This is a genomic window from Stenotrophomonas sp. Steno-Z10-HUANG (assembly GCF_056393075.1).
In genome coordinates this window covers 112,551-169,158 of record NZ_JBWJPA010000001.1, presented here as the reverse complement: position 1 = coordinate 169,158, position 56,608 = coordinate 112,551, and the positions used below count along the sequence as shown (strand labels likewise).

51 protein-coding genes (2 of these 51 only partly in view) are annotated in these 56,608 nt (G+C 71.6%); 19 read left to right on the top strand and 32 right to left on the bottom strand.

The features are described from left to right. The 19 genes from bcsA (AC06E6_RS00790) to xerD all read right to left on the bottom strand — a co-directional run. Positions 1-718 carry the 5' portion of a UDP-forming cellulose synthase catalytic subunit gene (gene bcsA, locus AC06E6_RS00790; RefSeq protein WP_478059933.1) on the bottom strand. Its footprint begins 1,916 nt before the window's first position, so only the first 718 of its 2,634 coding nucleotides appear in the window; its start codon is at positions 716-718; the stop codon falls past the left edge of the window. Continuing rightward, positions 715-1,470: a cellulose biosynthesis protein BcsQ gene (bcsQ, locus tag AC06E6_RS00785; RefSeq protein WP_240213267.1), complete on the bottom strand. Its 756-nt coding sequence runs from the start codon at positions 1,468-1,470 to the stop codon at positions 715-717. Before bcsQ ends, bcsA (AC06E6_RS00790) begins: the two co-directional genes overlap by 4 nt. Continuing rightward, positions 1,467-1,646 carry a cellulose biosynthesis protein BcsR gene (gene bcsR / locus AC06E6_RS00780; RefSeq protein ID WP_161613778.1) on the bottom strand — a complete coding sequence of 60 codons (180 nt, stop codon included), beginning with the start codon at positions 1,644-1,646 and terminating at the stop codon, positions 1,467-1,469. Before bcsR ends, bcsQ begins: the two co-directional genes overlap by 4 nt. Further along, on the bottom strand, positions 1,643-3,289 hold the full coding sequence (gene bcsG, locus AC06E6_RS00775; RefSeq protein ID WP_240213268.1) for a cellulose biosynthesis protein BcsG: 1,647 nt from the start codon (positions 3,287-3,289) through the stop codon (positions 1,643-1,645). Before bcsG ends, bcsR begins: the two co-directional genes overlap by 4 nt. After that, complete coding sequence (bcsF, locus tag AC06E6_RS00770; protein WP_240213269.1) at positions 3,286-3,468, bottom strand: cellulose biosynthesis protein BcsF; 183 nt, start codon at positions 3,466-3,468, stop codon at positions 3,286-3,288. Before bcsF ends, bcsG begins: the two co-directional genes overlap by 4 nt. Then, a complete protein-coding gene (locus AC06E6_RS00765; protein ID WP_478059929.1) occupies positions 3,465-4,982 on the bottom strand; it encodes a BcsE family c-di-GMP-binding protein in 1,518 nt (505 codons plus the stop codon). The genes bcsF and AC06E6_RS00765 overlap by 4 nt, the downstream gene beginning before the upstream one ends. 197 nt (positions 4,983-5,179) lie before the next feature. Then, positions 5,180-6,358 (bottom strand): nicotinate phosphoribosyltransferase, encoded by a 1,179-nt coding sequence (gene pncB, locus AC06E6_RS00760; RefSeq protein WP_293765276.1) that lies wholly within the window; start codon positions 6,356-6,358, stop codon positions 5,180-5,182. Between the two features lie 114 nt (positions 6,359-6,472). After that, positions 6,473-10,888 carry a cellulose biosynthesis protein BcsC gene (locus AC06E6_RS00755; RefSeq protein WP_478059926.1) on the bottom strand — a complete coding sequence of 1,472 codons (4,416 nt, stop codon included), beginning with the start codon at positions 10,886-10,888 and terminating at the stop codon, positions 6,473-6,475. Continuing rightward, a complete protein-coding gene (bcsZ, locus tag AC06E6_RS00750; RefSeq protein ID WP_478059924.1) occupies positions 10,870-12,036 on the bottom strand; it encodes a cellulose synthase complex periplasmic endoglucanase BcsZ in 1,167 nt (388 codons plus the stop codon). Before bcsZ ends, AC06E6_RS00755 begins: the two co-directional genes overlap by 19 nt. A gap of 2 nt (positions 12,037-12,038) precedes the next feature. Beyond that, positions 12,039-14,357 carry a cellulose biosynthesis cyclic di-GMP-binding regulatory protein BcsB gene (bcsB, locus tag AC06E6_RS00745; protein ID WP_478059922.1) on the bottom strand — a complete coding sequence of 773 codons (2,319 nt, stop codon included), beginning with the start codon at positions 14,355-14,357 and terminating at the stop codon, positions 12,039-12,041. Next, complete coding sequence (gene bcsA, locus AC06E6_RS00740; protein ID WP_478059920.1) at positions 14,354-16,504, bottom strand: UDP-forming cellulose synthase catalytic subunit; 2,151 nt, start codon at positions 16,502-16,504, stop codon at positions 14,354-14,356. The genes bcsB and bcsA (AC06E6_RS00740) overlap by 4 nt, the downstream gene beginning before the upstream one ends. 88 nt (positions 16,505-16,592) lie before the next feature. Beyond that, entirely contained in the window at positions 16,593-16,901 is a 309-nt protein-coding gene (locus AC06E6_RS00735) for a hypothetical protein (RefSeq protein WP_161615609.1), read from the bottom strand. A 22-nt stretch (positions 16,902-16,923) separates the two neighbouring features. Continuing rightward, entirely contained in the window at positions 16,924-17,379 is a 456-nt protein-coding gene (gene bcsD, locus AC06E6_RS00730) for a cellulose biosynthesis protein BcsD (RefSeq protein ID WP_478059919.1), read from the bottom strand. 272 nt (positions 17,380-17,651) lie between these two features. Then, entirely contained in the window at positions 17,652-18,488 is an 837-nt protein-coding gene (locus tag AC06E6_RS00725) for a glycosyltransferase family 2 protein (protein WP_240213277.1), read from the bottom strand. Then, positions 18,485-19,366, bottom strand: a complete 882-nt coding sequence (locus AC06E6_RS00720; RefSeq protein WP_240213278.1) for a glycosyltransferase family 2 protein — start codon at positions 19,364-19,366, stop codon at positions 18,485-18,487. Before AC06E6_RS00720 ends, AC06E6_RS00725 begins: the two co-directional genes overlap by 4 nt. A gap of 260 nt (positions 19,367-19,626) precedes the next feature. Then, the gene (purL, locus tag AC06E6_RS00715) at positions 19,627-23,580 is read right to left on the bottom strand and encodes a phosphoribosylformylglycinamidine synthase (RefSeq protein ID WP_478059917.1); all 3,954 of its coding nucleotides are present in this window, start codon (positions 23,578-23,580) and stop codon (positions 19,627-19,629) included. Between the two features lie 105 nt (positions 23,581-23,685). Beyond that, entirely contained in the window at positions 23,686-24,093 is a 408-nt protein-coding gene (locus AC06E6_RS00710) for a hypothetical protein (protein WP_478059916.1), read from the bottom strand. A 119-nt stretch (positions 24,094-24,212) separates the two neighbouring features. Beyond that, entirely contained in the window at positions 24,213-24,992 is a 780-nt protein-coding gene (locus AC06E6_RS00705) for a DsbC family protein (RefSeq protein ID WP_104939638.1), read from the bottom strand. A gap of 771 nt (positions 24,993-25,763) precedes the next feature. Continuing rightward, positions 25,764-26,768, bottom strand: coding sequence for a site-specific tyrosine recombinase XerD (xerD, locus tag AC06E6_RS00700; RefSeq protein ID WP_478059915.1), 1,005 nt, complete (start codon positions 26,766-26,768; stop codon positions 25,764-25,766). Between the two features lie 71 nt (positions 26,769-26,839). Here xerD and AC06E6_RS00695 point away from each other — a divergent pair, with 71 nt between their 5' ends. Beyond that, positions 26,840-27,307 (top strand): RDD family protein, encoded by a 468-nt coding sequence (locus tag AC06E6_RS00695; RefSeq protein WP_478059914.1) that lies wholly within the window; start codon positions 26,840-26,842, stop codon positions 27,305-27,307. Between the two features lie 552 nt (positions 27,308-27,859). Here the strand turns inward: AC06E6_RS00695 and lptG are convergent. Continuing rightward, positions 27,860-28,966, bottom strand: coding sequence for an LPS export ABC transporter permease LptG (gene lptG, locus AC06E6_RS00690; protein WP_313230464.1), 1,107 nt, complete (start codon positions 28,964-28,966; stop codon positions 27,860-27,862). Further along, positions 28,963-30,045, bottom strand: a complete 1,083-nt coding sequence (gene lptF, locus AC06E6_RS00685) for an LPS export ABC transporter permease LptF (RefSeq protein WP_478059912.1) — start codon at positions 30,043-30,045, stop codon at positions 28,963-28,965. Before lptF ends, lptG begins: the two co-directional genes overlap by 4 nt. Positions 30,046-30,150: 105 nt before the next feature. Between lptF and AC06E6_RS00680 the strand changes: the two genes are divergently transcribed. From AC06E6_RS00680 to AC06E6_RS00660, 5 genes are all read left to right on the top strand, one after another. Then, complete coding sequence (locus AC06E6_RS00680; RefSeq protein ID WP_478059910.1) at positions 30,151-31,623, top strand: leucyl aminopeptidase; 1,473 nt, start codon at positions 30,151-30,153, stop codon at positions 31,621-31,623. A gap of 98 nt (positions 31,624-31,721) precedes the next feature. Further along, on the top strand, positions 31,722-32,147 hold the full coding sequence (locus tag AC06E6_RS00675) for a DNA polymerase III subunit chi (protein ID WP_104939643.1): 426 nt from the start codon (positions 31,722-31,724) through the stop codon (positions 32,145-32,147). 9 nt (positions 32,148-32,156) lie between these two features. Next, positions 32,157-32,357 carry a YqaE/Pmp3 family membrane protein gene (locus AC06E6_RS00670; protein ID WP_104939644.1) on the top strand — a complete coding sequence of 67 codons (201 nt, stop codon included), beginning with the start codon at positions 32,157-32,159 and terminating at the stop codon, positions 32,355-32,357. A gap of 32 nt (positions 32,358-32,389) precedes the next feature. Further along, positions 32,390-35,215 (top strand): valine--tRNA ligase, encoded by a 2,826-nt coding sequence (locus AC06E6_RS00665; RefSeq protein ID WP_478059907.1) that lies wholly within the window; start codon positions 32,390-32,392, stop codon positions 35,213-35,215. 90 nt (positions 35,216-35,305) lie between these two features. After that, positions 35,306-36,130, top strand: coding sequence for an EamA family transporter (locus AC06E6_RS00660; protein WP_478059905.1), 825 nt, complete (start codon positions 35,306-35,308; stop codon positions 36,128-36,130). Between the two features lie 9 nt (positions 36,131-36,139). Here the strand turns inward: AC06E6_RS00660 and rimI are convergent, their stop codons facing one another. From rimI to pssA, 3 genes are read right to left on the bottom strand one after another with little or no spacing between them, the layout of a single operon-like run. Next, positions 36,140-36,637, bottom strand: coding sequence for a ribosomal protein S18-alanine N-acetyltransferase (rimI, locus tag AC06E6_RS00655; protein ID WP_104939647.1), 498 nt, complete (start codon positions 36,635-36,637; stop codon positions 36,140-36,142). Beyond that, on the bottom strand, positions 36,634-37,098 hold the full coding sequence (locus AC06E6_RS00650; RefSeq protein WP_478059903.1) for a hypothetical protein: 465 nt from the start codon (positions 37,096-37,098) through the stop codon (positions 36,634-36,636). Before AC06E6_RS00650 ends, rimI begins: the two co-directional genes overlap by 4 nt. Then, complete coding sequence (pssA, locus tag AC06E6_RS00645) at positions 37,095-37,874, bottom strand: CDP-diacylglycerol--serine O-phosphatidyltransferase (RefSeq protein WP_313230434.1); 780 nt, start codon at positions 37,872-37,874, stop codon at positions 37,095-37,097. Before pssA ends, AC06E6_RS00650 begins: the two co-directional genes overlap by 4 nt. Before the next feature lie 80 nt (positions 37,875-37,954). Here pssA and AC06E6_RS00640 point away from each other — a divergent pair, with 80 nt between their 5' ends. From AC06E6_RS00640 to AC06E6_RS00630, 3 genes are all read left to right on the top strand, one after another. Then, the gene (locus AC06E6_RS00640) at positions 37,955-38,338 is read left to right on the top strand and encodes a DUF4124 domain-containing protein (RefSeq protein WP_104939649.1); all 384 of its coding nucleotides are present in this window, start codon (positions 37,955-37,957) and stop codon (positions 38,336-38,338) included. Positions 38,339-38,410: 72 nt separating this feature from the next. Then, positions 38,411-40,105, top strand: coding sequence for a proline--tRNA ligase (locus AC06E6_RS00635; RefSeq protein WP_478059900.1), 1,695 nt, complete (start codon positions 38,411-38,413; stop codon positions 40,103-40,105). Positions 40,106-40,327: 222 nt separating this feature from the next. Then, the gene (locus tag AC06E6_RS00630) at positions 40,328-40,699 is read left to right on the top strand and encodes an H-NS histone family protein (protein ID WP_104939651.1); all 372 of its coding nucleotides are present in this window, start codon (positions 40,328-40,330) and stop codon (positions 40,697-40,699) included. A 180-nt stretch (positions 40,700-40,879) separates the two neighbouring features. Here AC06E6_RS00630 and AC06E6_RS00625 read toward each other — a convergent pair whose 3' ends face one another. Then, positions 40,880-42,148: a threonine/serine exporter family protein gene (locus tag AC06E6_RS00625; RefSeq protein WP_104940275.1), complete on the bottom strand. Its 1,269-nt coding sequence runs from the start codon at positions 42,146-42,148 to the stop codon at positions 40,880-40,882. Positions 42,149-42,238: 90 nt separating this feature from the next. Between AC06E6_RS00625 and AC06E6_RS00620 the strand changes: the two genes are divergently transcribed. The 4 genes from AC06E6_RS00620 (at position 42,239) to AC06E6_RS00605 (ending at position 45,867) form a co-directional block, all read left to right on the top strand. Then, a complete protein-coding gene (locus AC06E6_RS00620) occupies positions 42,239-43,351 on the top strand; it encodes an MlaE family ABC transporter permease (protein ID WP_104939652.1) in 1,113 nt (370 codons plus the stop codon). 12 nt (positions 43,352-43,363) lie between these two features. Next, positions 43,364-44,185, top strand: coding sequence for an ABC transporter ATP-binding protein (locus AC06E6_RS00615; RefSeq protein WP_161615468.1), 822 nt, complete (start codon positions 43,364-43,366; stop codon positions 44,183-44,185). A 117-nt stretch (positions 44,186-44,302) separates the two neighbouring features. Further along, positions 44,303-45,229 carry an MlaD family protein gene (locus tag AC06E6_RS00610; RefSeq protein ID WP_104939653.1) on the top strand — a complete coding sequence of 309 codons (927 nt, stop codon included), beginning with the start codon at positions 44,303-44,305 and terminating at the stop codon, positions 45,227-45,229. Then, a complete protein-coding gene (locus tag AC06E6_RS00605; RefSeq protein WP_240212316.1) occupies positions 45,226-45,867 on the top strand; it encodes an ABC-type transport auxiliary lipoprotein family protein in 642 nt (213 codons plus the stop codon). The genes AC06E6_RS00610 and AC06E6_RS00605 overlap by 4 nt, the downstream gene beginning before the upstream one ends. Before the next feature lie 714 nt (positions 45,868-46,581). On the opposite strand, the gene AC06E6_RS00600 is transcribed toward AC06E6_RS00605, so the two are convergent. The 3 genes from AC06E6_RS00600 to AC06E6_RS00590 all read right to left on the bottom strand — a co-directional run bounded on the left by AC06E6_RS00600 (position 46,582) and on the right by AC06E6_RS00590 (position 48,286). Further along, entirely contained in the window at positions 46,582-46,941 is a 360-nt protein-coding gene (locus tag AC06E6_RS00600) for a hypothetical protein (RefSeq protein ID WP_478059896.1), read from the bottom strand. A 51-nt stretch (positions 46,942-46,992) separates the two neighbouring features. Beyond that, positions 46,993-47,739 (bottom strand): type I methionyl aminopeptidase, encoded by a 747-nt coding sequence (map, locus tag AC06E6_RS00595; protein WP_277434337.1) that lies wholly within the window; start codon positions 47,737-47,739, stop codon positions 46,993-46,995. A 67-nt stretch (positions 47,740-47,806) separates the two neighbouring features. Continuing rightward, positions 47,807-48,286, bottom strand: a complete 480-nt coding sequence (locus tag AC06E6_RS00590; RefSeq protein ID WP_478059894.1) for a DUF2938 family protein — start codon at positions 48,284-48,286, stop codon at positions 47,807-47,809. 56 nt (positions 48,287-48,342) lie between these two features. Here AC06E6_RS00590 and AC06E6_RS00585 point away from each other — a divergent pair, with 56 nt between their 5' ends. Together AC06E6_RS00585 and AC06E6_RS00580 are read left to right on the top strand one after the other, a co-directional pair. Next, positions 48,343-48,786 carry a helix-turn-helix domain-containing protein gene (locus AC06E6_RS00585; protein WP_478059892.1) on the top strand — a complete coding sequence of 148 codons (444 nt, stop codon included), beginning with the start codon at positions 48,343-48,345 and terminating at the stop codon, positions 48,784-48,786. A gap of 76 nt (positions 48,787-48,862) precedes the next feature. Continuing rightward, positions 48,863-49,180 carry a hypothetical protein gene (locus AC06E6_RS00580; RefSeq protein ID WP_478059890.1) on the top strand — a complete coding sequence of 106 codons (318 nt, stop codon included), beginning with the start codon at positions 48,863-48,865 and terminating at the stop codon, positions 49,178-49,180. Positions 49,181-49,205: 25 nt separating this feature from the next. On the opposite strand, the gene AC06E6_RS00575 is transcribed toward AC06E6_RS00580, so the two are convergent. The 3 genes from AC06E6_RS00575 to AC06E6_RS00565 form a co-directional block, all read right to left on the bottom strand. Continuing rightward, on the bottom strand, positions 49,206-50,402 hold the full coding sequence (locus AC06E6_RS00575; RefSeq protein ID WP_478059888.1) for a serine hydrolase domain-containing protein: 1,197 nt from the start codon (positions 50,400-50,402) through the stop codon (positions 49,206-49,208). A gap of 99 nt (positions 50,403-50,501) precedes the next feature. After that, the gene (locus AC06E6_RS00570; RefSeq protein ID WP_312345675.1) at positions 50,502-50,999 is read right to left on the bottom strand and encodes a hypothetical protein; all 498 of its coding nucleotides are present in this window, start codon (positions 50,997-50,999) and stop codon (positions 50,502-50,504) included. 290 nt (positions 51,000-51,289) lie between these two features. After that, the gene (locus AC06E6_RS00565; RefSeq protein ID WP_478059887.1) at positions 51,290-52,381 is read right to left on the bottom strand and encodes a DNA glycosylase AlkZ-like family protein; all 1,092 of its coding nucleotides are present in this window, start codon (positions 52,379-52,381) and stop codon (positions 51,290-51,292) included. Positions 52,382-52,529: 148 nt separating this feature from the next. Between AC06E6_RS00565 and AC06E6_RS00560 the strand changes: the two genes are divergently transcribed. From AC06E6_RS00560 to AC06E6_RS00545, 4 genes are all read left to right on the top strand, one after another. Further along, a complete protein-coding gene (locus AC06E6_RS00560; RefSeq protein WP_161615459.1) occupies positions 52,530-53,165 on the top strand; it encodes a GntR family transcriptional regulator in 636 nt (211 codons plus the stop codon). Positions 53,166-53,418: 253 nt separating this feature from the next. Then, a complete protein-coding gene (locus AC06E6_RS00555; protein ID WP_240212324.1) occupies positions 53,419-53,556 on the top strand; it encodes a benenodin family lasso peptide in 138 nt (45 codons plus the stop codon). A 52-nt stretch (positions 53,557-53,608) separates the two neighbouring features. Then, on the top strand, positions 53,609-54,289 hold the full coding sequence (locus AC06E6_RS00550) for a lasso peptide biosynthesis B2 protein (RefSeq protein WP_478059885.1): 681 nt from the start codon (positions 53,609-53,611) through the stop codon (positions 54,287-54,289). After that, entirely contained in the window at positions 54,289-56,031 is a 1,743-nt protein-coding gene (locus AC06E6_RS00545; protein WP_478060257.1) for a lasso peptide isopeptide bond-forming cyclase, read from the top strand. The genes AC06E6_RS00550 and AC06E6_RS00545 overlap by 1 nt, the downstream gene beginning before the upstream one ends. On the opposite strand, the gene AC06E6_RS00540 is transcribed toward AC06E6_RS00545, so the two are convergent. Further along, positions 56,028-56,608: the 3' portion of an Atxe2 family lasso peptide isopeptidase gene (locus AC06E6_RS00540; RefSeq protein WP_478059883.1), read on the bottom strand. It continues 1,504 nt past the right edge of the window; only the last 581 of its 2,085 coding nucleotides appear in the window; its start codon lies beyond the right edge, outside the window; its stop codon occupies positions 56,028-56,030. The genes AC06E6_RS00545 and AC06E6_RS00540 overlap by 4 nt on opposite strands.

The following is a 56,608-nucleotide window of genomic DNA, read 5'->3' as shown; positions in this document are numbered from 1 at the left end:
GCAGGACCACGCCGCAGGCCAGGTCGAAATCGTTGTTCCAGTTGAGCGTGGCGGTGTAGCGCCACCACAGGTAGCGGCACGACACGGTGATCGACAGCACCACCAGGATCAGCGTGGCGTAGCGCCCCGGCATGCGCCGCACCAGCAGCGCGATGCCCCACAGCAGCAGCACGAACACGAACTGCGCGAAGTAGCTGAACGGCTGGGTGACGCACAGCAGCGCCAGGCCCAGCGTGGCCACGCCGACGCCGTACGTCAGCCACCGCCGCGTGCGCCTGGACAGCGCGCCCAGGGTCATGCGCGCGCGCTGCCACGCGGCGCTGTTCCAGACCCGTCGCGGCAGCCCGCGCATCGTGTCCAGGTACCGCCGCCAGCCGCGGTCGGCGGCGCCGCGCAGGCCGGCGACATGGCGGCGCCGGGCCGCCGCCAGCCGGTGGCGGCGATGCGAGGTCTGCGGGGTGATGCGCACCAGCAGCAGCCAGCCGGCCTGGATCAGCATCCGCAGCGGGTCGCCGAAGCGCCAGCGGCGGTAGACCCGCAGCTGCGGGAAGGCATCGGGCAGGCGCGGCGCCAGTGCCTGCCACGCCGGCCCTTCCAGCCGCAGCAGCGCCCAGCCCATGGCCTGCAGCAGCCACAGCAGCCACAGCGTCGGCAGCGGCGCCCGCGCGGCCTCGCGCAGTTGCGGCCAGCGCAGGTAGCGCATGCGGCGCGGCCTCATGGCGTCCGTCCCGCGCGCGCGCGCAGGCGTCCGCGCTCGGCCAGGCACCACACCGCCAGGCTGGCGACATCGGCCACCGCCTGCGCGCCATCGGGGTCGGCGCCCAGGGGCCGCTTGCGTGCCAGCGCGGCCGCCACGTTGGCGTCCTCGTGCAGCGGTTGCGGCACCAGCGGCGGACCGCCGTCGATCCACAGCTGCATCAGGTCGCGCTGCACCGCCAGCGCCGGGTCGTAGCGGTTGCACAGCAGCCGGCGCGCATCGTGTGCGCGCCGCTGCAGCAGCACGTGGCAGCCCGGGTCCACCGTCGCCAGCCGCAGCGGCAGTGCGCAGGCGGCGTGCTGATTGACCGTGTCGACGTGCGCTTGCAGCCGCTGCGGCAGGTCGAACAGGATCCAGTCGAACTGCGCGGCCAGCAGCGGCAGGCGCTCGGCCCAGAACCGCGGCGTGCGCCGCAGCCGCTCCTCGATGGTGGCCACCTCGGCGTCGCTGGCGTGCCCGTACGGCAGCAGCGCCAGCCCGGGCAGCGCTTCGAACGCCGCCTCGCGCCAGTCGCCATCGTCCAGCCAGGCCCGCGCCCAGCCGCGCGCCTCGGCGGCGGGCAGGCCCAGGTGCAGGCCGAGCAGATGGTCGGGGCTGCACTCGACCAGCAGCACGCGTTCGCCCTGCGCATGCAGCGCATGGCCGAGCGCGGCGATCATCGTCGTCACCCCGACGCCACCGCGCACGCCCTGCAGGGACAGCGTGGTACTCATCGCCGCGGCTCCGCCGCCAGCTCGGCGAACAACGGCCAGCGCGCAAGCGCCTGCGACCGCGCGCGCTGCGCGGAGAAGTCCAGGTACGGCAGCTCCGGCATCTGCAGGTGCGCGCGCAGCACGTCGATGTCGTCCTGTTCCGAGGTCAGGCCGGCGGGCAGCCGGTTGCCGGTCATGGCGTGTCCTCCGGATAAGGGGTCCACGTCGGGCTGCCCTTGAGCTGCAGCCACGGCTTGCCGTCGTACTCCATCACCTTGGCGCCTTCGTTCTCCGACACCGACGGGGTCGTCGGCAGCCCCTGCAGCAAGCCGTCCCAGTTGCGCTCGTCGGCGCTGGCCTGGGCGTTGAGCGCATAGATCCGCGCCACCAGTTCGGACAGCGCCAGGTAGCTGCTCGGGGCGGTCACGTGGCGCGGACCGGCCGCGGCCGGGATGCCCATGCCGACCAGCTTCACCCCCACCGGGACGTGGGTGATGGACGGGCTGGGGATTTCGCGCATGCCCGGGATCTGCATGCGGTCGCCGTGCAGCGCCGCACCGTGCTCGGGCACCACCACCACCACCGCGCGGCGTCCGTTCTTCTCCAGCGCGTCGATGAACCCCTGCAGGTCGCCCAGCACCATCTGCGCGCGCGCCTTGTAGTCGCTGGCCATCGCGCGCCCGTCGGCACCGACGATGCGGTTGCCGTCATGCAGCGAGATCGTGTTGTAGAACAGCGCCACCTGCGCGCTGGAGGCGGCCTGGCGCTGCTTGAGCCAGCCGCCCAGCACGTCGCCGTCACGGCGCAGCGGCGACTTGTCGAAGGCGATCAGCGCGCGCGGATACCCCTCGATCGGCAGCGGCGTGGCCGCCAGCCCGCCGTAACGGGTGAGGTCGCCGATGAAATCGTCGAAGTGGCCGTCGTGGTTCATCGCCAGCTCGTTCTGGAACCCCAGCGCCTGCAGGTTGGCGAACAGCTGGCACTGCGCCGGCACCGGGTCGAACAGCGCGGTGTGCGAGGTCTGGCCGCAGCTGGCGCGCAGCAGGCGGATCGCCGCCGGGCCGCTGTAGGAGGTGGCCGAGTTGAACGCGTCGAACACCACGTCCATGCCGTCGAACAGCGGGTTCTGGCGCAGGCCCACTTCCTCCAGGTCGCTCCAGGCCAACGAACAGATGTTGAGCACGATCACGTCGAAGGGGGTGCCGCCGTGGGCCGGCGGGAAGGCGGTCTTCAGCCCGGCCTGTTGCTGGTAGAAGCCGGCCAGGTAGGCGTCCAGGGTCTGGTTGTTGGCCGGGCCGCCGCGCGCGGCCGCACCGGCCCCGCCGGCGCCCTGCGCTGCGCCGGCATCGCCACCACCGGCGGACTGCAGCGCGGCCGGCAGCGGCAGCGCCATCGCCGCCATGCCCAGCATCCCCAGCACGCTGAGCGTGGTGACCCGCAGCCACGGCTTGAGCAGCAGGTAGCCGCAGACCAGCAGCGCCAGCAGCGCGACCATCTGCCAGTTGATGAAGCGCCCCAGCAGCTCCAGCCAGTACGAGGCGGAGAAATCCAGCACGCCGGGCTGCGCCAGCAGGCGCTCGAACGGCGGCCACCAGGTGTCCTGGTAGTACAGCGCCACCGCCACCGGAACCGCGACCACGGTGCGCGCGATGCGCGCGCCGCGCCACGGCAGCGGCACCAGCAGCGCCGCCAGCAGCAGCAGGTTGGGCAGGATGTGCAGGTCCAGCGCGCCCATCCAGGCGAGGATCACCTTGGACAGGAAGTACAGGTTCCAGCCGCGCAGGTCCGGCCACGCGTGCGGCGTGGCGGTCGCGGCGGCGGCGGTGCGGGCCTCGCTCATGCCGGCCCCCGCGGCGCATCCCGGCGGCGGCGCTCGCCGACCCGCTTGAGGTAGCGCGGTGGCAGGCCGCGGCGCAGGCGCGCGCGCAGCGCGCGCAGGATCGTCCCGAGCATCACGCCCAGCGGAATCATCACCAGCGCACACGCGGCCACCAGGCTCCATACCTGTTGGTCGTTCATCCTTCCCCTCCCAGGCGGATCGGCCGCGGCGCCGTCCATGACGGCGCGGGTGCCGGCGGCACCGGCGGCGCCTGCAGCGGCGGCGGCGCGGCAAGCCCGCCGCCGGCCGCGCTCATGGCGGCGACGTCGTGCCCGGCCTGGCGCTCGTAGCCATCGAACAGTTCCCGCCAGGGCAGCCGGAACAGGTTGCCCAGCGCGCGCTCGATACCGTCGCCGCGGCAGGCGAACAGGAACAGCCACACCTGGCCGGCGTACATGCAGGCGAAATCGCCGCGGCGGCGCATCTGCAGCTGCTGCAGCGCATGCACCGGGCTCAGCCCGGCGACCGGCTGCAGCACCAGCACCGCGCTTTCCACCGCGCCACCGCCCTGCTCGAGCAGTTCGCCGGCCAGCTGCCGGAATTGCGCCGGGGTGACGATGCCACCAACGTCCGGCGGCCGGTGCAGGCGAATCAGCCGTTCCGGATCCTGCGGCAGGCGCCCCTGCCAGAGCTGGCCCTGGATCGTTTCCAGCAGGGTCAGGAAACGCGCCAGCGGCAGGTTGGCCGGCGCCACCAGGCTGGCGCCGGACTCCAGCAGCAGGCGTTCGTCGGCATAGCGCAGGCACGGCTGCATCTCGCGCACCACCAGCTTCAGCCCGTTGCCGCGCTCGCTGCGCAGCTGGAACACGATGCGCGCCAGCGCATCGACATCGGCGTTCTCGGCGATCGCCAGCACCACCGTGGCCGCCTGCGCCTGCAGCGCCGCGGCGACCAGCGCCGACCAGTTTTCGAACAGGCGCCAGGCGGCGGAGAACGGCGGTGCGCCCTCCAGCGCGTCGGCCTGCGCCAGGTAGAGGAAGCGGTCGCCGCCTTCCTGCGCCAGCGCCGCCGCCATCGCGCCGTCGCCGGCGCCGATCACGCCGAGCCGGAAGCCCTGCCAGCGGGCCTCGAAATCGCGATGCGCGAACACGCCCTCGGCGTTGCTCCAGTAGTGGACCAGGTATTGCAGCGCGCCGCGGTGCGGGTACAGCTGGGCGACGCCGCTGCACAGCGGGTTGAGCGGCAGCAGGCGCGGCGCCAGCGTGGCCACCTCGCCATGGCACAGCAGCAATACGCAGTGGCTGCCGGCGGCGGCCCAGTCGTGCAGTTGCCTGCACCAGCGCGCGAGGTGCGGGCCGTGCAGGCCCTCGAGCGCGATCGCCGGCACCTGCACCACGCACAGGGTACGGCGTGCGGCGGCGCAGCGCGCCAGCTCGGCCGGCAGTGCGCGGACCGCCGGCGCCAGGTCGGCCACCGCCGCTTCATGCAGGCGGATCCGCGCAGGCCCCTGGTGGACCGCCAGCGGCGCCACCATCGATGCGGGGGAGCGCCCGAGCGCGGCCACCACCGCCAGCGGCACGGCATCCGCGCCGGCCAGGACGCCGGCGGCGAACAGGTCGGCGTGGCCCGCATCGGCGCAGGCGATCCAGTACACCCCACCCGCGCGCAGATGGGTGAGTTCGTGCTGCAGACCGTCGATGGCGAGTGAAATCATCTTCAAATCGTTTCCCAGTCAGCGGCCAGTTTGCAGGTCGCCGCGCCGCGTCCCCCATCCCTCGCGGGAATCCTTGACCGTTGTCACATTAACCCCGTGCGGGCCGCCGGCTCAATGTCACTCGCTCACGGCCGGCCTCACGCGCACCGGCCGCGCATGCCCCCGCAGGGCCGCCGGGCCCCGCGCCGCTGCGGTTCTCAGGGCGCCGGGGGCAGGCCGAACACCTGCCGCAGATAGGCCAGGTAGCCCGGGTCGTCGCACATGCTCTTGCCCGGCGAATCGCTGAGCTTGGCCACCGGTTGACCGTTGCAGCGGACCATCTTGATGACGATGTTCAGCGGGGTCGGCCCCAGGTCGTTGGTCAGGTGGGTACCCACGCCGAAGGCCACCTGGCAGCGGTCGCGGAAGTAGTCGTACAGCCGCATCACTTTCTCGATGTTCAGGCCATCGCTGAACACCAGGATCTTGCTGGAAGGATCGGCGCGGTTGGCCTTGAAGTGCGCCAGCATGCGGTCGCCCCATGCGAACGGGTCGCCCGAGTCGTGGCGCACGCCGTCGAACAGCTTGCAGAAATACATGTCGAAATCGCGCAGGAAGGCGTCCAGCCCGACCACGTCGGACAGCGCGATGCCGAGGTCGCCGCGGTATTCGCGGGCCCACGATTCCAGCGCGGCCACCTGCGAGTCGCGCAGCCGCGGGCCCAGCGCCTGGAACGCCTGCAGGTACTCGTGCGCCATCGTGCCGTGCGGGGTCATGCCGTAGCGGCGGGCGAAATACACGTTGCTGGTGCCCACGTACTGGGCACCCAGCGCATCGCGCAGCAGCGGCAGCATGTGCGCGTGCCAGTCGCGCGAGTAACGGCGGCGGGTACCGTAGTCGGCGATGCGGCAGTTGCCGAAGCCCGGGGTATCGCGCAGCAGCGCGGTCTTGGCGCGCAGGCGGCGCTCGCCCTCGGCGAAATCCGGGGTGCTGGTATTGCGGAACCAGACCTCGTTGATGATCGCCAGCAGCGGCACCTCGAACAGGATGGTGTGCAGCCACGGGCCGGTGATGTCCAGCTCGATCTCGCCGGGCACGCTGGCCGAGGCGCGCAGGTCGATGTACTTGCGGTCCAGGTGGAACAGGCCGAGGAAATCGGCGAAATCCGGCTTCACGAAGCGCAGCTGGCGCATGTAATCCACCTCGTCGGCGGCGAAGCGCAGGCTGCACAGGTGGTCGATCTCGGCGTTGATCTGGTCCAGGTGGCGGGCCAGGTCGATGCCGGGGGTGCGGCACTTGAAACGATACTGGACGATGGCCCCGGGGTGCTGGTGCAGCACCGCCTGCATCATCGTGAACTTGTAGAGGTCGGTATCGAGCAGGGACTGGATGATCATGCGCGCATTATGCGCCGCCTCCGGTCCCGGCCCGGGGGCCGCCGCCGCGGCGGCCTCCCCTGCCCCGCGGGCCGCGGGCCCGGCCGGGGCCGGGGCCGGGCACGCGGGCAGCTGTCATTCGTCCGCGGCGTAGGGCGAGCGCAGCGGCTGCGGCTGCCGGCCCAGGCCCGCGCCCAGGCGGTCGAGCAGGAAGCGCAGGTACACGTTGGTGCCGAACTGGCGGTAGTCGCGGGCGTTGTTGAACTCCATGCGCCCGCCCAGGAACAGCTGGGTGGACAACTGCCATTCGGCCGCCGCGCTCAGGTTGTAGGACACCCCGGTCTTGGTCTGGCCGCTGTAGACCGGTTCGACATAGCGCGGGGTCAGGCCCAGCAGCGCGGCCAGCGACGCGGCGTCGTAGGCCGCCTGCTGCATCGCCGAGTCCAGCGGGAAATAGTCCGCCGGATCTTCCTTGAAGCTCTGCACGCCGACGCTGGCGTCGACCTGCCAGGCCAGCCGCTGCGCGGCGCTGCGCCCGTTCCAGTGCAGCGGCACGCCCACGTCCACGTAGCGCTGCGGGCTGAAGTAGCCGCCATGGCCGTAGGTGAAGCCGCTGAGGTTGCGGTCGTATTGCATCGCGGTCAGGTTCAGGCCCGCGGTCAGCGACTGGTTCGCCGTTTCCAGTGCGTGTACGTAGACGCCGGCGCCCAGTTCCTGGCGGTCGTTGCCGGCCACGTGGGTGCCCTGCAGGCGGTGCCACGCCAGGCTGGCGTAGCCGCCGAGCAGGCCGTTGTCCACGGTCGCGGCCATGCGCGCGCCGGTCGCGGTCACGCCGCCCCATTGCAGGCCGTTGCGGGCGTCGCTGACGCCGGCGAAGGACAGCAGGCTGTCGGTCACCGCGCGCCGCGAGGCCTCGCCCGACCAGGTCAGGGTATCGCCGACGCGGCCGCGGTAGCCGACCCCGCCGACGATGCCGGTTTCGCCGAAGCCCAGCGGGGTGGTGCCGACATCGACGTGGAAGCCGCCCTGTTCGAAGCCCACCGACAGCCCGGCGCCACTGGCGTCCTGCGAACCCAGCCGGCGCGCGCCGGCGGCGTTGGCCACCATCGCATACAGCGTGTCCTGGAACGCCAGCGGCGTCTGCGCGGCGCTGCTGCCACCGGCCAGTGCCTTGAGCTGCGCCTGCTCGGCGGCACTGAGCCCGCGCAGCAGCGCGGTGCTGCCCAGCACCTGCCGGGCGATATCGGCGATCGGGGTGTTGCCGAGGTCGCGGCCCAGCATGTAGTCCGGCAGCGGATCGGCGTACAGCAGCTCCAGCGTGGCCTTGCGGCGCTCGGCCGCGGTAAGGGTGGCGTCGGTCTGGTTGAACAATTCCTGGTAGCGGCCGCTGTCCAGCGCGCGTTCGTAGATCAGGTTGCGGGTCGCGGTGGTGGCGCCGTTGGTCAGCAGCGCCTGGTACAGCGACGAGCCGACCAGGTCGTCGACCGGGGCGCGGTCGGCGGCCAGGGCCCCGGACAGCGCCAGCTGCGGGCCGGCGCCGAAGCGGCTGGCCGAGGCATAGGCGTCGTCGACCCGGCCGGCGTCCAGCACCGTCGGCGTCACCGCCACCTGCAGCTTGCCGTCGCCGACGCCGAAACGGGCCTGCAGCGGCACCTGCAGGTCGGCCAGCTGGCCCAGCCCGGCTTCGCCGTCACGGTTGCGGTAGGCGGCGCCGGCGGCCAGCGCACTGCTGCTGTCGGCGCGCAGTTCGCGCAGTTCGTCGATCACCCCGCGGACCGGGGCCGGCGACATGCCGGCCGGCGCGGCCGGCGCCGCGCCACGACGCGGTGCCGGGATGGCCGCGGCGGGCACCGCGGGCACGGCGGACGTTGCCAGCACCGGGGCCGGCAGGCCGTCGGCGTCGACCTGCGCGGGCGGCAGCATGGCGGTGGCCGGCGGCGTGGCGGCAAGCGCGGCGACGCTGGCCGGCAGCGGCGCCGGATCGGCGCGCAGCGCGGCCGGCCGGGTGTTGCCGCGGGTGATCCCGGCGAAGGGATTGAAGGCGCGGCCGGCGCCGGCCAGCGCGGTGCTGGCGTGCGGATAACCGTTGTCCGGCTGCCCCGCGCCGCGCGCGGCGGCGGCGATGGCGGCCTTGAAGTAGCTCTCGGCGCGGCGGTTCTTGCCGGCCGCACGGTAGACCCGCCCGGCCGCGGCCAGCACCTCCGGCGATTGCGGCGCGCGTGCCAGCGCCTGTTCCAGGTAGTGCTCGGCGGTGCCGAGGTCGCGCATTGCCGCGGCACTGCCGGCCGCGGCCAGCATCGCATCGACGTCGCCCGGCGCCAGCTGCAGCAGCTGCTGGTACAGGGCCAGCGCCTGGCCGTGGTCGTCGGCGGCGGCGTACAGCCGCGCCAGCGCGGCAATGGTCTGCGGATCCTGCGGCTGCTGCGCCAGCACCGGCGCCAGCACGTCGTAGGCGCCCTCCAGGTTGCCGAGCTCGCGCAGCGCATCGACCTGGCGCAGCACGTAGCCGCTGCGCAGGGCCTGCAGGCGCCTGCGTTGCGCCGGGTCCAGGCTGGCATCGCCCAGCTGCCGCAGCAGGGCCGCCAGCTCGGCGTCCTGGCGCGCGCGCAGCAGCACCTCGCCGTACTGCAGGCGGTTGTCCACGTCCGGGTTGCCCTGCATCAGCCGCTGCGCCAGCGCCAGCGCGCGCGGCTGGCTGCCGATGTCGGCGTAGGCCCCGGCCAGGGCGGCGGCGATGCCGGGCTGGTCGATGCGTTCGCCCAGCGCCGACTCGGCGCGGGCCAGCAGCAACTGCGCCTCGCCGACGCGGTTGCCCTGCAGCAGGGTGCGCGCCTGCGCGGCCTGCAGCTGCACCCAGGCGGTGTCGTGCAACGCGCGCATCTCGGCATCGCGCGCTGCCGCGGGGATGCGCTCGAGCAGCGCCCACGCACCATTCCAGTCGTTGCGTTCGCGGGCGAACAACGCCTGCGCGAACAGCGACTGCGGCGCGTCCGCGTCCTGCGCGCGCAGGCCGGCCATGATGCCGTCGGCCTGGTCCGGGCGCCCCAGGCGCTGGTAAAGACGCGCCAGCTCCAGCCGCAGCCAGGGATCGCGTGGCTGCTGCAGCACCGCGTCCTCCAGTTCGATCTGCGCCATTTCCAGGCTGCCCGAGGCGATCGCCTGCTGCGCGCGTGCGCGCGCCAGGGTGGCACGCAGCACCGCGGCACCGCCGGCACGTTCCTGCTGCTCGGGGGTGAGCCGCTCGAACACGGCGGCGGCTTCGTCGGCACGGCCCAGCCGGCCGAGCAGCGTGCCCAGCCCCTGCAGCGCGCCAGCGTTGCCGGCATCCAGTTCCAGCGCCTTGCGGTAACTCGTCTCGGCCGCGGCGGCATCACCGGCGCCCAGCAGGTCGCCCAGCAGCACGTACCCGGTGGGTTCGGAAGGCTGCAGCGCGATGGCTTCGCGGACCTTCGCCGCCGCGTCGGTTCCCGGCTGCCGCCGCACTTCCTGCAGGGTCTGCCAGTAGCGGGCGGCGTTGGCCGCACCGCGCCATTTGCCATTGGCCGCGGCCGCCGGGCGCAACAGTTCGGCGGCTTCGCCGAACCGCTCCTGGCGCAGCCGCACCGAGCCCAGCCCGCCCATCGCCTCGGTGTTCTTCGGCTGCGCCCGCAGCACCTGCGCGAAGCGCGCCTCGGCGACGTCCAGGGTGCCGCCCTGCAGGGCGCGGAAGCCCTCGCCCAGCAGCCGCTGGTTCGGGTCCGGCGCGGGCTCGGCACGCACCGCCTGGTCGCGCAGCTGGGCCTGGCGCGCGGCGATCTCGCGGTCGTCCGGCTGCAGCTCCAGGAACGCCTGGAACAGCGGCGCGTCGGCCCGGGTGGCGTTGAGCCACAGCAGCGCCTGGCGCCAGGCGCTGCGTGCCGGCCCGGCGGTATCCGGGCGCTGGCTGAGCGTCCTGAGCTGGGCGATGCCCTCGCGCCGGCCCGGCTCGCGGTAGGTCAGCACCTGCGCCAGGGCCAGCGCGGCGGCAGCGTTGTCGGGCTCGGCGGCGACCCGCCGACGCAGGCCGTCGCGCGCCCGCGTCCAGCCGTCCTGGGTGCCGGCCAGCACCTGGTAGTACTCCAGCGCGAGCGTGTCCGGCGGCCCACCGGCGCCGAAGGCCTCGTCATAGGCCTTGACTGCTTCGGCATAACGACCGGCCGCCGCCGCGCTGCGCGCCGCCTGCAGCGAACCGCCGGCGGCGCTGCCGCCGCCCGCCAGCGCCGCACGCAGCCGCGCGGTCTGCGCCGCCGACGGATGCCGCGACTGCAGTTGCTGCAGGCGCCGCTGCGCTTCCGCGCGACGCCCCTGGTTGAGGTCGATCAGGCCCAGCCCGAGCAGCGCGTCGGGCTGCGCCGGGTCGGCCGCCAGCAGCTTGCGCCAGGCATCGGCGGCCAGGTCCTCGCGGCCCTGGTCGAGCCAGTAGTTGCCTTGGTTGACCAGCTGCCGGGTGGAGGCGGCATTCTGGCTCCAGGCCGGCGCGGTCAGTACGCACAGGCCGAGCAGGTACAGCGGTTTCAGGTTTTTGCGGAACATGTCGTACTCCACGCGGGCAGCAGGCGCCCGTCGGCAGCGAAACGGAAACGGCGGTCCATCCAGCCGCGCCCGAACAACACCAGGGCGCGGTCGTAGTAGCCAAGGGCGTCGGCGGCGGGGCCTGGCGCGGGAATGCGGCTGGCCTGCGCATTCGCCATGGCGCTCTGGCCCAGCGCCGACAGGTACGGCAGCAGCGCGGCGCAGAAGCCGGCCGGCGCGGCGCCGTCGGCGGAACCGCTGCGGGTCTGGATCTTCTCGGCGAAGCCGCCGCGCGCGCGCAGCAGCCGGGCCGGCCCCGGCAGGGCGTCGAGCAGGCGCCGCCGCAGCGGTTCGCCGGGGTCGGTCATGCCGGCCCACAGGTAACAGCGGATGGCGTCGTAGCTGCCGACCGCGCCTTTGACCGGATCGGTCACGAAGGCCTCGCCGTTCCAGGCGATCCAGTCCGACGCGAAGCCGACCGGCGCTGCCGCGCGCAGCAGCGCCACGCTGCGCTCGGCCAGCCGCGCCCACGGGCCGCGCGGGTCGACCATCGCGAACCGGCGCAGCACGAACAGCGGCAGGTAGCTGGGATTGAGCAGCCAGCGGTCGCGCTGCACGAAGCCGCGGTTGCCGGGCAGCAGCATCGGCCCGAAGCCCGGCAGCTCGACCACCTCGGCCGTGCGCATCAGCGCCAGCACCTGGCGGCCGGCCTGGGCCAGCCCGGGGCGGTTCCACAGGCGCCCGGCCTCGAGCAGCGCATAGGCGATCCACAGCTCGCCATCGGACGCGGTATTGGCGTCGAGCACGCGCCATTGCCCGTCAGCGGCGCGCCCCCACAGCCACGCCGGCAGGTTGAGGTCCGGGCGTCCGCCGCACAGGTGGCGGCGGGTCCACGCCAGGATGCGGTCGAACAGCACCGGGTTGTTGTCCACCAGCGCGAAGAACAGCGCATAGGACTGCGACTCGGAGGTGCTGCGCTGGTCCGGGTGGGAGAAATCGATGACCCGCCCGTCGTCCTGCAGGTGCCGCTGCACGAAGCCCTGCCAGTCGCGCCACGCCACGCCGCAGGCGGTCGCCGCCCGCAGCGGGCAGGCCGCGACCGCCGCGGCCGCGGCGATCAGCCCGAGCAGGTCGCGCCGGGACAGCATGCGCGCGGCAGCCGGCGCCATGCTCAGCCCGCCACCTTCAGGCGCGCACGCGCATGGCGCCGCAGCAGCCAGGCGGCCAGCATCGCCAACAGCAGGCACACCAGGCCCACGCCCAGCGCCATCCACAGCGGGTGATGGGCGAAGAACCAGCGCAGCGCCAGCAGCGGCGGCAGCTCGCCGACGTAGTAGGTCTGGTTGCCGGCCAGGCTGCGCACCTTGTCGCCCTGCAGCAGCACCACGCTGCCCTGGAACTGGCGCAGGCGCTCGGGATCGAACCAGGCCTCGAACAGGCGGTTGACGTGGGCCGGTTCGTCGGCCATCAGCGCCACCACGCTGCGGCCCTTGCGCAGCGGCGATTCGAAGCCCTGCAGCAGCACGTCGCCCGGCGCCGGGCGCACGCCGACCTCGGCCACGGTCGGCAGGTCGGTACGCCGCGCATCGGGCGACAGGAACGCCGGCAGCTTGTCGAACAGCCAGTCGGACAGGCCGAAGCGGCGGACCTGCGCGGCGTCGCCGACCGGCATCGCCGCGGCCCAGCGCGCGAACAGCGGCTGGTTGCGGCGCGAACCGAGCACCAGCAGATCCTGGTCGGCGTGTTCGTCGACCTGGCGCGCCTGGATGACGCGCGTGCGCAGCGCCGGATAGCCGGTCGAGGCGCCCATGCGGCCGAGCAGCGCCAGCGCGTTGGCCACGTCGTCGCCGCTGGCGTTGTCCGGCATCACCAGCGCGCTGTCGGCCAGGTCGGCCATGCGCGTGAACGGGAAGCCGGCGTTGCCGAAGGCGGCCAGGTTGGGCATCGCCATGTAGTGCGCGAACCCGCTGAGGTCGATGGTGGACGCGTCGTCGATCGCGGCCGACACGTCCGGGAAGGTGTTCTTGCATTCCTCCGCGCGCGGGCGGTCGAAGAAGAAATGGAAGCGCAGCTGGCTGCTGGCCGACAACGGCCCGGTCGGCAGCAGCAGCGGCTGCCGGATCGGCATCGCGCCGCGCGCGCCCAGCTTCTGCCACATCTGCCGCGGTACCGAGGTCGCCAGCGGACGGCCGTTGAGCGGCAGGGTGGTGACGAAGGCGTCGTTGATGCTGATGTTGAGCACCGACTTGTCCGCGCCTTCGGGCAGGGTGTAGCGGTAGCGCAGGTCCACCGGGATACCGTCCTTGCGCCACACGAACAGGTCCGGCGGCAACTGCAGGCCGATGCGGATCAGGTCCGGGTTGTAACCGACCACGTTGAGCTCGCTGGTGCTACGGACCAGCTCGGAGAACCGCACCGGGCGGTCGCTGGGCACCCAGTTGGGCGCGTCGTAGGGCTTGCGCGGCGCGGCGTCCTTGACCTCGCGCAGGGTCGCGCTGGCGCCGGACAGCGGTGCGCCCAGCGCCAGCGCGGTGGCCGCCGCGCGCAGTTCGGCATCGTCGCGGCCCAGCACCAGCAGCAGCTTGCCGGCGGCATCGTTGGGGTTGCTGGCCACCGCCAGCGTCGGACCGGACACCTCGACCGGCGCCACCCCGGCCGGCAGGTTGCGCGGCGTCGCCACGACCACCGCATTGCCGCGCGCCGGCAGCACCCCGGTGGACACCGGGAACAGCGCGCCGCGGTAGCCGGCCAGCGCCCCGAACCACGACGACACGATGCCGGCGGCCTGCAGCTGGCCGTTGCCCGGCTGCCCGGCGAACACGAACGGCAGCTCCAGCCGGCGGGTGTCGCGCGCATCGAAGAACGGCACCGGCAGCAGCGCCAGGTCGTTGCTCAACGGCAGCGGCAGCCAGCCCAGTTCCAGGTAGCTGGCGCTGTCGATGTTGGCCCACAGGCTGCTGTGGTCCGGATCCTCGCACTCGCGCGTGTAGTGGCCGATCAGCTGCAGGTTGATGCGGTTGTAGCCGGTCACCAGGCGCGGATCGATGGCGACGTCGCGCTCGACCGGGCGCCCGGCCTCCTCGGCCGACACCGGCAGCGTCGCCACGGTGACGTCGTTGACGGTGACGCGCAGGTGCGACAGGTCCGGCAGCAGCGCCGGCGAATAGGTGTACTTCAGGCGCAGCGCGGCGTGGTCGACGACCTGGTCGGCGCGGATCGAGAACGGGATGCCGGCCGTGCCCTGCACGCCACGCAGCGTCACTTCATAGTCCAGCCCCAGCTGCTTGAGCGTGGCGCGGCTGCGCTGCAGCGGCAGCGCGCCCGGCACGGGCGCGGCGGCGGCGATCTCCGGCTGCAGGCCCGGCGGCGCGGGCGCGGCGGCGGGAGTCTGCGCATGGGTGGCGCCGGCCAGCAGGGCCAGGGTGAAGGCCAGCCAGGCGCCGCGCGTACGCACGGGGGAGGTCGGCGGAATGTGCAGGCAGTGCTTCATGCGGTTTCTCCGGGGGCGGGCCGGGCAGCGTCGTCGTGCCGCCCCCTCGTGATGACGAATCGGCCCAGGCGATGGAAGCCGCGCAGGCTGGCGCGGAGCACGTCGGACAGCGAGCGCAGGAAGGTGTCGCGCTCGTGCCGGCCCCACAGCGAGACCCAGATGTCGGCGCGGGCGAAGGTGGAAGCGACCAGCCAGCGTTCCTGCTCGATGCTCAGCGCGCCGAACTGCAGGCTCAGCCCCTGCGCGTCGCGGTCGTGGCGTACCAGGGCCGGCAGGCGCTGGCTGCGCTGGCGGTGGCGCAGTTCGATCTCCACCGGCGTATCGGGCTGCACCGGCTGCGGCTCGTCCAGGCGGATGGCCATGCCGCCGGTGGAGAAATCGACCGTGCTGCAGGCCAGCGCGCGCCCGTCGGGCAGGTGCAGCAGCGCCTTCATTTCCAGCGGCACGCGGTGTGCGCGGCGGATCTGGCGCTGCTCGCTGCAGGTGGCGATGACCGCGCCGAGCATGACCATGTTGTAGAAGGTCCAGCCCAGGTTGAGCCAGATGGTGTTGACCTCGCCGCTGCTGTCGGCCATCACCAGGCGGACGATGCCGGCGACCACCCCGGCCAGGTTGAGCAGCAGCAGGAACAGGTACGGGCGGGCGATCTGCGCGTCGAAATAGCTGGCGTGGACCAGGCCGCCCTTGGCGGTGACGTTGAACTTGCCCAGCCGCGGGTTGATCACCGCCATCAGCGTCGGCCGCAGGATGTACCAGGCCAGCGCGGTCTCGTAGACCTCGTTCCACAGCAGGTGGCGGTGCCCGCCCTGGATGCGCAGGTTGGTCAGGCTGGCCTGCGCCAGGTGCGGCAGCGCATAAGCGAAGATCATCAGCGCCGAGGCATGGATCACGTGCGCGCCGAAGAACAGGAACGCCAGCGGCGCGGTCAGGAAGATGATGCGCGGCAGCCCATAGAAGAAGTGCAGCATCGCGTTGGTGTAGCAGATGCGCTGCACCAGGCTCAGGCCGCGGCCGAGCATCGGGTTGTCGACGCGGAAGATCTGCGCCATGCCGCGCGCCCAGCGGGTGCGCTGGCCGACGTGCGCCGACAGGCTCTCGGTCGCCAGTCCGGCAGCCTGCGGCACCGGGATGTAGGCGCTGCGGTAGCCGGCGCGGTGCAGGCGGATGGCGGTGTGCGCGTCCTCGGTCACCGTCTCCACCGCCACCCCGCCCACCTCTTCCAGCGGCGCGCGCTTGATCACCGCGCACGAGCCGCAGAAGAAGGTCGCGTTCCAGGCGTCGTTGCCGTCCTGCAGCAGGCCGTAGAACAGCTCGCCCTCGTTGGGCACCTTGCCGAAGGTGCCCAGGTTGCGCTCGAATGGGTCGGCGGAGAAGAAGTAGTGCGGCGTCTGCACCACCGCCAGCCGCGCGTCGTGCAGGAACCAGCCCATCGACATCTGCAGGAACGAGCGCGTCGGCACGTGGTCGCAGTCGAAGATGGCGACGTACTCGCCGTCGGACTTCTTCAAGGCCGCATTGATGTTGCCGGCCTTGGCGTGGTTGTTGTTGGTGCGGGTGACGTAGTTCACCCCCACCTCTTCGCAGAACGCGCGGAATTCCTCGCGGCGGCCGTCGTCGAGCAGGTGGATCTTCAACTTGCCGGCCGGCCAGTCCATCACCGTCGCCGCCAGCACGGTGGTGCGCACCACCGACAGCGGTTCGTTGTAGGTGGGAATGAACACATCCACCGTCGGCCACAGCGACTGGTTCCCGGGCAGCGGCAGCGAACGCCGGTGCAGTGGCCAGGCCACCTGGAAGTAGCCCAGCACCAGCACCACGAACGCGTAGACCTCGGCCATCACCAGGCCGAAGCCCAGGGTCAGGTCGACCACGCTGCCCATGCCCATGGTCTCGGTCAGCCGCCACCACATGTAGCGGCTGGACATGACCAGCGACAGCCCCATCAGCAGCAGCGGCACGGTGCGGTTGCGGGCGCGCCGCAGGCACAGGCCGATGGCGAACACCGCCAGCGAGAACAGCAGCTGCTGGGTCACGTCCAGCGGCACGGTGACGACGAAGGCGATGAGCAGCACGCCCACCAGCACCAGCGCGGCCAAGCCAAGGCGAGCCAGGGCCTGCGAGCCCTCGGGCCTGATTGAAAGTCTCATTGATTTCCCCTGTGTGCCGCCCCTGCGGGCGGCCTTGCCGGTCGGAGCGCCTGTCACGGCGGTCCTGCGTGGCGTCGGTGCCCCACTCCTATTGCCCGCGCAAGCGGACCAGGGGGCTGTCGTCCGGAATCGTCCCGCCGGCGTCGGCCAGCCTGCGGAACAACTGCGACAGTGGCGTGTCCGCCGGCGTGGCGGGCGGCTCGGCCGCAGGCGCGGGTTGCGCGCCGGCCACGGTTTCCATGGCCGCCGGCGCAGCCGGCCGCGTCGTCGCGGCGGGCAGCGCGGCCTCGGGGAATTCCCGGTACTCCGGCCGTCCCTTGCCGTCACCCAGCTTCATGAACAGGCCCGCCACATCGTCATCGCACGGCGGCGCCGCCGCCGGTTGCCTGCTGCTCATGCCAAACGCATCCCATGCATCGTCAAAACACCCGCCCTACGCCAAAGATCGAAACGTCGCGGTTGCCGGTGGCCAGGTGGCGCACGTCGAGAACCGCCAGCATGCCGGCGCCACGCAGCCAGTGCCGGTAGGCGCCTTCCAGGAAGCCGTGGTGCCAGCGACCGCCCCCCAGCGCCGCCGCCAGCGGCGAGGCCGCATGTACGATGCGCAGCTGGTCGGGGCGCTCCTCGAACGCCGCCCACCCCCATTCGCAGTCCGCCCACACCGCGTTGACCGCGGCCTGCAGGGCCTCGACCGTCGCCACCGATGGCAGCGCATGGGCGTCGGCAAAGCGCTGCCCGATACGCGCCATCAGCCGCGCCGATTCCTCCTCCGGCAGCGCCTGGTCGAATTCGGCGGCCATCGCCCGCAGGAAGCCCCGCCATTGCCGGGCACAGGCACGTTCGCGATACCCATCGAGCAACTCCGTCGGGTTCACCCGGCCATTCCCCTGCGCATCCGCACCGCACCTACGCACCGCATCCCGCCTCCTGCGCCATCGGACATCACCCAATATTGTGAATTAGATCACAATTCAAGCCAACACCCAGCAAGCTTCCGCCGCCGCGGTCATACCGCCGCACCGGTTGCACTGCCGGAGATGCGCACAGCAAAGCACACGACCGTAAGAGAACCACGCCGGAATGACGGCGGCTTTGCAGGCGGCACGGGACAACAGGGGGAATGCCGGGCGCTGGCGCCGGCGGGCCGTCAGCGGCGCAGCAGCAGCCGCGGCACCTGCGCGGCCGCATGCGCCCAGATCGCGCACCACACCGCGGCGCGCACCGGCAGGCCGCGGCGCGGCGCCTCGAACTTGCGGAAATAGCGCCACAGCCCGCGGTGCTTGTGCCACTCGACGAAGAACGGCCGCGCGCGGCTGGAGACGCCGCGCACGTGCAGCACCGCCAGTTCGTTGGCGATGGCCACCGTCGCACCGGCCTGGCGCGCGCGCCGGCACAGGTCCAGGTCTTCGGCATGCAGCCGGTAGCCGGCGTCCCAGCCGCCGATGCGCTCGAACAGCGCGCGCGGCATCAACAGCAGCGCGCCGGACAGCGCCGGCACCACCTGCAGCGGTTGCGCCGGGTCGGCGGCCAGCGCCAGCCGCGCGCCGGCCGCGGGGTTGCGCAGCATCGCGGCGAAGTCGGGATCGCGGCGCCGCACCGCCGCGTCCGCACGGCCCTGCTCGTCCACCTGTTCCACCCCGAGCAGGCAGTCGCCCAGCGGCAGGCCCAGCGCGTGCAGCCGCGCCAGCGTGTCGGCCTCGACCATCAGGTCGGGATTGACGAACGCCAGCCACGGCGCGTCGCTGTCGCGCGCGCCCTGGTTGCAGGCGGTGGCGAAGCCGGGGTTGTCGGGGTTGGCGATGAAGCGCACGCGCGGATCGGCCAGCGCATGGCGCTGGACGATGCCGAGCGAACCGTCGTCCGAGGCGTTGTCCACCACCCGGATCTGCGCCACGCCATGCGCGGCGCGCAGCCGCGCCAGGCATTCGTCCAGCGTCGCCGCGCTCTGGTAACTGACGACCACCACCGCGATCGCTGCGCTCACGACGCCGCCTCCGACCCCGGGCCGTCGCCGTCGCCGTCGCCGTCACCGTCGCCGAACAGGTCCGGCTGCCGCGCTGGGAGCGCCGCCTGCTCGCACAACTGCAGCAGGTGCTGGCGATGGCCATGCAGCGGATCGTCCATCAGGAAGCCGGCCAGGCGCGCGGTCCAGGCCGGCCAGCGGTTGCCCAGCACTTCCATGTCGCCGTCGGCGGGGCGGCCCTCGTCGCGGCGGCCGACGAAGGCGTTGTCACACAGCACGTTGCGCCAGCCCAGCCCGCTCATGCGCAGGCTCAGGTCCACCAGCGCCGCGTACCAGGAGGCGCAGCTCTGCGTATCCAGGCCACCGGCGCGGCGCCGCGCGCTGCCGCGTATGAGCACCGCATGGGTAACCGCCGAGGGCAGTTCCGGGTGCAGCAGCGGCATCGACGCGCAGGCGCGCGCCAGCCGCGCCGGATCGGCCGGCAGCGCATTGCGTTCGCCGGCGCGCGGCCAGGCCACGGTCTCGCCGGCATTGCTCCAGGGCGTGGCGGTGGCGATGGAGGCATCGCGCGCCAGACAGTCGGACAACTGCTGCAGCCAGCCCGGCAGCGGTACGGCGTCGGGCGCCAGCACCGCCACGTCGGCATCGCCGCAGGCCTGCAGCATCTGTTCCAGGTGCGCCGATTCACCGATCGAACGCGGGCGCCGGGTGTACTCCGCCTGCAACCGGGTACGCGCCAGCCACGGTTCGATCACCGCCTGCACCCGCGGCCCCCCCTGCGCGTCGTCGGCCAACCAGACCGGGGTACCGGCCGGTGTCGCCGCTTCCAGCGCCGCCAGGCAGGCGTCGAGCGCCACGTCGTCCACGCCCACCGGCAACAGGATCACCGGCAAGGGCACGCGGCGTCCCCGGTGCGGCGTGGCGTGGATGGTGCGGTAGTGGTCACGACCGGCGGTCCCCTGAGGCTGACGCCGCGAACTCTAGCAGTCGCCCGTGGCGACGCGTACCCGCTGCCCGTACGCCGTGGCGCGGCAGCGCGGCGCGCATCCGCCGTGCCAGGCACGGCAGCGGCGCCGGGCCCGGTCCGCGGCCGCAGGCGTGCCGGCGCGGCGTCGCCGCGGGCCCGTGTCGCCACGGACCCGGCGATGGCGTGGCGCGCTCAGCCGCACCACACCCGCGCGTTGCGGAACATGCGCAGCCACGGCGCGTCCTCGCCCCAGCCCTTCGGCGCCCAGCTCAGGTTGACCGTGCGCGGGGTGCGTTCCGGGTGCGGCATCAGGATGGTGACGCGGCCGTCGCGGGTGGTCAGGCCGGTGATGCCATCGGGCGAACCGTTCGGGTTCAGCGGATACTGTTCGGTCGCGCGGCCGTCGCCATCGACGTAGCGCAGCGCCACGTCCACCGCGGCCTGGTCCACCGCGCTGTCGAACGCGGCGCGGCCCTCGCCGTGCGCCACCGCCACCGGCAGCCGCGAACCGGCCATGCCGCGCAGCAGGATCGACGGCGATTCCACCACCTCCAGCAGCGCGGTGCGGGCCTCGAACTGCTCGCTGCGGTTGCGCAGGAAGGTCGGCCAGTGCTCCGCGCCGGGAATGATGGCCTTGAGCTGGCTGATCATCTGGCAGCCGTTGCAAACGCCCAGGGCAAAGGTGTCCGGGCGCGCGAAGAACGCGGCAAAGGCTTCGCGCAACGCCGGGCGTTCCAGGATCGAGGTGGCCCAGCCGCGGCCCGCGCCCAGCACGTCGCCATAGCTGAAGCCGCCGCAGGCGGCCAGGCCGCGGAAGTCCGCCAGCCGCACGCGGCCTTCGATCAGGTCGCTCATGTGCACGTCGAACGCGTCGAAGCCGGCGCGCTCGAAGATGTTGGCCATTTCGATCTGGCCGTTGACGCCCTGCTCGCGCAGGATCGCCACCTTCGGCCGCGCCCCGGTGGCGACGAACGGCGCGGCGACGTCCTCGGCCGGGTCGAACGCCAGCTTCGGCTTCAGCCCGGGGGCGTTGAAGCTGCGCGCGACCGCGCGCTCCTGGTCGGCCGCCTCGGGGTTGTCGCGCAGCTTCTGCATGGCGTGGGTCACCGACCACCAGGCGTCGAACAGTTCCTCCCAGCGCCATTCGGCCAGGCTCTGCCCGCCGAGCTGCACGCGCACCACCGGTGCGGTGGTCGGGCGCGCGATGCGCTGCGCGCACTCGGTCAGGGCATGCCGTTCGACCAGGTCGGCGAACGCGGCGCGGTCTTCCCGGGCGATCTGCACCACCGCGCCGAGCTCCTCGTTGAACAGGCTGCGGAACGGGTCATCGCCCCAGGCATCGAGCACGATGTCCAGGCCCAGCCGCGAGGCGAACGACATCTCGCACAGTGCGGCGAAGGCGCCGCCATCGCTGCGGTCGTGGTAGGCCAGCAGCAGCCCGGCTTCACGGGCATCGCGGATCAGTTCGAAGAAGCCGCGCAGGCGCTGCGGGTCGTCCAGGTCCGGCACTTCACCGGCGAACGCCGGCAGGGCGCTGTGGTCGGCCTGGGTCTGCGCCAGGATCGAGCCGCCCAGGCGCTGCTTGCCCGCGCCCAGCCCGATCAGCCACAGCTCGCTTTCGCCCTCGCGCTCGAGCAGCGGGGTCAGCTGCTGGCGCGCGTCGACCACCGGCGCGAACGCCGAGATCACCAGCGACACCGGCGACACCGACTTCTCGGTGCGGCCATCGGCCTGCCACTGCGCCTGCATCGACAGCGAGTCCTTGCCCACCGGGATGCTGATGTCCAGCTGCGGGCACAGTTCCATGCCCACCGCGCGGACCGCGTCGTACAGCAGCGCGTCCTCGCCGTCGTGGCCGCAGGCGGCCATCCAGTTGGCCGACAGCTTGACCGTGTCCAGCGAGGTCAGCGGCGCGGCGCACAGGTTGGTGATCGCCTCGCCCACCGCCATGCGCGCCGACGCGGCGGCGTTGAGCAGCGCCAGCGGGGTGCGCTCGCCCACCGCCATCGCCTCGCCGGCGTAGGTGTCGAACCCGGCCAGGGTGATGGCGACATCGGCCATCGGCAGCTGCCACGGGCCGATCATCTGCTCGCGCGCGGTCAGGCCGCCGACGCTGCGGTCGCCGATGGTGACCAGGAAGTTCTTGGCCGCCACGGTCGGGTGCGACAGCACCCGCAGGCCGGCGTCGTGCAGGTCGATGCCGGCGGTCTTCAGCTGCGGCCAGCGCGGCGCGGGCGGGTGCGCGGTGTCGCGGTGCATCTTCGGCGCCTTGCCGAACAGCACGTCCATCGGCAGGTCGATCGGGTGAGCGGCACTGCCGCGCGGCTCGTCCGAACGCCCGGCGCGCTGCGCCGGGCCGGGGCTATCCGTCGCGGCAGCGCTGCCATAGACACTTTCAACCGTTGCGCCATACCCCACCACCAGCCGCTCCTCGGCGGTGGCCACGCCGACCGCGGCGAACGGGCAGCGCTCGCGCGCGCAGATCGCGGCGAACTCGGCCAGGCGGTCGGCCGGGACGCCCAGCACGTAGCGCTCCTGCGACTCGTTGCACCACAGTTCCAGCGGCGACAGAGAGGGATCGTCGGTCGGCACCTTGCCCAGGTCGATCACGCCGCCGACCCCGGAATCATGCAGCAGTTCGGGAATGGCGTTGGACAGGCCACCGGCGCCGACGTCATGGAAGAACTTGATCGGGTTGCCCGCGCCCATGGCCACGCAGCGGTCGATCACTTCCTGGCAGCGGCGCTCCATTTCCGGGTTGTCGCGCTGCACGCTGGCAAAGTCCAGGTCCTCGGCGCTCTCGCCCGAGGCCACCGACGAAGCGGCGCCGCCGCCCAGGCCGATCAGCATCGCCGGGCCGCCCAGCACGATGACGATGTCGCCATCCTGCAGCTTCAGCTTGTCCACCTGCACGCGGTCGATCGCGCCCAGGCCGCCGGCCAGCATGATCGGCTTGTCGTAGGCGCGGGTGATGCCGTCCTCGGGCAGCTCGAAGCTGCGGAAGTAGCCCAGCAGGTTCGGGCGCCCGAACTCGTTGTTGAACGCGGCGCCGCCGAGCGGGCCGTCGAGCATGATGTCCAGCGCCGGCGCCATCCGCGGGTTCAGCGCGCGCGGCGCCTCCCACGGCTGCGGCAGGGTCGGGATGCGCAGGTGCGAGACCGAGAAGCCGGTCAGGCCGGCCTTGGGCTTGCCGCCGCGGCCAGTCGCGCCCTCGTCGCGGATCTCGCCGCCGGCACCGGTGGAGGCCCCCGGGAACGGCGCGATCGCGGTGGGGTGGTTGTGCGTCTCCACCTTGATCTGGAACGCACTGGGCACCACCGCTTCGCTGCGGTAGCGGCCGGTGGCCGGGTCCGGGCGGTAGCGCGCGGCCGGCTCGCCCTCGATCACCGCGGCGTTGTCGCTGTAGGCGCTGAGCGTGTGCTGCGGGGTCTGCTGGTGGGTGTGCTTGATCATCCGGAACAGCGAGCGCTCCTGCGCCTGTCCGTCGATGGTCCAGCTGGCATTGAAGATCTTGTGCCGGCAATGCTCGGAATTGGCCTGCGCGAACATCATCAATTCGACGTCGGACGGGTCGCGGCCGAGTTCGCCGTAGCGCTGGCGCAGGTACTCGATCTCGTCGTCGGCCAGGGCCAGGCCCAGGCGCTTGTTGGCGCCCTCCAGGTCGGCCAGCGCGATGCGCTGCAGCGGCTTGCGCGCCGGGCTGTCGAACAGCGCCCGCGCCTGCGCGATGTCGGCCAGCAGCGACTGCGTCATCGGGTCGTGCAGCAGCCGGGCCACGGCCGCCTGCTGCGCCGGATCGGACGGCCAGCCGGCCAGGTCGATGCGGGTACCACGCTCGACGCGCTGGATCGCCAGGCCGGCGCCGCGCACCAGTTCGGTGGCCTTGCTCGACCACGGCGACAGCGTGCCCAGGCGCGGCACCACGTAACGCGAGACCGTGCCCGCGGCCGCCTCGGCCGGGTGCGGCTGGGCCTGCAGGATGCGGCCCAGGGTGGCCTGGTCGACGGCCGCGGCATCGGCGGCCTGGGTGAAATAGACGTGCCAGGCACCGGTGATGCGCAGATCGGCGGCGATGGACTGCAGGCGGGATTCAAGACGTTCGCGGCGGAACGGCGAAAGGGCGGCTGCGCCCTCGAGGACGATCATGTCCGGGAGACCATGGTGGGAGTCGGGCCGGCCATTGTACCGGAGCCGGCTTTGGGCCGGGCCCGGCGGCGGCCGCCGCGGCCGGGCCGCGGAGTCGGCCAGGGCCTAGTCTGCGGGCGCCGGCCCGACCTCGCGCCCAACCCGGCGCCACCGCGCCCCGTCCCAGACCAGGTAATCGACGATGTCCGGGGAGCGGGCCCCCTCGGCATGGGTGACCACCAGCAACCGGCTGTCGCGCCGGTAGTCGAAGCGGACGTTGTTCAGCGCCCGGCCGGGATGGACCTTGCCGCTGCGGCGGTCGATCAGCGCGTACTGGCGGCACCCGCTGCCGCAGCCGACCACGAACAGGGTGAAGCGGTCGGCGAAGTTGGGCGGTTCCGGCGCCTCGCCGTCGGCCTGCAGGTACCGCACCATCTTCCAGCCGATGTCCGTGCGCGGCAGCTTCGCCGGCGCCGGATGGTCGATGCGGCTCAGCGCGACGCGGTGGGCCTGGAACGTGGGCGGTGCCGACACGCAGCCGGCGTGGAGCAGCGGCGCAAGCAGCGCCGCGCGCCTGGCAAGCGCCGTCCACCCTGCGCCGGGGGCACGGCGGCACGACACCCGCGGCATCGCGCTGCCCTGGGGCCGACCGATCAGGGGCTGCCGGCGGCGCCGGGCAGCCGCTCCAGCGCGGCCTTGAGCTGCGCCGGCGGCAGGTAGCCGCCCAGCTGGGTGCCGTCGGCGGCGAAGATCGCCGGGGTGCCGCTGATGCCCAGCTGCTGGCCGACGGTGTACTGCATGGTCACCGGGTTGGTGCAGTTCTTCGGCTCCACCGGACGGTCGGACTTGGCCGCGGTCAGCGCCGCCTTGCGGTCACTGGCGCACCATACCGAGACCATGTCGGTGTGGTCCTTGCTGCCCAGCCCCATGCGCGGGAACGCCAGGTACTCGACGGCGATGCCCTGACGGTTCAGCTCGGCGATGTCCTGGTGCAGCTTGCGGCAGTACCCGCACTCGATGTCGGTAAACACGCTGATGGTGTACTTGGCATTCGGCGGCGCGAACACGATCCGGTCCGAATGCGGCAGCGACGCCAGCAGCTTGCGGCGGTGGGCCAGCAGGCCCTCGCTGGTGGCCAGCGCGCGCTTTTCGATGTCGTAGGGCTGGGCCTGCAGCAGGTAGCGGCCGTCGTCGGTGACGTACAGCACCTGGCCGGACACCACCACTTCGCGGAAGCCGGCGAACGGCGCGGCGCCGATGTAATCCGGGTTGAAATTCGGGTCCAGCTGCCGGAGCGCATCGCGCACCCGCTTCTCGACCGCGCCGTCCGCGCGGGCCGGCGCGGCGGCGGCCGTCGTTTCGGGCGTTTTCGGCTGCGCGCAGGCGGTCAGGCTGATCGCGCCCAGCAGCGCGGCGATGGCGATTCGGAGCATGGGGATTCCAGGTAAACGGGAAGGACGGAAATCCCGGCGATTCTCGCATACCGCGCCGATGGCGACGTTCAGGGGGTGGCGGGGGTGGCGCCGTCCGCAGGGGACCTGCGAGGGATGGCGGCGCGCGCAGCCTGGACCTGCACGGAGGTCATTCTGGCGCGAGGTCGCACGGCTAGAGGCCGGGCTCGCCGCACATTGGCGCGACGTCACGCGGGCAGATGCGGGGCTTGCCGCACATTGGCGCAACGTCGCTCGGGTAGATGCGGGGCTCGCCCCGCATGCACAAGCCCGTGCCGGGCAAGCCCGGCACCTACGCGCCGCCCCCGCACTCCGCTGCGGCCTGCCCCGCTGGTACATGCGGGGCAGGCCTGCGCTATGGATGACGGACGCTGTCAGAGACATGCCGGGTGGTGCGGTTGGTTCCGGGCGCGCGGCGGCGCGGCAGGCCATACCGGCGCCCTTGTTTCGGCTTGGCGCGGCCGGGCGTTCGGCAGGCCGCGCGGCAGTGCCGCGGGTTTGCTGCTGCCTTCCATGGCGGGACTTCAATGGCCTGCGGATACTCCGGCGTTGGAACTCCGATGCGGCCTGCACCGCCAGTGCTTGCAGCACAGGCCAGTGCTACGGGTGGGACGCTGTCAGAAATCATGCCCGGGTGGTGCGGTTGGTTCCGGGCGCGCGGCGGCGCGGCAGTCCGTGCCGGCGCCCTTGTTTCGGCTTGGCGCGGCCGGGCGTTCGGCAGGCCGCGCGGCAGTGCCGCGCAAGCGGCCTGCCTCACCCCCTCGGGTGGTGGGTGCGGTGCAGCTTCTGCAGGTGTTCGCGGGCGACGAGGGTGTAGATCTGGGTGGTGGACAGGGAGCTGTGGCCCAGCAGCATCTGCAGGGCGCGCAGGTCGGCGCCGTGGTTGAGCAGATGGGTGGCGAAGCTGTGGCGCAGCCCGTGCGGACTGATCCGCGCCGGGTCGATGCCGGCCGCCGCCGCGCTGGCTTTCACCAGCGCCCAGAACTGCTGCCGGGTAAGCGGCTTCTGCGCACGGGTAAGGAACAGCGGCACCTGGCCGTCGGCCGTGGCCTGCACCGGCCGGCCCGCCGCCAGCGCCGGGCGCGCGTCTGCGAGGTAGCGCTCCAGCCAGTGGCGGGATTCCTCGCCCAGCGGCACCAGCCGCTCCTTGCTGCCCTTGCCGGTCACCCGCAGCACGCCCTGGCGCAGGTTGACGGCATTGGCCGGCAGGTCGACCAGCTCGCTCACGCGCAGGCCGGCGGCATACATGAGTTCCAGCATGGCGCGGTCGCGCAGGCCCTCCGGCGTGGTGATGTCCGGCGCCGCCAGCAGCGCCTCGATCTGGCTCTCGGCCAGCGCCTTGGGCAGCGGCCGCGGCAACCGGGGCGGCTCCAGCAACGCGGATGGATCGTCGTCGCGCTCGCCGCGGCGCAGGCAGTCGGCGAAAAACGCGCGCAGCGTCGACAGCAGGCGCGCATTGCTGCGCGGCGACCAGCCGTGGCGGGTGCGCCATGCCAGATAATCGAACAGGCCGGCGCGGTCGAGGCCGGCCAGCAGTCCCGGCGGCGACGCGCCCGCGGCGTCGCCGGCGCGTGCGTTCGCCCAGCGCGCCAGCCCTTCCAGGTCCCTGCGGTAGCTGTCCAGCGTGGCCCGCGCCAGCCCCTGCTCGGCCCAGATCGCATCGAGGAAGCGCTGGATGTGGCGGCCATCGGCCTCGCGCGGCGGCGGCAGCTGCATCACCCGCTGGCGGCGTTCGGCGGCGGTGGAAGGCGACGTCATGGCGCGCAGGATAGGCAATGCCGGCACCGCTGCCCATCCACATCGCGCACGCCAGCCCGTATGCTCGCGCGATGAACGCCGATTCCGCCGCCCCGTCCCGCCCCTCGCCACTGCTGTTGCGCCGGCTGGCGGCGCTGTTCTACGACCTGTGGCCGGTGCTGGCGTTGTGGATGCTCACCGCCGTGCCGTTCACCCTGCTGGACGTGGTCGCCAGTGGCGGCAACACCCACCACAACATCGCCCCCTACAGCCCGCTGCAGTGGCTGCTGTGGCTGTGCTGCTGGGCGGTCGCCGGCGGGTACGCGACGCTCAGCTGGAGGCGCGGCGGGCAGACCCTGGGCATGCGCCCGTGGCGGCTGTACGTGCAGGGCACCGACGGCCCGCCATCGATGGCCCTGCTGTGGAAGCGCTACGCGCTGGGCACGCTGTCGCTGCTGTGCGGCGGGCTGGGGTTCTGGTGGGCGCTGGTGGATCGGGACGGGCTGACCTGGCATGACCGGCTGAGCAACACGCGGCTGGTGCACGTCCCCGACCGGTAACCACCGCAAACAGCCCACCCTTCACTACCCCGGCGCGCGGCGGCGCGGCTGGGCAACCGGTGCTTGCGGTTCCCTGCGGCGCGGCATGACCGGCTGAGCAACACGCGGCTGGTGCACGTCCCCGACCGGTAACCACCGCAAACAGCCCACCCTTCATTACCCCGGCGCGCGGCGGCGCGGCTGGGCAACCGGTGCTTGCGGTTCCCTGCGGCACGGCATGACCGGCTGAGCAACACGCGGCTGGTGCACGTCCCCGACCGGTAACCACCGCACGCAGTCCGGCCGTCATTGACCCGGCGCGTGGCGGCGCGGCAGTGCAACCGGTATTTGCGGTTCCCCGCGGCGCGGCACGGCCGCCGGGGCAACACCCGGCTGCTGCATGCCCCCAACCGGTAATCGCCGTAAACAGCCCAGCTGTCATTGACCCGGCGCACGGCGGCGGCAGCGCAACCGGCGCATCCGGCCTTGTGCGGCCGGCAACATCCCTGCGGCATCTGCCGCATCAGCCCGCGTGCGGCGCGGGCAGCGCCCGTGCCTGCCCACGGCGTGGACTCAGCTGGAGCGCCGCCTGAACAGCCAGCCGGACACCGCCAGCATGATCACCGGCGGCAGCGCGTAGGCGATGCGGTAGTCGAACTTGAGCGCGCCGGCCATGCGCCCGAAGAACATCTGCAGCAGCAGGAAGCCCAGCGCGAACAGCATGCCCAGGAACAGGCGCTTGCCCATGCCGCCACTGCGCAGCGAGCCGAACGCGAACGGCACCGCGGCCAGGCACAGCGCCAGCACGTTCACCGGGTAGAACCAGCGGCTCCAGTAGGTGTCCTCGTAGTCGCGCGCATCCAGCCCGTTGCGCTTGCGGTACTCGATGCTGGTGCGCAGCTCGGCGGCGGTCAGGCTGCGCGGCTTGGCCAGGCCCGAGGCCAGGGCCGCCGCATCCAGGGCCGAGTCCCAGGGCTCGCTGGCCACCGTCTGGCGGGTGGCCGAGCGTTCGCCGAAGGTGTCGCGCCGCACCTGCTCCAGGGTCCAGCCGCTGGCGTCGTGGCGGGCAGTGACCGCATGGGTCAGGCTGGCCAGGCGACCGTCGGCGTCCAGCCGGTAGAGGCGGACGTCATGCAGCAACAGGCGCGTGCCGCCATCGTCGCTGAGCTGTTCCTCGCCGCTCTGCGCATTGAGGAAGGTGTCGCCCTCGCGCGCCCACAACCCGGAATAGCGGGCCACGGCCATGTCGGTATTGAACTTGGCGCTGGCCTTGAGCGCATCGGCCTTTTCCTGCGCCCACGGCGCCAGGGTTTCGCCGTTGACCACCATCACCGCGGTCAGCAGCGACAGCGCGATGGCCACCGACAGCGCGATCCGGCGCCGCGACAGGCCCAGCGCGCGCAGCGCGGTCAGCTCCGAGGTCGCGGCCAGCTGCCCCAGCCCCATCAGCGCGCCGATCACCGCGGCCATCGGGAACAGCGTGTAGGCGCGGCGCGGCAGGGTGTAGGCGCTCCAGGCCACGGCATGGCCGAAGGTATAGCTGCCGGTGCCGATGTTCTTGGCCTCGCCGGACAGCGACAGCATCGCGTCCAGCCCGGTCAGCACCGCCCACGCCAGCAGCACGGTGAGCAGCACCGTGCGGCCGACGTAGAAATCGTGGATGCGCGGGCGCAGCATCATGCGCGGGCTCCCTTGCGGCGCGACAGCCGGCCATCGCGGAAGTACATCCACAGCGCCAGCGCCAGCAGCGGCACCGTCAGCCACCACATGCCCAGCACGGGCGGCAGGGTACCGTTGGCCAGCCATTGCCGGCCACTGATCATCAGGCTGACGCCCACCACATAGCCGAGGAAGGCCAGCATCACGCTTCCGTAGCGCTGCTGCCGCGGGGTGCTGCGCGACAGCGGCAGCGCCAGCAGGGCGAAGGCCAGCGCCAGCAGCGGCGGGGTGATGCGCCAGTGCAGCTGCGCCTGGGCCTCGGGCCGCTCGTCACCGAGCAGGCGCAGGGTCGGCAGCACCTCGGGGTCGTCCTGCCCGCGCGGCTCGTCACGGTCCGGCAGGGCCACTTCGTTGCTGGCGTAGCGCATCAGGCGGTAGTCCAGCGCGCCGTTCTCCGGGCCCTCGACCCGGTGGCCGTCCTCCAGCCGCAGGAAGCGCTGGCGCTCGCCCTCGAAGAACATGCTGCCGCTGTTGGCCGAGACCACGTCGATGCGCCCGTCCTTCTGCCGCTGGATGAACACCTTGCCCATCTTCGTGCCGTCTTCGCTCAGCGAGGACAGGTAGACGATGCCGCCGCCGGAGAGCTGGGTGAACTTGCCCGGCTCCAGCCCGGCCACCACCACGCTGCGGCTGGCCGCCTCGACCATCGCGTCGGCGGTGCGGTTGGCCCACGGCCCCAGCCACAGCGAGCAGGCCCCGACCACCGCCACCACCGGCGCCACCAGCATCAGCACCGGCCGCAGCAACCGCCGCGGGCCGACCCCGACCGCGGTCAGCACCGCCATTTCCGAGTCCCGGTAGAGCCGGGCGATGGCCAGCGACAGGCCCAGCAGTAGCGCCAGCGGCAGGATGATGGGCAGGTAGACGATGAACTGCAGGCCCAGCTGCGACAGCAGCAGCCCGGCCGGCATGCGGCCGTCGGCAATCCGCCCCAGGATGTCCACCAGCACCCCGCCCACGCTCACCACCAGCAGCACGGTCAGGGTCGCCAGGAAGCTCTGGATGAAGTCGCTCAGCAGGTAGCGGTCAAGCTTCGCCATGGGGTGGGTGGTTTAAACTCCCGGTTTCGTTCGCGGCGCGCCCGGCCGGTCTGGAGGGGTGGAAACAGTCCGCGATTGTACGGATTTGGCAATGGAATCTGATCAATGTCTCTGCAATTCACCCTGAACCACGCCGCCCCGGCCTCGGCCGCGGTCGACTGCGTCATCGTTGGCGCCTTCTCGGACAAGTCGCTGTCGCCGGCGGCACAGGCGCTCGACGCCGCCTCGGGCGGCCGCCTCGCGGCGCTGGTGGAGCGCGGCGACGTCGGCGGCAAGACCGGCAACACCACCGTGCTGCACGACCTGGCCGGCGTGGCCGCGCCGCGGGTGCTGGTGGTCGGCCTGGGCGACCCCGCCAAGTTCGGCGTGGCGCAGTACATCAAGGCGGTGGGCGACGCCGCCCGCGCGCTGCGCAGCGGCATCACCCGCAGCGCGCTGTTCACCCTGGCCGAGCTCGAAGTGAAGGGCCGCGACGCGGCCTGGAACATCCGCCAGGCGGTGATCGCCGCCAACCATGCCAGCTACCGCTACACCGCCACCCTGGGCAAGAAGAAGCCTGACGCCCCGGGGCTGGAAACCCTGGCGATCAGCGGCAGCGACGAGACCGCGCTGGCGCAGGGCCAGGCCATCGCCGCCGGCGTCGAGTACGCCCGCGAGCTGGGCAACCTGCCGCCGAACCTGTGCACCCCGGCCTACCTGGCCGAATCCTCGGTCAAGTTCGCCGCTGAGCACGAAGGCGCGCAGGCCGAGATCCTGGACGAGCAGCAGATGGAAACGCTCGGCATGGGCTCGCTGCTGGCGGTGGCCCGCGGCTCGGCCAACCGGCCCAAGCTGGTGGTGCTGAAGTGGAACAACGGCGGCGACGCCAAGCCCTACGTGCTGGTCGGCAAGGGCATCACCTTCGATACCGGCGGCGTCAACCTGAAGACCCAGGGCGGCATCGAGGAAATGAAGTACGACATGTGCGGTGGCGCCAACGTCATCGGCACCTTCGTCGCCGCGGTCAAGGCCCGGCTGCCGCTGAACCTGGTGGTGGTGGTGCCGGCGGTGGAGAACGCGATCGACGGCAACGCCTACCGCCCGTCGGACGTGATCACCTCCATGTCCGGCAAGACCATCGAAGTCGGCAACACCGACGCCGAGGGCCGCCTGATCCTGTGCGACGCGCTGACCTATGCGCAGCGCTTCGAGCCGGCCGCGCTGGTCGACGTGGCCACCCTGACCGGCGCCTGCATGGTCGCCCTGGGCCACCAGACCGCCGGCCTGATGAGCAAGCACGACGACCTGGCCAACGAACTGCTCGCCGCCGGCGAACACGTGTTCGACCGCGCCTGGCGCCTGCCGCTGTGGGACGAGTACCAGCCGATGCTGGATTCGACCTTCGCCGACGTCTACAACATCGGCGGCCGCTGGGCCGGCGCCATCACCGCCGGCTGCTTCCTGTCGCGCTTCACCGAGGGCCAGCGCTGGGCGCACCTGGACATCGCCGGCGTGGCCAGCGATGAAGGCAAGCGCGGCATGGCCACCGGCCGCCCGGTCGGGCTGCTGGCGCAGTGGCTGCTGGACCGGGTGGGCTGAAGCCGGACCCGGGAACCGGGCACGGGGAATGGAAATTCCCCGTGCCGGCTCCCCGCCCCGCCCCCGTTCACTTCCCTTTCCCCTTCCGGTTACCCGCCTTGACCCGTGCCGACTTCTACCTGATCGCCAAGCCCCGCTTCCTCACCGAGCCACTGAAGCTGGTGTGCGAACTGGCGCGCAAGGCCAACGACACCAGCCAGTACACGCTGGTGCTGGCGCGCGACGCGGCGCAGGCCGAGGAACTGGACGAGCTGCTGTGGTCGTTCGACCCGGACGCCTACATCCCGCACCAGATCGTCGGCGAGGACGTGGACGAGGAAGAAGCCATCGTGCTGATCGCCGCGCCGGGCGCCGACGCGCCGGAGCGGCCGCTGGTGATCAACCTGCGCGACGAGCCGTACCTGGGCAGCTGCGAGCGGGTGCTGGAAGTGGTGCCGGCCGACCCGGCCGCGCGGGAACCGCTGCGCGAGCGCTGGCGCCAGTACAAGGCCGCCGGCTACGCGCTCAACAAGCACGACATGTAAGGGACCCGCATGCGCCTGCTCATCGCCCTGCTGCTGCCATGGCTGGCCTTCTTCACCATCGGCCGGCCGCTGTCCGGCATCGTCTGCCTGGTCCTGCAGGTCACCCTGATCGGCTGGGTTCCGGCCGCGATCTGGGCCGCCTACGCGGTCAGCCAGTACCACACCGACCAGAAGATCAGGCGCGCGCTGAAAACCGGCGCGTTCCGCTGATCCCCTCCCCGCCTTCCACCCGGTTTCCCCGCATGACCCAACTCGCCTCCAGCTACGACCCGAAGTCCTTCGAAACCGCGCTCTACGATGCGTGGGAGAAAGCCGGCCATTTCAAGCCGTCCGGCAAGGGCGAGCCGTACACCATCCTGCTGCCGCCGCCGAACGTGACCGGCACCCTGCACATGGGCCACGCTTTCCAGCAGACGCTGATGGACGCGCTGATCCGCTACCACCGCATGCGCGGCTACGACACGCTGTGGCAGGTCGGCACCGACCACGCCGGCATCGCCACCGAAATGGTGGTCAGCCGCAACCTGGCGCTGGAAGGCAAGGGCGAGACCCGCGATTCGCTGGGCCGCGACGGCTTCATCGACAAGGTGTGGGAGTGGAAGGCGCACTCGGGCAACGTGATCGAAGGGCAGATGCGCCGCCTCGGCACCTCGGCCGACTGGTCGCGCAGCACCTTCACCATGGACCCGGGCCCGAGCGAGGCGGTGGTCGAAGCCTTCGTGCGCTGGCACGAGCAGGGCCTGATCTACCGCGGCCAGCGCCTGGTCAACTGGGACCCGGTGCTGAAGACCGCCATCTCCGACCTGGAAGTGGAAAGCGTCGAGGAAGACGGCTTCCTGTGGTCGATCGCCTACGCGCTGGAAGACGGGGCCAGCTACGAGCACGTCGAGCTCGACGCCGACGGCAACGAGACCCTGCGCGAAACCCGCCATTACCTGGTGGTGGCCACCACCCGCCCGGAAACCCTGCTGGGCGACACCGCGGTCATGGTCCATCCGGAGGACACGCGCTACGCCCACCTGGTCGGCAAGCGCGTGACCCTGCCGCTGACCGGCCGCAGCGTGCCGGTGATCGCCGACGACTACGTCGACAAGGCGTTCGGCACCGGCGTGGTCAAGGTCACCCCGGCACACGACTTCAACGACTACCAGGTCGGCGTGCGCCACGGCCTGCCGATGATCAACCTGTTCACCCCGACCGCCGCGCTCAACGAGAACGCGCCGGAGCAGTACCGCGGGCTGGACCGCTACGAAGCGCGCAAGGTGATCCTGGCCGAGCTGGAAAACCTGGGCATCCTGGTCGAGACCCGGGCGCACAAGCTGCAGGTGCCGCGCGGCGACCGCACCGGCCAGGTGATCGAGCCGTACCTGACCGACCAGTGGTTCGTGAAGATGGACGGCCTGGCCAGGCGCGGCCTGGAGCTGGTCGAGAACGGCAGCATCAAGTTCGTGCCGGGCAACTGGATCAACACCTACCGCCACTGGATGGAGAACATCCAGGACTGGTGCATCAGCCGCCAGCTGTGGTGGGGCCACCGCATCCCGGCCTGGTTCGACGACGCCGGCAACTGCTACGTCGGCCGCAACGAGGCCGACGCCCGCGCCCGGGCCGGGCTCGGCGACGACGTGGCGCTGACCCAGGACAGCGACGTGCTGGAGACCTGGTTCTCCTCGCAGCTGTGGCCGTTCTCCACGCTGGGCTGGCCGGAGGAAGCGGCCATGGCGCAGCGCGGCTTCGCGCGCTACCTGCCGTCGAACGTGCTGGTCACCGGCTTCGACATCATTTTCTTCTGGGTGGCGCGCATGATCATGGCCACCGACAGCTTCACCGGGCACATCCCGTTCAAGGACGTCTACATCACCGGCCTGATCCGCGACGCGCAGGGCCAGAAGATGTCCAAGTCCAAGGGCAACGTGCTCGACCCGCTGGACATCATCGACGGCATCAGCATCGACGACCTGGTCGCCAAGCGCACCCATGGCCTGATGCAGCCGAAGATGGCCGAGAAGATCGAGAAGGCCACCCGCCGGGAGTTCCCGGACGGCATCATCGCCCACGGTGCCGATGCGCTGCGCTTCACCATCGCGGCGCTGGCCACCCACGGCCGCGACATCAAGTTCGACATGAGCCGCGCCGAGGGCTACAAGAACTTCTGCAACAAGCTGTGGAACGCCAGCCGCTTCACCCTGATGAACACCGAAGGGGCCGGCTTCAGCGGCGCGCCGCAGCCGCGCACCGACGCCGAGCGCTGGATTCTTTCGCGCCTGGCGAAGGTTTCGGCCGAGGCGCAGCAGCATTTCGCCGATTACCGCTTCGACCTGCTGGCGCAGGCGCTGTACGAGTTCGTCTGGAACGAGTTCTGCGACTGGTTCCTGGAGCTGACCAAGCCGGCGCTCAACGGTGACAACGCCGCCGATGCGGCCAGCACCCGCCACACCCTGCTGTATGTGCTCGAAGCGGTGCTGCGCCTGCTGCACCCGCTGATTCCGTTCGTCACCGAACAGCTGTGGCAGCAGGTGGCGCCGCGCCTGGGCATCGCCGTCGACACGCTGTCGCTGCGCCCCTATCCGACCGCAGCGGAGTTCAGCGGCGACTACGCCCAGGCCGAGGCCGACGTGGAGTGGTTCAAGACCATGGTCAGCGCCCTGCGCCGGGTGCGCAGCGAGCTGAACGTGCCGCCGTCCCGGCTGGTCCGGCTGCTGCTGCAGGGGGGCCAGGCCGTGGACCAGGCGCGGGTGGAGCGCTTCACTTCGCAGCTGCGTTTCCTGCTGAAGCTGGAGCGCATCGAGTGGCTGGCCGCCGACGCGCAGACCCCGCCGGCCGCGGCCGCCATCGTCGGCGAGCTCAAGCTGCTGGTGCCGCTGGAAGGCCTGGTCGACCTGGATGCCGAGCGCGCGCGCCTGGACAAGGAGATCGCGCGGGTGTCGGCGGAGAAGGAGAAGAGCGAGACCAAGCTGTCCAGGTTCACCGACAAGGTGCCGGCGGCGGTGGTCGAGCAGGAGCGCGTGCGCCTGGCCGACTGGAACGGCCAGCTGGCCGGCCTGCAGGCACAGCGCGCCAAGCTGTAGGCCGCCCCTCCGCGGTGACGCAAGCGCCGCCTGCGGGCGGCGTTTGTGTTTGCGGCTATGCTGCGCGCTCCACCGCACCCCGGGCATGCGATGTCGCTGGCGATCTTCTGCGCGGTGCTGTTCGCCGCCCTGCTGCACGCCGGCTGGAATGCCCTCGTCAAGCGCGGTGGCGACCCTCTGCTGAACACGATCCTGGTCACCGGCTGGGCCGCGCTGCTGTCCGCGCTGGCGCTGCCGTGGCTGCCGCTTCCGGCGCCGGCAAGCTGGCCGTGGCTGGCCGCATCCACGCTGCTGCAGGCCGGCTACTACGTGCTGGTCGCGCGCGCCTACCAGGCCGCCGACATGAGCCTGTCCTACCCGCTGATGCGCGGCTGCGCACCGCCGCTGGTGGCGCTGGCCGCCGGCCTGGCATTCGGCGAACAGCTGACCGCCGGCGCCTGGCTCGGCATCGCCGTGGTCAGCGCCGGCGTCGTCGGCATGGCCGGCGGCGCGGCCCGCCGGCAGCTATGGCTGCCGTTGTCCGTCGCCGTGCTGATCGCCACCTACACCCTGGTCGACGCGCGTGGCGCGCGCCTGTCCGGCAATGCCGCCAGCTATGCGCTGTGGTTGTTCCTGCTGTCCGGGCTGCCGCTGCCGCTGTGGGCGCTGGCCACCCGCCGCGCGCAGCTGTGCCGGCACCTGCGCGACCACTGGCGGCGCGGGCTGGTGGGCGGCGCCGGCACCACCGCGTCCTACGGCATCGCACTGTGGGCGATGACCCAGGCGCCGGTGGCGGTCGTCGCCGCGCTGCGCGAAACCTCGATCCTGTTCGCGCTGCTGATCTCGGCCCGGGTGCTGAACGAGCGCATCGACCGCAGGCGCGTGTCCGCCGCGGCGCTCATCGTGGCCGGCGTGGTCCTGCTGCGGCTGGGGTGAACGGGCCGCCTACAGCGGCGGCATGCGGGCGATGTCCGCGTCCACCAGTTCCATCGCCATCACCAGCGCGTCCTCGCGGCCGATCACCGCCGGGTAATAGCGCGGCCGCCGGCCGATCTCGTTGAAGCCCTCGCTGTGGTACAGCGCGATGGCCGCGGCGTTGGACGGCCGCACCTCCAGGAACACCCGCGCCGCGCGGTGCTCGCGTGCCACCTGCACCAGCTCGCGCAGCAGCCGCCGCCCGAACCCGCGCGACTGCCGCAGCGGATCGACGCAGACGTTGAGCACGTGCGCCTCGTCGGCGGCGATGCTGAGCAGCCCATAGCCGAGCAGGCCGGTGTCGCCGACCAGCACCCGCCCCGGGTAACCGGCGCGCAGGCAGTCCTGGAAGATGCCCCGGGTCCACGGGAACGGATAGGCGCGCAGCTCGATCTCCATCACCGCGTCCAGGTCGCCCTCGTGCATCGGGCGCAGGACCGGCGCGGGCGTCGCCGCCACCGCGTTCATTGCCGCTGCTTCCGCCGCAGTTCGCGCAGGTGCGGCCACAGCGCGCGCTTGGCCGCGGGGTTGGCGCGCAGCTCGTCCAGCGGCCAGCTGTCCATCAGCGCGCGGGTCTGCGGGTCGTTCGGATTGCAGCCGGACGCGCGCAGCAGCGCGATCTGCAGGCGGTCGGGCAGGCGCACCCCGGCGCGGCGCGGCGCGGGCCGCGCCAGGGGCGGGGCGGCGGGGGCATCGGGCGCCATGCGCGGCGGGGCCTCGCGCCGCGGCGGCGGGGCCGCGCGCGCGGGTGCCGGCGCGGCGCCAGGGCCGGCATCCGGCACCGGCGGCCGTGCGCCGCGCGCCGCCGGCTGCGGCAGCGGCAGCGGCGCGTCCAGCGCGCCGCCTTCCAGGTAGACCGAATAGCCCATCGCCTGCAGCCACGCCTGCTGCTGCGGCGACCACAACGGCGTGGACGCGGCCGCGTTCACTGCACCCTGCTGGCCGGTTGCCGCCAGCGCTGCCACAGCCACATCAGCGGCCCGGACAGCGCATACAGCACGCCGACCACGAACAGCGTGCGCGGCAGGTCCACCACCATGATGGCGATCACGACCGGCACCAGCGCCAGCACCATGAACGGCACGCGCTCGGAGCGCGGGCCCTTCTCGCTGCCGCCCTTGAAGCTCCAGAAGCGGATGCGACTGACCATCAGCAGCGCGGCGACGATGGACACCGCCAGCGCCACGTAGCGCAGCTCCTCGCCGCTCCAGCCCAGGCTGCCGTCGGCGAACGCCCAGACGAAGGACATCATCAGCCCCGCCGCCGCCGGGCTGGCCAGGCCCACGAACCAGCGCTTGTCCACCGTGCCCACCTGGGTGTTGAAACGCGCCAGGCGCAGTGCCGCGCAGGCCGCGTACAGGAACGCCGCCAGCCAGCCGATGCGGCCAAGCACCTCGCCGTCGAACTTCAGCGAGGACAGCGACCAGTGGTACATCACCAGCGCCGGCGCCATGCCGAAACTGACCAGGTCGGCCAGCGAGTCGTACTGGACCCCGAACTCGCTGCTGGTGCCGGTCAGCCGCGCCACCCGGCCGTCCAGCCCGTCCATGACCCCGGCCACGAACACCGCCACGGCGGCGTTGACGAAGTCGCCGTTGGAGGCGGCGATGATGGCGTAGAAGCCGGCGAACAGCCCGGCGGTGGTGAACAGGTTCGGCAGCAGGTAGATGCTGCGCGAGCGCGGCGGCGGTCTGGTTTGGTCCATGCGGCCAGTTTAATCGACTTGCCAGCCGCGTCACCGGGTGCTGCAATCGGGTTCTGTCCCGTCAAGCGACCGGAGTCGCCATGCGCGCCCTGCCCCGTTTCTGCTGCCTGCTGGCCCTGGCCGGCGCCGCCGGTGGTGCCGTTGCCGGCACCGGCAACCTGTACAAGTGGAAAGACGCCAATGGCGTGACCCAGTACTCCGAGCGCCCGCCGGCCGGACAGAAGTACGAGACCCGCCGCATCACCACCTCCGGCGAGCCGGTGGCCGCGGCCGAGCCGGCCAAGGCCGACGAGGCGCCGGAGTGCACCGCGGCGCGGCACAACCTGGAACTGCTCAAGGGCAGCGGCCCGCTGATGCAGGACACCAACGGCGACGGCAAGCCGGACACCCAGCTGGACGACGCCCAGCGCAGCGCGCAGAAGCAGCTGGCCGAGGCCGCCGCGGCCGCCTACTGCAAGAAGTAGGCGACGCCCCGGGCCTTGCGGCGCCTGGGCTTCTGGCAGAATAGGCGGTCCGCCGTTCCGTGAAGCCACCCCATGCGCCTTTCCCGTTTCCACCTGCACACCACCAAGGAAACACCCGCCGACGCCGAGCTGGTCAGCCACAAGCTGATGCTGCGCGCGGGCATGATCCGCAAGCTGGCCTCGGGCCTGTACACCTGGTCGCCGCTGGGCCTGCGCGTGCTGCGCAAGGTGGAAGGCATCGTCCGCGAGGAAATGAACCGCGCCGGCGCGGTGGAACTGCAGCTGCCGACCATCCAGCCCCGGGAGTTGTGGGAAGAAACCGGGCGCTGGGAAAAGTTCGGCGGCCAGTTGCTGAAGATCAAGGACCGCAAGGAGCAGGAATACTGCTACAGCCCCACCGCCGAGGAAGCGATCACCGACTTCGCGCGCCAGGAGCTGTCCAGCTACAAGCAGCTGCCGGTCAATTTCTACCAGGTGCAGACCAAGTTCCGCGACGAGATCCGCCCGCGCTTCGGGGTGATGCGCGCGCGCGAGTTCCTGATGAAGGACGCGTATTCCTTCCACCTGGATGACGCCAGCCTGGTGGCCGAGTACGAAAACATGAAGGCCGCCTACACCCGCATCTTCACCCGCCTGGGGCTGGAGTTCCGCGCGGTGCAGGCCGATTCCGGCGCGATCGGCGGCGACGCCTCGCAGGAATTCCACGTGATCGCCGATTCCGGCGAGGACGCGCTGGCTTTCTCCACCGGCTCGGACTACGCCGCCAACGTCGAGGCCGCCGTCGCCGCCGACCCGGCACCGCGCGCGGCCGCGACCGAGGCACTGCGCAAGGTCGAGACCCCGACCCAGAAAACCTGCGGGGACGTCGCCGCGCTGCTGGGCATCGCCCTGGCGCGCACGGTCAAGTCGGTCGCGGTGATGAGCGCCGACGGCACCTTCGTGCTGGCGCTGGTGCGCGGCGACCACGAAGTCAACGAGATCAAGCTGGGCAAGGTGGCGGGGCTGGCCGACCACCGCATGGCCAGCGAGGCGGAGATCGCCGAGTATCTCGGCAGCGAACCCGGCTTCCTCGGCCCGCTCAACCCGCGCAAGGCGATCCGCATCGTCGCCGACCGCGAGGTGGCGGCGCTGGCCGATTTCGTGGTCGGCGCCAACGAACCCGGTTTCCACATCGCCGGGGTGAACTGGGGCCGCGACCTGCCCGAGCCGGACGTGGCCGATATCCGCAACGTGGTCGCCGGCGACCGCGCCCGCGACGGCGGCGAACTGAAACTCGCGCGCGGCATCGAGGTCGGCCACGTGTTCCAGCTCGGCCGCAAATATGCCGAAGCGCTCAAGGCCACGGTGCTGGGCGAGAACGGCAAGGCCACGGTAATGGCGATGGGCTGTTATGGCATCGGCGTGTCGCGCATCGTCGCCGCCGCCATCGAACAGAACCACGACGACGCCGGCATTATCTGGCCGGTGGCGATGGCACCGTGGCAGGCGGTGGTGTGCATGATCAACCCGAAACAGGACGCCGCGGTGACCGCCGCCGCCGAAGCGCTGCTGGCCGAACTGCAGGCCGCCGGCATCGACGCCGCGCTGGACGACCGCGGGCTGCGCCCCGGCGCGATGTTCGCCGACATGGAGCTGATCGGCATCCCCCACCGCATCGTGGTTTCCGAGCGCGGGCTGGCCGCGGGCACCTACGAATACCGCGCGCGCGCGGCCAGCGAGGCCGAGAACCTGGACAAGGCCGGGCTGCTGCGGAAAATCGCCGGGTGACATGAAACAACAGCCCGGCAGCCGTTTTCCACGGCAAAGCCGCGCGAAGGGTGACTTACGGGGAAGTGCGCCATGGAAAAGGCCGGGGTCAAAACCCGGCCTTTTCTCATGTAATCAATACATGACCCACATTATCGTTGCCGTTACCGTGAAACAGCCGCTATGCTTTACGTGCTGCCACGGATCGGCTATACCCACCCCATTATCCGGAGTAGCAATTCGATGAGTATTGACCTGAGCGGCCTGTCGGCCCGAGAACTGGCATCCCTGATCCGCGACGCGCAGAAGCGCAAGAGCGTGGTCGCCAAGCGCCAGCCCATCACCAAGGTCCGCGCGCAGCTGGTCAAGACCGCGCAGAAGGCCGGTTACACCATCGAGGAGCTGTTCGGCACCGGCGCGCCCAAGGCCAGCCGCGCCCCGCGCGCCGCCAAGGCCCCGGCCAAGAGCGCCAGCAAGGGTGTGAAGGTCGCGCCGAAGTACCGCGATCCGGCCAATGCCGCCAATACCTGGACCGGCCGCGGCAAGCAGCCGCGCTGGCTCGCCGAATACACCGCCGGCGGCCGCAAGGTCGAGGAATTCCTGATCCAGAAGTGATCAGGGCGGGAAGATGGCAATTAAAGAACGCCGGCATATGCCGGCGTTCTTTAATTGGCAAGGAGCGGGTGAAGAGGAGTGAGAAGTGAGAAAAGGCAGGAGCAAAAGCCGTCATCTCCGCGAAGGCGGAGATCGCTCTTGCTTCTTCTCACTTCTCACTCCTCTTCACTCACTCCTCGCTCAAAGATTCTTCCGCGCCGGCACCAGCAGGTTGCCGAACAGCAGTCCCGCCACCAGCGCCATTACCACGTTCAGCACCGTCAGCAGCGCCGATTCACCGGCATTCACGTTCTGCTGCTGGATCAGGCTCAATACCCCGCGCAGGCTGATGCTGCCGGGTACCAGCATGATGATGCCGGGCAGGCGGATGATCGCCCCCGGGCGCTGCACCACGCGACCGAACAGATTGCCGGCGGCGGTCAGCATCATCGCCGCCAGGAATATCCCCGCCGGCCCGCCCCACTGCTGCCCGCCATAACGGGAAATGGCATACCCGGCCAGCGACGCGGCCATCACCCAGGGATAATCGCGGCGCGAGGCGCGGAACAGCATCGCGAAGGCGAACGCGGCCAGCATCACCGAGGCCCATTCCACCCATTCCGGTTGCGGGCGCGAGCCGCGCACCAGCGGATCGAGCCCGATCAGGTCGCTGATGGTCACCGCGATCATCGCGCCCACGGTCAGTTTCATGATCGTGGTCAGCGCACCGGCGAAACGCGCGGTGCCCGATACCCAGTGCTGGCTGGCCAGCTCGTTGACCGCATTGGTCAGCGCCATGCCCGGCAGCAGCACCACCAGCGAGGCGATGATCACCGAATTCTGGTTCAACGGACCGATGAAGGTCGCCACCAGCACCGCGACGAAACCGGCCAGCATCGCCGCCAGCGCGTCGCTGGCCTCGCGGGTGGCCACGCGGCGGTCGGTGTAGAACAGCATCAGCCCGATCAGCAGGCCGGTGAAACCGGCGGTGACCACGTCCAGCCACGGCAGCCGCCACATGCCGGCCACGCCGGCCGAGCCGAGGCAGAAAGACAGCAGCATCTGCGCGTTGTCGCGCCAGGTCGGCGGCTTGTCGAGCCGGCGCAGCGCGGTATGGCCCTGGGCGATGCTCATCTGCCCGCTCGCCACCGCGTCGGCGATCTGGTCGGCCAGGGTCAGCTTGTGCAGGTCGTTGCTGCCCGGGTCCAGCCGCACCACGCGGGTGATGTCGCTGGAGCCGATCGCCTGGGTCGGGTCGCTGAAACTGAGGATCAGCCCGGTGGGGTTGGACCACGGCTCGCAATCCAGGTCCAGCCGCTGCGCCAGCGCCACCACCGCCGCTTCCAGCCGCTGCGCGGTGGTGCCGTAGGTATGCAGGCGGCCGGCGATCTCCGTGACGAAGGCCACGCGCTGCGCATAGGTTGCGCGTCCGGGGACGATGGAAACGGAGGCGATGGATTCGGCGGACATGCGCATTAGTATCACCCGGAAGTGCGCCGGCTTGATCGCTTCATGGGCCCGCGACGGGGTGACAGGGTATGCTCGGCGGCGGACGCCCCCATGAAGAACGCCGAACCGCCCCACTGCGCGATGGACCCGGACGTCGACGGCCAACTCCGGCTGTCGGGCAGCTGGACCCTGTCCACCGCCCTGCAATCGGCCCAGGTGCTGGGCGACATCCGCGCACCGGTACGCGGGCTGGACGCGCGCGGCATCGACCAGCTCGATTCGGCCGGGGTGCTGCAGCTGCTGCGTTACTCGCGCAGCGCCGGGCTGAGCGACGATGCGCTGCTGTTCCGCGACGAGCACCGCGCGCTGGTGTGCACCATCGACGAGGTCGCCGACGAGCGCCCGCCACCGCAGCGCGACTACGGCGTGGCCGCGGCGCTGGAACGGCTCGGCCGCTCGGTGCATGCCATCGCCGGCAACATCGTGGTGCTGGTGGGCTTCTTCGGCGAGAACCTGGCCAAGCTGGCGCGCCTGCTGCGGCAGCCGCGGCGCCTGCGCCTGACCGCCACCGTGCACCAGATGGAAGAGGTGGGGCTGGACGCGGTGCCGCTGATCGCGCTGCTGTCCTACCTGGTGGGTGCGGTGGTCGCCTTCCTCGGCTCGACCATCCTGCGCGACTTCGGCGCCGAGATCTACGTGGTGGAACTGGTCAACATCGCGTTCCTGCGCGAGTTCGGCGTACTGCTCACCGCCATCGTGCTGGCCGGGCGCACCGCCAGCGCGTTCACCGCGCAGATCGGGGCGATGAAGGCGCGCGAGGAGATCGACGCGATCCAGACCCTGGGCCTGGACCCGATCGACCTGCTGGTGCTGCCACGGGTGCTGGCGCTGGTGGTGACGCTGCCGCTGCTGACCTTCATCGCCATGGTCGCCGGCCTGGCCGGTGGCGTCACCGTGGGCGCGTTCGACCTGGGCATCCCGCCGCAGATGTACATCGCCCGCATGCACGAGACCATGCAGCTGCGGCACCTGCTGGTGGGGCTGTCCAAGGCCCCGGTGTTCGCGCTGATCATTGCCCTGATCGGCTGCCTGGAAGGGCTCAAGGTGCAGGGCACGGCGCAGTCGGTGGGCGAGCGCACCACCTCCAGCGTGGTGCAGACGATCTCGCTGGTCATCATCCTCGACGCGCTGGCCGCGTTGTGGTTCATGCACATGGACTGGTGAGGGGGCGGCACGATGGCGATTCCCTCCAGGGACAGGCACGGCGGCGACGAACTGGCCATCCGCGTGCGCGGTCTGGTCAACCGCTTCGGCGACCAGACCGTGCACGACGGGCTGGACCTGGACGTGCGCCGCGGCGAGATCCTCGGCGTGGTCGGCGGCTCGGGCACCGGCAAATCGGTGCTGATGCGCTCCATCCTCGGCCTGCGTACCCCCGATGCCGGGCAGATCGAGGTGCTGGGCGTGGACGCACGCTCGGACCAACCGGCCGCGCGCCTGCATGTGGAGCGCAACACCGGGGTGCTGTTCCAGGACGGCGCGCTGTTTTCCTCGCTCACCGTCGGCGAGAACGTGCAGGTGCCGCTCAAGGAGCACCACCCGGAGCTGCCCGAGCGCTGGCATTACGAACTGGCGCTGCTGAAGGTGAAACTCGCCGGGCTGCCGGCCGATGCGCTCGACAAGCTGCCCTCGCAGCTGTCCGGTGGCATGCGCAAGCGCGCCGGGCTGGCGCGCGCGCTGGCGCTGGACCCGCCGCTGCTGTTCCTGGACGAACCCACCGCCGGGCTGGACCCGATCGGCGCGGCCGCTTTCGACCGCCTGATCAAGACCCTGCAGGAAGCGCTGGGCCTGACCGTGTTCCTGATCACCCACGACCTGGACACGCTCTACGCCATCTGCGACCGGGTGGCGGTGCTGGCCGACCACAAGGTGGTCGCCAACGCGCCACTGCCGGAGATCGAACGCCTCGACCACCCGTGGATCCGCGAATACTTCCACGGCCCGCGCGCACGCGCCGCGCGTGGCAGCGGGGAACGCGAAGCCGGGGGGCGCGAATGAACCGCCACCATCGCTTCGCCTTCACCGCCCTGCGGCAGTCTTCATCCCCGCACCGGCCGGACGCCGCCGCGCACCGGCGTCCGCTGCTCCCCGCTCCCCCTTCCCGGCCGTGACCCCATGGAAACCAAAGCCCATTACGTCCTGATCGGCGCCTTCACCCTCATCGTCTCGCTGGCCCTGCTCGGCTTCGGGTTGTGGGCGGCCAAGTATTCGTCCGACCGCACCTGGCAGGAGTACCGCGTCGTGTTCGACGAAGCGGTGACCGGCCTGTCGGTCGGCAGCCCGGTGCAGTACAACGGCATTTCGGTCGGTTCGATCACCGACCTGTCGCTGGCGCCGGATGACCCGCGCAAGGTGATCGCCAAGCTGCGGCTGAACTCGACCACCCCGGTCAAGACCGACACCCGCGCCAAGCTGGCCATCACCAGCATCACCGGCCCGGCCATCATCCAGCTCAGCGGTGGCAGCCCGCAGGCGCCGGCGCTGACCACGGTCAACCGCGAGCAGGTGCCGACGATCCAGACCTCGCCCTCGGCGCTGCAGAACATCACCGACGTGGCCAACCGCGTGGTCGAGCGCATGGACCAGCTGCTCAGCGACGAGAACGTGGAGCGCATCTCCAACACCCTGGCGCACCTGGAAACGGTCAGCGGCGGCCTGGCCGACCGTGACCAGGGCACCCAGGCGCTGCTGGTGGAAGCGCGCGACGCGGCGCGCAACCTCAACACCACCCTGGCCACCGCCAACGGTACCCTCCAGCACCTGGACCAGAACGTGGTGCGGCAGCTGCCGGCCACACTGGACAAGCTCGACGCCAGCCTGGCCAAGCTCGATTCGGCCGCGGGCAACGCCAACGCGATCCTCGGCGAGAACCGCGCGGCCATCAACAGCTTCGCCAACGATGGCCTGGCCCAGTTGGGCCCGACCCTGACCGAACTGCGCGGGCTGATCCGTGACCTGCGCCGGGTCAGCGACCGCCTCGAGAACAACCCGGCGCGCTACCTGCTCGGCCGCGATGCACCGAAGGAGTTCGAACCCAAATGAAGCGCTTCCCGTCGATGCGACTACTCGCCCCCTTCTGCGTCCTGGCCCTGGCCGGCTGCTCGGTGCTGGCCAGCGGCGACCGCCACCCGATCACCATCTACGCGCCGCAGGCGCGGGTCGCGGTGGACGCCTCGTGGCCACGGGTGGACTGGCAACTGGCCGTGGCCAAGCCCGCCGCCGCGCGGCTGGTGGACAGCCCGCGCATCAACGTGCGCCCGACCCCCGGCGAACTGGAGGTCTACCGCGGCGCCACCTGGTCGCAACCGGCCACCGACATGCTCGAGGACGCGCTGCTGCGCGGCTTCGAGGACTCCGGCCGGATCGGCGCGGTGGCGCGCATCGCCACCGGCATCCGCTCGGACTACAAGCTGGCCATCGACCTGCGCCGCTTCGAGGCGGACTACGCCGGCAACGCACGCCCGGCGGCGACCATCGAGCTCAATGCCAAGCTGATCCACAGCCTGGACCAGCGCGTGGTGGCCTCGCGCACCTTCCTGGTCACCGAGCCCGCCGCCGACACCGCGGTGCCCAGCGTGGCCACCGCGTTCGAGACCGCGCTGGCACGGACCACCACCGAGCTGATCGGCTGGACCCTGGCCGCCGGCCAGGCCGACTGGCAGGCCCACCCCGCCCCGTAGATGCGGGGCTTGCCCCGCATGTTTTTGCACGCCTTCCCGCATCGCGCCGTGCCGGGCGAGACCATCCCACCCCGCGTGTTTTTTGCATGGCACGGTGCCGGGCAAGCCCACCCCGCCCCGCGTGTTTTTTGCATGGCACCGTGCCGGGCAAGGGCGGCGTGCCGGGCAAGGGCGGCGTGCCGGGCAAGCCCGGCACCTACGGTGTGGTGGGCATCCGCGCTGATCACGCGTCGTCCATCCGTGTTCCGATACCGGCCGAGCCACGCCGCACAAGCCCGGCACCCGCATTGACATACCCGTAGATGCGGGGCTTGCCCCGCATGCTTTTCTGCACACCATCCCGCATCGCACCGTGCCGGCGAGACCACCCCGCCCCGCGTGTTTTTTGCATGGCACCGTGCCGGGCAAGCCCGGCACCTACGGTGTGTGGCAGGCATCCGCGCTGATCACGCGTCGTCCATCCGTGTTCCGATACCGGCCGAGCCGCGCCGCACAAGCCCGGCGCCTGCATTGACATACCCGTAGATGCGGGGCTTGCCCCGCATGCTTTTTGCACGCCCTCCCGCATCGCGCCATGTCGGGCGAGACCACCCCGCCCCGCGTGTTTTTTGCAGGGCGTCGTGCCGGGCGAGAGCGCCGTGCCGGGCAAGCCCGGCACCTACGGGGTGTGGCCTTCTCCGGTGCCGTGCCCGCGGCGCGGCGCGGCGCGGCTGCTCAATCGTCCGCGGTGGCGGTTACCCGCGCATGCCACGCCGCATAGGGCGTGTTCTTCGCCAGGTGGCGGTTGTAGTCCGGGGCGCCATCGCTCCACCACACCGGGCCACGTTCGCCCAGCACGCGCTTGGCCGCGTCCACCGCCTGGCCGGCACGCGCCAGCGCCTGCGGGTCGCCGGCGCGGCGCGCGCGGCCGACCTCGCGACGCGCGGCCATCAGCTCACGCACCGCCGCCTGCCGCTGTTCCTCCGGCAGATGCGGATTGGTGGCGCGCCACAGGCGGCCGCGCACCACCAGGTAACGGCCATCGGGGGTACGCAGCGGCGACGCGCTCATGCCGGTCGGGGGGGGCGGGGACATGCCACCACCCTGGCCGCCGGTGCGTGCAGGGGGTGTCGATGCCGCGCGTGCTCAGTGCAGCGTCACCACGATCGGCTCGCCACGGGTGACGATCAGCGTGTGCTCGTACTGCGCGGAGCGGTTGCCGGGCGCGCCGCTCAGGGTCCAGCCGTCGTCGCCTTCCTCGACCACGCGGCTGCGCGTGGACAGGAAGGGTTCGATGGTGATGACCATACCTTCGTGCAGCCGCCGCGTGTCGTGCGGGTCGTGGTAGCCGGGAATGTGGTCCGGTTCCTCGTGCAGCGCGCGGCCGACGCCGTGGCTGCCCAGGTTCTCGATCACGCGGAAGCCGGCCTGGCGCGCGGTGCGCTCGATCGCCGCACCAATCCGGTTGAGCGGCTGGCCGGCACGCGCGACCTTCAGCGCGTTGGCCAGTGCGCTGCGTGCGGCGTGGCACAGGCGCAGGTCGCGCGCCGCGGCCGTGGGCAGCACGCGGGTACCGCCGGTGTCGGCAAAGTAGCCGCCCAGTTCGGCGGAGACATCCACGTTGACCACGTCGCCCGCGGCCAGCACGCGCGCGCCCGGTACGCCGTGGGCGGCCTCTTCGTTGACGCTGATGCAGGTCGCGCCGGGGAAGCCAAGGGTCAGGCGCGGCGCCGGCTGCGCGCCGTGCGCGGCGAGCAGGCGCTCGCCGATCAGGTCGAGCTCACCGGTGGTCATGCCGGGGCAGGCGGCAGCGAGCATTTCCTCGCGCACCCGCGCGACCAGCCGGCCGATACGTTGCAGGCCGTCGATGTCCGACTGCGATCCGATGGTCATGGGGTTCCCCAGATGATTGGCGGGAACAGGCTAGCAGCGTTATGTCTATTTTATTCAAATCATTGATTTAAATAATAAATTTGGCAAATATCGCGACCCCGGCGAACAGTCCGGCACCAAACACGGCATGCGTGGCCAGGCTCTGCAGCCGCGCCTGCCACGGCCGCGGCGTGCGCGCGGCGGCGATGCCGGCGCCGAACGCCGGCTGCATCACCAGGAAGGGCAGCAGCACGCTGCCCAGGCCGAACCCCAGCGCCGCGCCCAACGTCGGTTGGCGCAGCCAGGTACTGCCCAGCATCGCCATCAGCATCCCGGCCATGCCGACGCCGATGGCGTCATGCGCGCACCAGCCCAGCATGCGCTCATGCCTGACCGGCGCGGCGTCGCCGATGGCGGCATGGCGCCAGTGCCCGATCCAGCGGCCGAGCAGCGCGTAGTCCAGGGTGGGACGCCCGAGCCGGCGCAGCAGCACCGCGCACAGATCGGTCGCCGCGGTGGCGACGACCCCCATGACCACGACCCGCGGGATGATTCCCCCACCGTCCATCGCCCTTCCCGCCTGTGCGCAAACCTGTTTCCATCCGTCTCGACGTTGAAGCCGACTTGAGGTCAAGCGTGCAGGAGATCGACATCGGGCAGGTGGTACGGCAGAGCGGGATCGCCGCGTCCCCCCTGCGCTATGACGAAACCCGCGGCCTGGTCCAGCCGATCGGTCGCAACGGGCTGCGGCGCGTCTATGCGACCTCGGTGCTGCAGCGCCTGTCGCTGATCGCACTGGGGCGCGCGGCCGGGTTCCCGCTGGAGGAGATCGGCAGCATGCTCGGCGACGGCGCCATGCCCGGCATCGATCGCCCGCAGCTGCTGCGCAAGGCCGACCCGCTGGAGCGGCGCATCACCCGGCTGCAGGCCCTGCGCGATGGCCTGCGCCATGCCGCAGGCTGCCGTCACGCCGACCACCTGCAATGCCCCACCTTCCAGCGCCTGATGCGCGCCGCACTGCGCCGACAGCGCCGGCGGGGCGATGACCGCGGGCGGACTTCACCGTGACTTCGCCGCGCCCCCATCGAGGCGCCGCGAAACGCGCCGATGCTGCGGGTTCCTCCTTCCCTCGTGGAGTACCGCCATGAAGCACCGCGTGATCCGCCCGGCCGTCGGCACCGGCCTGCTGCTGCTCGTCCCCCTGGCCCTGACCCTCCGCGACCGCCACGCGCCCGCCGGCGAAAGCTGGCATTGGGGCCCGCTGGACTTCGTGGTGATGGGCGCCCTGCTGTTCGCCACGGGGCTGGGCTACGCCTGTATCGCGCCCCGGCTCGGCGGCACGGGGCAGCGGTGGACGCTGGGCATCGCCCTGCTGTGCGCGCTGCTCGCGATCTGGGTGGAGCTGGCGGTGGGCGGCATCAGCCAGCTGGCCGCGCACCTGGCGGGCGCCCGCCCCGCCTGAGCGTGCGGCGCGGCGCCCCCACGCCTCACGGCTTGAGCAGGCGCTCCTCGACCGCGGAGAACGCCGAGTGCTCACCCTTGCGTGCCTCCGGCAGGCCGGTGGCAAAGAACGCCACGCCGGTGCCGCTGGCCGGGTCGACCCACAGCCCCGACAGCAGCCCGTACGCCGAGCCGGAGTGGCCGATGCGCGCCACGCCATCGCCGAACGGATCGTCGCGGCAGCCCTTCACCGGCGTGGCCAGGGTCTGCATCGCCAGGCCATAGCGGCAGAAGAAGCCGTCACCGCCCTGGCCGCTGTCGTCCTCTTCGGTGGTCATGCCGTCGCCGGGGGCGTAGGTCCACTGCGGGCGTGCCAGTTCGCGCACGGAGTCGGCGCGCAGCAGGCGCACGCCGTCCACTTCGCCCCCACCCAGCAACAGCCGCCCGATCTTCGCCAGGCCGTTGCCGGAAATGCGCAGCCCGCCCTGCGGTGCGAACAACGCACCGTTGTCGCCGGCGCGCCAGCGGCCCAGGTCGCAGCTGCCATCGGCCGCGGCCACCACCGGGCAATCGGGGCGACGGCCGCGGTTGTCGTCGCGCACCGGCCGGTGCGCTTCGTCGTACAGCACCACCGCGCGCGCCACGCTGGCGTCGTCGCAGCTGGCCCAGTTGTAGCAGGCGGCGATGCCGAGCGGCTGCAGCACCAGGCGCTGCATCAGCCGGTCGAAGCGTTCGCCGCTGGCCTTCTCCATCACCGCGGCGATGAGCGGGAAATCGATGTTGGCGTAGCGGAAGTACTTGCCCGGCGCGTGCGCCGTGTCCCACGCGCGCGGGTCGTCGAGCACGGTGCGCAGCGGCGCGCCCAGCGGCACGGCGTAGTAACCGGCGGCATCGGTGAGCCCGGCGCGGTGCGACAGCAGCAGGCGCAGGGTAATGGGCGTGTCCGGGAACTGCGGGTGGCGCAGCGGCCAGCCGAGCCAGCGCGACACATCCGCGTCCAGCTCCAGCTGCCCGGCCTCGACCATGCGCATCACTCCCAGCGCGGTGACCAGCTTGGAGATCGAGGCGATGCGCACCGGATCGTCGGCGCTGACCGCGCGCCCGGCGGCGATGTCGGCCATGCCCTGCACCTGCGTGGCGGTCACGCCGTCGCGGTCGAACGCCACCCGTACCGTCGCCACCGGCTCGGCCGCCTGCACGCAACCGGCCAACAGCCACATTCCCAGCACAAGCCCAACGCGCATTGCCTGCTCCCCTCGATTGGCGAAGCGCCGACCATAGGCAACAACCGCGTTGGCGTCGAGTGCGCATGGGCACATGCACGGGCGTACCGGCGCGGGGCGTCAGCTGAGCGCCGAGGTGGATTCGTAGGGCAGCGGGCGCAGGCCAAGGCGCACGATGGCCGCGCCGGCCACGTCGAGCACCTCCGGTTCGGCGTCGATCACCAGCAGGATGTGGCCGGCCTGGATCTCGTCGTCGAAGGCCTGGCGCACCGGATCGGGCACGCTCGCCCCCAGCAGTGCCGATGCCAGGCTGCCGACCATCGCACCGGCCACGCCCACCGCCGCGGCACCGGCCAGGGTGATGCCCAGCGGCGGCACGGCAACGGCCACCAGTCCGGCCAACAGCCCGGTAGCGGCGCCGTAACCGGCGCCACGGCCCACCGCCGCCATCAGGTCGGTATCGGCCATCTTGCGCATATCCGGAATCGCGCGTTTCTCGATGTCGGCGCGCGCGACCAGCAGGATGGCGTCGTTGTCCACGCCGGCGCTGCGCGCGGCCGCCATCGCCTGCTCGGCCAGCGCCAGCCCGGGCGCACTGAATACATGGCGCTTGTTCATGGCCGCCCCCTGCCTGCGCGATGACCGGCAAGCGCGCGCATGGCAGTGGCCGGAGCGCTTGCCGCCCCCCGCGCCGCCTGCCGTGCGGGGTGGATCGTGCGCGGGCCGCCGCCAGCGGGGCGCGACGGCGCTTGCACCTGGCCGGTGCTGTCACGGGTGTGGGCCATGGGAGTTCCTCGCGCATCGCGGCACCTGCCGCGGATCGAGCGTGCGCCGTGGCCGGTCAGCGTGGCGTGCCCGGGCGTGATGCGCGCGGACACAAACGTGAGCGCCATGGAAACAACGGCGGTTCAGCTCTCCAGGCCAAGGAATACCCGCATCCGCGCCAGCTCCGCCTCCAGCGCGGTGTCGAACGCGGTGTCCTTCGGCGCGTGGCCGGCGACATAGTGCAGCCGCGCCTGCAGCGCGCCCGCCACGACCGCCAGGTTGCCCCAGCCGATCACCTGTCCGCGCCACAGCAACGGCATCGCGTAGTAGCCGAGCTTGCGCTTCGGCGCCGGGGTGTAAGCCTCGAACCGGTAGCTCCAGCCCCACAGTTGTTCGAAGCGGCGGCGGTCCCACACCACCGGGTCGAACGGCGTCAGCAGGCGCGCGTCCTCATCCGGCTGCCAACGCCGGCTTTCGGCGCGCTCACCGTCAGGCCACAGCCAATCCACGCCGTCCACGCGCGCGCACTGCAGGCGCTGCCGCGCGCGCAGCAGCGCCGGCCCGCACGCATCGCGCCACTGCGGCACACCGTTGCCGAGGTAGCCGACCAGCTGCCGCAGGCTGGCGGCCGGCAGCGGCGCATAGGTATTCACGATCAGGTCGAGCAACGCATCCAGCCGTGCGGGGATCTCATGCGCCGCCACCGGCGGGGCGTCCTCGCGCACGGCGTACACGCGCGTACCGCCGTCGCGCCGCGCCACCCGCAGCAGGCCGCGGTAGTGCATGCCGTCGAGCAGCTGGGTGCTGGCGTTGGACGCGCCGCCGAACCCATTGGTGGTCTTGCCGTGGGCGAAATGGGCATCGACCTGGCGCGGATGCACCGCACCGTGCGCGGCGACGAACGCGCGCACCGCGTGCGCCTGCTTCCAGCGTGCCGGAGTCCATGCCACGCGCGCCTGCCGCGGATGCATCAGCGCCTGGTGCGCGCGCGGCAGGAAGCCGTAGTTGACGAAGAAATCCTCTTCCAGCGGCAGGCGCGGGTAGCGCCGTTCCAGCTCGCCGGCGCGGTAGTCCCTGACCCGGTGGCGCAGGGTCAGGTCCTGCGCGCGCGCCGGCGCACGGATGGGATCGGCCTGGACAAAGCCGAGTTTGGTGATCGCCCGCATCAGCGTGGTCGGCGCGAACAGCGAGCGGGCCACGGCATAGCGGCGGAGCTGGTCGAGGGTGGGCGGCATGCGCGCATCATGCCAGCCGCCGGCGCCCTCGCGCGCATCGCAGCATGCCGCTCACACCACGCAGCGGCACGCCCGCGGCGGCGTGCGCGGGCACTTCCTGTACCATCGACCGCGAGAAGGACGCCATACGCAGACAGGGAGTCCGCCCATGCGTGCGAACCGCTCCAAGAGCGCACTGCTCTACCGCCAGCTCCGGCGGGCCTTGCAGTCGGGGCGCTACCTGCCCGGGCAGCGGATCGATCCGGGCACGCTGGCCGAGGAATTCAGCATCAGTCCCACGCCGGTGCGGTTCGCGCTGTACCGCCTGGTCGGTGAGGGGCTGATCGACGATCACGCCCGCGACGGACTGCATGTGCCGCTGCTCACCGAAGTCGCCCTGCGCGACCTCTACGACTGGATGGAACGCCTGCTGCTGATGGCCTGCGAGGTCGAGGCACCGCCCGCGGTGGGCGCCGGCGAAGCACTGCCGTACCTGCCTGGCGGTCCCCGCGGCGACCCGGTGAAGGGCACCTGGCAGCTGTTCGACGCCATCGCCCGCGCGCCCGGATTCCGCCCGCTGCACCATGCGGTGAAACAGGCCAACGACCGGCTCGCGCCGGTGCGTCGCGCCAAACGCGGCCTCATCGACCAGCCCGACGAGGAACTGGCGCGGCTCGGCGGCCACTGGCAGGCGCGCGACATGGCGGCGCTGCGGGCCGGGCTGCGCGCGTATCACGCACGTCGCAGGCAACTGGTGCCGCGGATCGTGGCGCTGCTGGTCGACCGTCGCGACCAGCAGCCGTAACCGGCGCCCATGCACCATCGCCCGCGCGCATGCCATCACGCCGGTGCATGGTGCCGGCGGTGCCGGCCGGCACATGCCGGAGCAGCGGCACCCCATGCATTGCACAGGGAAGCGGCGCATTGCATGACCGGCTGCACGTCTTCGGACAATCATCGTTTAGCAACGCAATAATCATTTGATAATCAAATTTCCCGGCTCCTAGGCTGGCTGTCGTCATGGAAACCGCCATGACGCAACCGCAGGAGAGGCAAAGATGAACAGCAACGACAACCACCGCATGCACGCGGACGATGTGATCGTGCTCGGCGTCGCCAGTGTGGAGACGCAGGGCATCCTGCAGGGCAACGAGCCGATGGGCGGCGAGCCGGTCCCCGGCATTTCGGAAGAGTAGGAAGCAGGGCGCACCGCGAGGTGCGCCCTGTTCTTCGGCCGGAGCGCCCACCATGCCACGCTGCATCGACCCGGATCTGTCCTACTGCCTGATCGACGGCCGCCCGCTGTTCCTGGATCTGGCGGCGGACCGCTATTTCCACCTTTCCGACGCACTGGAATGTGCCTTTCTCGCGCACCTGCGCGGCGCCACAGCGTCGGCGTCCGATACAGGGCGCCTGCGCGGGCGCGGGCTCCTGCCGGCAGTGGCGCGAGACGGCGCGCAGCCGGCGTCGACCGCCATCGATGCCCCGCGTGAAAGCGCGATGGAACCGATGCAGCACGGCAAAGCGGTCCGCGCGGGTGCGGCCCTCGGCGCCTTCAGCGATGTCAGCGTGGTGCAGCTGCAGCTGCGGTACCGCACGCTGAAGGACACGCTGGCCTCCATGGCCCGCTATCGTGACGCGCGTGCGCACGTGCAGGACAGCGGACTGTCGCATGCCCTGCAGCACCGGCTGTGCGAGGCATCCGCGGCTTTCCGCATTCCCCGCCTCTACCATCCCGCCGCGACCCGCTGTCTGCCCGACTCGATCGCCCTGGTCCGCTTCCTGGCCAGGCGTGGATTGTTCGCGCACCTGGTGTTCGGGGTGGTGGCCGCCCCCTTGTCGGCGCACTGCTGGGTGCAGGTGCGACACCTGGTACTGAACGACACCGTCGGCAACGCCTGCGCGCACACGCCGATCCGGGTGGTGTGATGGCGTACCGGTACATCGCCCTGCTGCACCCGGCCACCGGCGATGCTGCGCAGCCGCTCGATGACGCGGTGCGCCGGCACTTCCCGTCCGGCATGCAGCGCCACCGGCTGGCGGCCGGCTGCACGCTGCATGTCTGCGCCACCACGCCGGTGATCCCGCTGGCGGGCCAGGGCCTGATCCTGGGCCACGTGTTCTCGCGCGCGGGCCTGCCGATCACCCATGCGGCGCAGCTTCCGGACTGCCGCAGCCCCGCGGATCTGCGCCGGCACGTCCTGCAGGACTGCTGGGGCGCCTACCTCATCGTCCAGGCGGATCCCGCGCAGGCCGGCGACATCAGCTTCCAGCGCGACCCGGAAGGCGGAATGCCCTGCATCCATCACATCGATGGCGGCCAGGGGTTCGTCGCGTCGGACGTCGGGCTGGCCGTGCAACTGGCCGGCTATCGCCGGCGCGTGGACTGGGACGCCATCGGCCATCGGCTGCGTTATCCGGACATCAAAAGCGCGCGGACCGCATTGGCGGGCATACACGAACTGCTCCCCGGCACCCGGCTGGAGGTACGCGGACGGCGCACGAGCGTTCATGTCGCCTGGTCGCCCTGGGACGTGGTGACCGGGGAACCGTCGTATGCCTGCGCCGACGAAGCGGCCGAAGCGGTTCGTGCCGCTGTCGGCATGGCGACCCGCGCCTGGGCCGGCATCGACCGCTCGATCCTGCTGGAACTCTCCGGCGGGCTGGATTCCTCGGTGGTCGGCATCGGCCTGAAGGACAGCGGCGCCGAGGTGGCGTGCTGCACCCTGGTGACGCCGGTGCCGGGCGCTGACGAGCGCCGTTACGCCCGCCAGGTGGCAGCGCTCATCGACGCACCGCTGGACGCCCAGACCATGGGCCTGGAATCGGCGACGCATGATTTCGACATCGATCCGTGCACGACGACGCCGCGGGTCGGGATGCTGCAGCACGTCACCGATACGATCATGGCGCAGGCCCGGCGCCGCCACGGTGCGGCCAGCTTCTTCTCCGGTGGCGGGGGCGACACCGTCTTCTGCTACCTGACCTCCGCGGCACCGGCGGCGGATGCATTGCGGCAGAAAGGGGCGGCGCAGGCACTGCGTGCCATCCACGACCTGGCCGGACTGCACCAGTGCACGGTCTGGAAGGCCGCACGGCTTGCCCTGCGCAAACTGATGCGGCCGCCCGCGCCGGCCTGCACCATGGCCGATGCCTTCCTCGCGCCCGGGCCCGCCCCATGCGCGCCCGACCCGCACCCGTGGCTGGACATGCCCGCTCGCGCCCTTCCGGGTGAACGCGAGCGGATCTTCGCGCTCGCAGCGACCCAGATCTACCGCGATTCCGCGCCGCGCGGGATGCATGCGCACCTGCGGCTGCCGCTGCTGTCGCAGCCGGTGATGGAAGCGACATTGCGGGCACCCAGCTGGATGTGGATCGCCGGCGCGCAGAACCGTTCCATCGTGCGCCAGGCCTATGCGGGCATGCTGCCACACGCGATCCTCGCACGCCGCAGCAAGGGCTCGTTCAGTGCGTACATCGGTGCGCTGCATGCCCGCCACGCGCCACGCCTGCACGCCTACCTGCGGGAGGGCGTGCTGCATGCGCAGGGCATCGTCGACGTTCCGTCCCTGGACCGGTTCTTCGCGCGGGGGCCCGGTCCGCGTGACCGTGCGATCGGGCGCATCCTGGACCTGTGCGCGGTGGAAAACTGGGTGCGCCGGCAATCCTAGTCGGGCGCCTGCCCCGGCGACGCCGCGCCCCGCCTGTCCGCCATCATCCGCCAGCGCGCGTACTGCCCCGCCTTGGCGGGCTTCGGGTCCTCGAAGCCCAGCAACCAGAAGCGGAACCAGTCCAGGTTGCGCTCATACACCGCCAGCTTGTGCCGGGGCTGGAACTTCTGGTGCGCTTCGTTGGGGTACACATACAGGTCCGCGCGCCGGTCACGGATCAGCGGCACCGCATAGTCGAGCGTATGCAGGTATTCCTGCTCCGGCAGCTGCATCAGCACCGGGATGTGAATACGGTCCAGGTTGAACGCCGGCGACAGGCGTTTCCATTGCGCGGGTGTCGCCGCCGGATCGCCCAGCTGCCAATAGGTGCGCAGGCGTGAGAAGAACGGCTCGCCCGACAGGCTCATCAGCGTGTAGGCAAGCGGCGAGAAGGCGATGCTGCTGACCGAAGCGGCGGACACCGTATGCGAGTGCATCGCCATCCACAATGTCACCTCGGTGCCGTAGCTGAGCCCGCCCATGCCCACATTCCCGGGCTCGATCTCGCCGCGTGACGACAGCAGCGCGATGGCGCTCT

Coding starts and splice junctions, on each gene's coding strand:
- AC06E6_RS00600 (WP_478059896.1), bottom strand. CDS start 46,941: ATGTCCCCGCCCCCCCCGACCGGCATGAGCGCGTCGCCGCTGCGTACC.
- AC06E6_RS00670 (WP_104939644.1), top strand. CDS start 32,157: ATGCGCCTGCTCATCGCCCTGCTGCTGCCATGGCTGGCCTTCTTCACC.
- lptF (WP_478059912.1), bottom strand. CDS start 30,045: ATGGCGAAGCTTGACCGCTACCTGCTGAGCGACTTCATCCAGAGCTTC.
- AC06E6_RS00660 (WP_478059905.1), top strand. CDS start 35,306: ATGTCGCTGGCGATCTTCTGCGCGGTGCTGTTCGCCGCCCTGCTGCAC.
- AC06E6_RS00630 (WP_104939651.1), top strand. CDS start 40,328: ATGAGTATTGACCTGAGCGGCCTGTCGGCCCGAGAACTGGCATCCCTG.
- rimI (WP_104939647.1), bottom strand. CDS start 36,637: ATGAACGCGGTGGCGGCGACGCCCGCGCCGGTCCTGCGCCCGATGCAC.
- AC06E6_RS00620 (WP_104939652.1), top strand. CDS start 42,239: ATGAAGAACGCCGAACCGCCCCACTGCGCGATGGACCCGGACGTCGAC.
- AC06E6_RS00680 (WP_478059910.1), top strand. CDS start 30,151: ATGTCTCTGCAATTCACCCTGAACCACGCCGCCCCGGCCTCGGCCGCG.
- bcsB (WP_478059922.1), bottom strand. CDS start 14,357: ATGAAGCACTGCCTGCACATTCCGCCGACCTCCCCCGTGCGTACGCGC.
- AC06E6_RS00610 (WP_104939653.1), top strand. CDS start 44,303: ATGGAAACCAAAGCCCATTACGTCCTGATCGGCGCCTTCACCCTCATC.
- bcsA (WP_478059920.1), bottom strand. CDS start 16,504: ATGAGACTTTCAATCAGGCCCGAGGGCTCGCAGGCCCTGGCTCGCCTT.
- bcsR (WP_161613778.1), bottom strand. CDS start 1,646: ATGACCGGCAACCGGCTGCCCGCCGGCCTGACCTCGGAACAGGACGAC.
- AC06E6_RS00625 (WP_104940275.1), bottom strand. CDS start 42,148: ATGTCCGCCGAATCCATCGCCTCCGTTTCCATCGTCCCCGGACGCGCA.
- AC06E6_RS00635 (WP_478059900.1), top strand. CDS start 38,411: ATGCGCCTTTCCCGTTTCCACCTGCACACCACCAAGGAAACACCCGCC.
- bcsG (WP_240213268.1), bottom strand. CDS start 3,289: ATGAGCGAGGCCCGCACCGCCGCCGCCGCGACCGCCACGCCGCACGCG.
- purL (WP_478059917.1), bottom strand. CDS start 23,580: ATGATCGTCCTCGAGGGCGCAGCCGCCCTTTCGCCGTTCCGCCGCGAA.
- map (WP_277434337.1), bottom strand. CDS start 47,739: ATGACCATCGGATCGCAGTCGGACATCGACGGCCTGCAACGTATCGGC.
- AC06E6_RS00565 (WP_478059887.1), bottom strand. CDS start 52,381: ATGCCGCCCACCCTCGACCAGCTCCGCCGCTATGCCGTGGCCCGCTCG.
- AC06E6_RS00705 (WP_104939638.1), bottom strand. CDS start 24,992: ATGCTCCGAATCGCCATCGCCGCGCTGCTGGGCGCGATCAGCCTGACC.
- AC06E6_RS00560 (WP_161615459.1), top strand. CDS start 52,530: ATGCGTGCGAACCGCTCCAAGAGCGCACTGCTCTACCGCCAGCTCCGG.
- AC06E6_RS00665 (WP_478059907.1), top strand. CDS start 32,390: ATGACCCAACTCGCCTCCAGCTACGACCCGAAGTCCTTCGAAACCGCG.
- bcsZ (WP_478059924.1), bottom strand. CDS start 12,036: ATGGCGCCGGCTGCCGCGCGCATGCTGTCCCGGCGCGACCTGCTCGGG.
- AC06E6_RS00605 (WP_240212316.1), top strand. CDS start 45,226: ATGAAGCGCTTCCCGTCGATGCGACTACTCGCCCCCTTCTGCGTCCTG.
- AC06E6_RS00545 (WP_478060257.1), top strand. CDS start 54,289: ATGGCGTACCGGTACATCGCCCTGCTGCACCCGGCCACCGGCGATGCT.
- AC06E6_RS00590 (WP_478059894.1), bottom strand. CDS start 48,286: ATGGACGGTGGGGGAATCATCCCGCGGGTCGTGGTCATGGGGGTCGTC.
- AC06E6_RS00695 (WP_478059914.1), top strand. CDS start 26,840: ATGAACGCCGATTCCGCCGCCCCGTCCCGCCCCTCGCCACTGCTGTTG.
- AC06E6_RS00570 (WP_312345675.1), bottom strand. CDS start 50,999: ATGAACAAGCGCCATGTATTCAGTGCGCCCGGGCTGGCGCTGGCCGAG.
- AC06E6_RS00550 (WP_478059885.1), top strand. CDS start 53,609: ATGCCACGCTGCATCGACCCGGATCTGTCCTACTGCCTGATCGACGGC.
- bcsQ (WP_240213267.1), bottom strand. CDS start 1,470: ATGAGTACCACGCTGTCCCTGCAGGGCGTGCGCGGTGGCGTCGGGGTG.
- pncB (WP_293765276.1), bottom strand. CDS start 6,358: ATGATCATCCAGTCCCTGCTCGATACCGACCTCTACAAGTTCACGATG.
- AC06E6_RS00640 (WP_104939649.1), top strand. CDS start 37,955: ATGCGCGCCCTGCCCCGTTTCTGCTGCCTGCTGGCCCTGGCCGGCGCC.
- AC06E6_RS00555 (WP_240212324.1), top strand. CDS start 53,419: ATGAACAGCAACGACAACCACCGCATGCACGCGGACGATGTGATCGTG.
- AC06E6_RS00755 (WP_478059926.1), bottom strand. CDS start 10,888: ATGTTCCGCAAAAACCTGAAACCGCTGTACCTGCTCGGCCTGTGCGTA.
- AC06E6_RS00580 (WP_478059890.1), top strand. CDS start 48,863: ATGAAGCACCGCGTGATCCGCCCGGCCGTCGGCACCGGCCTGCTGCTG.
- lptG (WP_313230464.1), bottom strand. CDS start 28,966: ATGATGCTGCGCCCGCGCATCCACGATTTCTACGTCGGCCGCACGGTG.
- xerD (WP_478059915.1), bottom strand. CDS start 26,768: ATGACGTCGCCTTCCACCGCCGCCGAACGCCGCCAGCGGGTGATGCAG.
- AC06E6_RS00575 (WP_478059888.1), bottom strand. CDS start 50,402: ATGCGCGTTGGGCTTGTGCTGGGAATGTGGCTGTTGGCCGGTTGCGTG.
- AC06E6_RS00765 (WP_478059929.1), bottom strand. CDS start 4,982: ATGATTTCACTCGCCATCGACGGTCTGCAGCACGAACTCACCCATCTG.
- pssA (WP_313230434.1), bottom strand. CDS start 37,874: ATGGACCAAACCAGACCGCCGCCGCGCTCGCGCAGCATCTACCTGCTG.
- bcsF (WP_240213269.1), bottom strand. CDS start 3,468: ATGAACGACCAACAGGTATGGAGCCTGGTGGCCGCGTGTGCGCTGGTG.
- AC06E6_RS00735 (WP_161615609.1), bottom strand. CDS start 16,901: ATGAGCAGCAGGCAACCGGCGGCGGCGCCGCCGTGCGATGACGATGTG.
- AC06E6_RS00615 (WP_161615468.1), top strand. CDS start 43,364: ATGGCGATTCCCTCCAGGGACAGGCACGGCGGCGACGAACTGGCCATC.